Source organism: Methylobacterium sp. E-041 (genome assembly GCF_022829665.1).
In the GTDB taxonomy this organism is placed as follows: domain Bacteria; phylum Pseudomonadota; class Alphaproteobacteria; order Rhizobiales; family Beijerinckiaceae; genus Methylobacterium.
Map to the genome: position 1 here is coordinate 57,672 of NZ_JAKSYQ010000060.1, position 56,674 is coordinate 114,345.

The 56,674-nt window shown below is 67.4% G+C and carries 51 protein-coding genes and 3 pseudogenes (2 of these 54 only partly in view); 24 read left to right on the forward strand and 30 right to left on the reverse strand.

Going from position 1 to position 56,674, the window contains the following annotated elements; all coding sequences use genetic code 11:
* From ugpE to MKK70_RS04515, 4 genes are all read right to left on the reverse strand, one after another.
* Positions 1-775: the 5' portion of a sn-glycerol-3-phosphate ABC transporter permease UgpE gene (ugpE, locus tag MKK70_RS04500; RefSeq protein ID WP_243946032.1), read on the reverse strand. It extends 47 nt beyond the left edge of the window; only the first 775 of its 822 coding nucleotides appear in the window; its start codon is at positions 773-775; its stop codon lies beyond the left edge, outside the window.
* Between the two features lie 11 nt (positions 776-786).
* Positions 787-1,668, reverse strand: coding sequence for an ABC transporter permease subunit (locus MKK70_RS04505; protein ID WP_243946034.1), 882 nt, complete (start codon positions 1,666-1,668; stop codon positions 787-789).
* A gap of 30 nt (positions 1,669-1,698) precedes the next feature.
* A complete protein-coding gene (gene ugpB / locus MKK70_RS04510; protein ID WP_243946036.1) occupies positions 1,699-3,042 on the reverse strand; it encodes a sn-glycerol-3-phosphate ABC transporter substrate-binding protein UgpB in 1,344 nt (447 codons plus the stop codon).
* Positions 3,043-3,406: 364 nt separating this feature from the next.
* Complete coding sequence (locus MKK70_RS04515) at positions 3,407-4,843, reverse strand: carotenoid oxygenase family protein (protein WP_243946038.1); 1,437 nt, start codon at positions 4,841-4,843, stop codon at positions 3,407-3,409.
* Positions 4,844-5,006: 163 nt separating this feature from the next.
* Between MKK70_RS04515 and MKK70_RS04520 the strand changes: the two genes are divergently transcribed.
* Positions 5,007-6,233 carry a lytic murein transglycosylase gene (locus tag MKK70_RS04520; protein WP_243946040.1) on the forward strand — a complete coding sequence of 409 codons (1,227 nt, stop codon included), beginning with the start codon at positions 5,007-5,009 and terminating at the stop codon, positions 6,231-6,233.
* A gap of 89 nt (positions 6,234-6,322) precedes the next feature.
* Here the strand turns inward: MKK70_RS04520 and MKK70_RS04525 are convergent, their stop codons facing one another.
* The 5 genes from MKK70_RS04525 to MKK70_RS04545 all read right to left on the reverse strand — a co-directional run bounded on the left by MKK70_RS04525 (position 6,323) and on the right by MKK70_RS04545 (position 12,022).
* Complete coding sequence (locus MKK70_RS04525; RefSeq protein WP_243946042.1) at positions 6,323-7,258, reverse strand: BLUF domain-containing protein; 936 nt, start codon at positions 7,256-7,258, stop codon at positions 6,323-6,325.
* Between the two features lie 26 nt (positions 7,259-7,284).
* Positions 7,285-9,009: a putative bifunctional diguanylate cyclase/phosphodiesterase gene (locus MKK70_RS04530; RefSeq protein WP_243946044.1), complete on the reverse strand. Its 1,725-nt coding sequence runs from the start codon at positions 9,007-9,009 to the stop codon at positions 7,285-7,287.
* Between the two features lie 656 nt (positions 9,010-9,665).
* Positions 9,666-11,015, reverse strand: a complete 1,350-nt coding sequence (locus MKK70_RS04535; protein WP_243946046.1) for a sensor histidine kinase — start codon at positions 11,013-11,015, stop codon at positions 9,666-9,668.
* Positions 11,012-11,692 (reverse strand): response regulator transcription factor, encoded by a 681-nt coding sequence (locus MKK70_RS04540; protein WP_147843851.1) that lies wholly within the window; start codon positions 11,690-11,692, stop codon positions 11,012-11,014. The genes MKK70_RS04535 and MKK70_RS04540 overlap by 4 nt, the downstream gene beginning before the upstream one ends.
* 21 nt (positions 11,693-11,713) lie before the next feature.
* Positions 11,714-12,022, reverse strand: a complete 309-nt coding sequence (locus tag MKK70_RS04545; protein WP_187274690.1) for a PepSY domain-containing protein — start codon at positions 12,020-12,022, stop codon at positions 11,714-11,716.
* A 118-nt stretch (positions 12,023-12,140) separates the two neighbouring features.
* Here MKK70_RS04545 and MKK70_RS04550 point away from each other — a divergent pair, with 118 nt between their 5' ends.
* A complete protein-coding gene (locus MKK70_RS04550) occupies positions 12,141-12,710 on the forward strand; it encodes a thermonuclease family protein (RefSeq protein ID WP_243936727.1) in 570 nt (189 codons plus the stop codon).
* A gap of 194 nt (positions 12,711-12,904) precedes the next feature.
* Here the strand turns inward: MKK70_RS04550 and MKK70_RS04555 are convergent, their stop codons facing one another.
* The 4 genes from MKK70_RS04555 to MKK70_RS04570 form a co-directional block, all read right to left on the reverse strand.
* A complete protein-coding gene (locus MKK70_RS04555) occupies positions 12,905-14,176 on the reverse strand; it encodes an efflux RND transporter periplasmic adaptor subunit (RefSeq protein ID WP_243946048.1) in 1,272 nt (423 codons plus the stop codon).
* Between the two features lie 13 nt (positions 14,177-14,189).
* On the reverse strand, positions 14,190-17,387 hold the full coding sequence (locus MKK70_RS04560) for an efflux RND transporter permease subunit (RefSeq protein WP_243946050.1): 3,198 nt from the start codon (positions 17,385-17,387) through the stop codon (positions 14,190-14,192).
* Positions 17,388-18,653: 1,266 nt separating this feature from the next.
* Complete coding sequence (locus MKK70_RS30995; protein ID WP_405042095.1) at positions 18,654-19,010, reverse strand: DUF6538 domain-containing protein; 357 nt, start codon at positions 19,008-19,010, stop codon at positions 18,654-18,656.
* A 555-nt stretch (positions 19,011-19,565) separates the two neighbouring features.
* Positions 19,566-20,972, reverse strand: coding sequence for a PLP-dependent aminotransferase family protein (locus MKK70_RS04570; protein WP_279603512.1), 1,407 nt, complete (start codon positions 20,970-20,972; stop codon positions 19,566-19,568).
* Between the two features lie 224 nt (positions 20,973-21,196).
* Here MKK70_RS04570 and MKK70_RS04575 point away from each other — a divergent pair, with 224 nt between their 5' ends.
* The 5 genes from MKK70_RS04575 to MKK70_RS04595 all read left to right on the forward strand — a co-directional run bounded on the left by MKK70_RS04575 (position 21,197) and on the right by MKK70_RS04595 (position 24,606).
* Positions 21,197-21,589 carry a RidA family protein gene (locus MKK70_RS04575; protein ID WP_243946104.1) on the forward strand — a complete coding sequence of 131 codons (393 nt, stop codon included), beginning with the start codon at positions 21,197-21,199 and terminating at the stop codon, positions 21,587-21,589.
* A gap of 80 nt (positions 21,590-21,669) precedes the next feature.
* On the forward strand, positions 21,670-22,494 hold the full coding sequence (locus MKK70_RS04580) for a transporter substrate-binding domain-containing protein (protein ID WP_243946056.1): 825 nt from the start codon (positions 21,670-21,672) through the stop codon (positions 22,492-22,494).
* Between the two features lie 45 nt (positions 22,495-22,539).
* A complete protein-coding gene (locus tag MKK70_RS04585; protein ID WP_243946058.1) occupies positions 22,540-23,190 on the forward strand; it encodes an amino acid ABC transporter permease in 651 nt (216 codons plus the stop codon).
* Positions 23,190-23,846, forward strand: a complete 657-nt coding sequence (locus MKK70_RS04590) for an amino acid ABC transporter permease (RefSeq protein ID WP_243946060.1) — start codon at positions 23,190-23,192, stop codon at positions 23,844-23,846. Before MKK70_RS04585 ends, MKK70_RS04590 begins: the two co-directional genes overlap by 1 nt.
* Entirely contained in the window at positions 23,839-24,606 is a 768-nt protein-coding gene (locus MKK70_RS04595; protein ID WP_279595936.1) for an amino acid ABC transporter ATP-binding protein, read from the forward strand. Before MKK70_RS04590 ends, MKK70_RS04595 begins: the two co-directional genes overlap by 8 nt.
* A 320-nt stretch (positions 24,607-24,926) precedes the next feature.
* Here MKK70_RS04595 and MKK70_RS04600 read toward each other — a convergent pair whose 3' ends face one another.
* The 3 genes from MKK70_RS04600 to MKK70_RS04610 all read right to left on the reverse strand — a co-directional run bounded on the left by MKK70_RS04600 (position 24,927) and on the right by MKK70_RS04610 (position 28,011).
* Positions 24,927-25,835: a LysR family transcriptional regulator gene (locus MKK70_RS04600; protein ID WP_243946062.1), complete on the reverse strand. Its 909-nt coding sequence runs from the start codon at positions 25,833-25,835 to the stop codon at positions 24,927-24,929.
* Between the two features lie 82 nt (positions 25,836-25,917).
* Positions 25,918-26,841, reverse strand: a complete 924-nt coding sequence (locus MKK70_RS04605) for a hypothetical protein (protein WP_243946064.1) — start codon at positions 26,839-26,841, stop codon at positions 25,918-25,920.
* A gap of 45 nt (positions 26,842-26,886) precedes the next feature.
* Positions 26,887-28,011: an alkene reductase gene (locus MKK70_RS04610; protein WP_313899073.1), complete on the reverse strand. Its 1,125-nt coding sequence runs from the start codon at positions 28,009-28,011 to the stop codon at positions 26,887-26,889.
* Between the two features lie 534 nt (positions 28,012-28,545).
* On the opposite strand from MKK70_RS04610, the gene MKK70_RS04615 reads away from it, so the two are divergent.
* Positions 28,546-30,297, forward strand: a complete 1,752-nt coding sequence (locus tag MKK70_RS04615) for an FAD-dependent oxidoreductase (protein ID WP_243946068.1) — start codon at positions 28,546-28,548, stop codon at positions 30,295-30,297.
* Positions 30,298-30,750: 453 nt separating this feature from the next.
* On the opposite strand, the gene MKK70_RS04620 is transcribed toward MKK70_RS04615, so the two are convergent.
* Positions 30,751-31,494, reverse strand: a complete 744-nt coding sequence (locus MKK70_RS04620) for an SDR family oxidoreductase (RefSeq protein WP_147727619.1) — start codon at positions 31,492-31,494, stop codon at positions 30,751-30,753.
* Between the two features lie 100 nt (positions 31,495-31,594).
* Here MKK70_RS04620 and MKK70_RS04625 point away from each other — a divergent pair, with 100 nt between their 5' ends.
* From MKK70_RS04625 to MKK70_RS04655, 8 genes and pseudogenes are all read left to right on the forward strand, one after another.
* Positions 31,595-32,575, forward strand: coding sequence for a LysR family transcriptional regulator (locus MKK70_RS04625; RefSeq protein ID WP_243946106.1), 981 nt, complete (start codon positions 31,595-31,597; stop codon positions 32,573-32,575).
* Positions 32,576-32,680: 105 nt separating this feature from the next.
* Positions 32,681-32,983, forward strand: coding sequence for a class II aldolase/adducin family protein (locus MKK70_RS04630; protein WP_409568241.1), 303 nt, complete (start codon positions 32,681-32,683; stop codon positions 32,981-32,983).
* Between the two features lie 132 nt (positions 32,984-33,115).
* Complete coding sequence (locus MKK70_RS04635; RefSeq protein ID WP_243946070.1) at positions 33,116-33,268, forward strand: hypothetical protein; 153 nt, start codon at positions 33,116-33,118, stop codon at positions 33,266-33,268.
* A 47-nt stretch (positions 33,269-33,315) separates the two neighbouring features.
* Complete coding sequence (locus MKK70_RS31000) at positions 33,316-34,143, forward strand: M20/M25/M40 family metallo-hydrolase (protein ID WP_409568242.1); 828 nt, start codon at positions 33,316-33,318, stop codon at positions 34,141-34,143.
* A pseudogene (locus MKK70_RS31005) lies at positions 34,121-34,516 on the forward strand (ABC transporter ATP-binding protein); the annotation flags it as partial. The gene MKK70_RS31000 and the pseudogene MKK70_RS31005, both read left to right, overlap by 23 nt.
* Before the next feature lie 13 nt (positions 34,517-34,529).
* The gene (locus MKK70_RS04645) at positions 34,530-34,841 is read left to right on the forward strand and encodes a Rieske (2Fe-2S) protein (protein WP_313899074.1); all 312 of its coding nucleotides are present in this window, start codon (positions 34,530-34,532) and stop codon (positions 34,839-34,841) included.
* 419 nt (positions 34,842-35,260) lie between these two features.
* Positions 35,261-36,283, forward strand: a complete 1,023-nt coding sequence (locus tag MKK70_RS04650; protein ID WP_243946073.1) for a zinc-binding alcohol dehydrogenase family protein — start codon at positions 35,261-35,263, stop codon at positions 36,281-36,283.
* A gap of 52 nt (positions 36,284-36,335) precedes the next feature.
* A pseudogene (locus MKK70_RS04655) lies at positions 36,336-36,488 on the forward strand (IS3 family transposase); the annotation flags it as partial.
* 461 nt (positions 36,489-36,949) lie between these two features.
* Here the strand turns inward: MKK70_RS04655 and MKK70_RS04660 are convergent.
* The 3 genes from MKK70_RS04660 to ligD all read right to left on the reverse strand — a co-directional run bounded on the left by MKK70_RS04660 (position 36,950) and on the right by ligD (position 42,912).
* The gene (locus MKK70_RS04660) at positions 36,950-39,586 is read right to left on the reverse strand and encodes an EAL domain-containing protein (protein ID WP_243946075.1); all 2,637 of its coding nucleotides are present in this window, start codon (positions 39,584-39,586) and stop codon (positions 36,950-36,952) included.
* Positions 39,587-39,963: 377 nt separating this feature from the next.
* Positions 39,964-40,224 (reverse strand): hypothetical protein, encoded by a 261-nt coding sequence (locus MKK70_RS04665; RefSeq protein ID WP_243946077.1) that lies wholly within the window; start codon positions 40,222-40,224, stop codon positions 39,964-39,966.
* A gap of 180 nt (positions 40,225-40,404) precedes the next feature.
* The gene (gene ligD / locus MKK70_RS04670; RefSeq protein ID WP_243946079.1) at positions 40,405-42,912 is read right to left on the reverse strand and encodes a DNA ligase D; all 2,508 of its coding nucleotides are present in this window, start codon (positions 42,910-42,912) and stop codon (positions 40,405-40,407) included.
* A 205-nt stretch (positions 42,913-43,117) separates the two neighbouring features.
* On the opposite strand from ligD, the gene MKK70_RS04675 reads away from it, so the two are divergent.
* The 3 genes from MKK70_RS04675 to uvsE all read left to right on the forward strand — a co-directional run bounded on the left by MKK70_RS04675 (position 43,118) and on the right by uvsE (position 46,850).
* Positions 43,118-44,032, forward strand: coding sequence for a Ku protein (locus tag MKK70_RS04675; protein ID WP_243946081.1), 915 nt, complete (start codon positions 43,118-43,120; stop codon positions 44,030-44,032).
* A gap of 650 nt (positions 44,033-44,682) precedes the next feature.
* Entirely contained in the window at positions 44,683-45,699 is a 1,017-nt protein-coding gene (locus tag MKK70_RS04680) for a phosphoesterase (protein WP_243946083.1), read from the forward strand.
* Positions 45,696-46,850, forward strand: coding sequence for a UV DNA damage repair endonuclease UvsE (gene uvsE, locus MKK70_RS04685; protein ID WP_243946084.1), 1,155 nt, complete (start codon positions 45,696-45,698; stop codon positions 46,848-46,850). The genes MKK70_RS04680 and uvsE overlap by 4 nt, the downstream gene beginning before the upstream one ends.
* Positions 46,851-46,936: 86 nt before the next feature.
* Here uvsE and MKK70_RS04690 read toward each other — a convergent pair.
* Positions 46,937-47,137: pseudogene (locus tag MKK70_RS04690) on the reverse strand (DUF4113 domain-containing protein); the annotation flags it as partial.
* A 236-nt stretch (positions 47,138-47,373) separates the two neighbouring features.
* On the opposite strand from MKK70_RS04690, the gene MKK70_RS04695 reads away from it, so the two are divergent.
* Positions 47,374-47,862 carry a hypothetical protein gene (locus tag MKK70_RS04695; RefSeq protein WP_243946086.1) on the forward strand — a complete coding sequence of 163 codons (489 nt, stop codon included), beginning with the start codon at positions 47,374-47,376 and terminating at the stop codon, positions 47,860-47,862.
* 79 nt (positions 47,863-47,941) lie between these two features.
* Here MKK70_RS04695 and MKK70_RS04700 read toward each other — a convergent pair whose 3' ends face one another.
* The 3 genes from MKK70_RS04700 to MKK70_RS04710 all read right to left on the reverse strand — a co-directional run bounded on the left by MKK70_RS04700 (position 47,942) and on the right by MKK70_RS04710 (position 50,533).
* Positions 47,942-48,388: a hypothetical protein gene (locus MKK70_RS04700; protein WP_147725144.1), complete on the reverse strand. Its 447-nt coding sequence runs from the start codon at positions 48,386-48,388 to the stop codon at positions 47,942-47,944.
* Between the two features lie 72 nt (positions 48,389-48,460).
* Positions 48,461-48,955: a tropomyosin gene (locus MKK70_RS04705; protein ID WP_243933503.1), complete on the reverse strand. Its 495-nt coding sequence runs from the start codon at positions 48,953-48,955 to the stop codon at positions 48,461-48,463.
* A 33-nt stretch (positions 48,956-48,988) separates the two neighbouring features.
* On the reverse strand, positions 48,989-50,533 hold the full coding sequence (locus MKK70_RS04710; protein ID WP_243946089.1) for a chromosome partitioning protein ParA: 1,545 nt from the start codon (positions 50,531-50,533) through the stop codon (positions 48,989-48,991).
* 811 nt (positions 50,534-51,344) lie between these two features.
* Here MKK70_RS04710 and MKK70_RS04715 point away from each other — a divergent pair.
* Positions 51,345-51,833, forward strand: a complete 489-nt coding sequence (locus MKK70_RS04715) for a hypothetical protein (protein ID WP_147840948.1) — start codon at positions 51,345-51,347, stop codon at positions 51,831-51,833.
* Positions 51,833-52,372, forward strand: a complete 540-nt coding sequence (locus MKK70_RS04720) for a hypothetical protein (RefSeq protein WP_147725139.1) — start codon at positions 51,833-51,835, stop codon at positions 52,370-52,372. The genes MKK70_RS04715 and MKK70_RS04720 overlap by 1 nt, the downstream gene beginning before the upstream one ends.
* Positions 52,373-52,592: 220 nt before the next feature.
* On the opposite strand, the gene MKK70_RS04725 is transcribed toward MKK70_RS04720, so the two are convergent.
* Genes MKK70_RS04725 through MKK70_RS04745 form a run of 5 tightly spaced genes read right to left on the reverse strand, consistent with a single transcriptional unit; the run spans position 52,593 to position 55,076 of the window.
* Positions 52,593-52,802, reverse strand: coding sequence for a hypothetical protein (locus tag MKK70_RS04725; RefSeq protein ID WP_243946091.1), 210 nt, complete (start codon positions 52,800-52,802; stop codon positions 52,593-52,595).
* An 18-nt stretch (positions 52,803-52,820) separates the two neighbouring features.
* Positions 52,821-53,087, reverse strand: a complete 267-nt coding sequence (locus tag MKK70_RS04730; protein ID WP_147840946.1) for a hypothetical protein — start codon at positions 53,085-53,087, stop codon at positions 52,821-52,823.
* Entirely contained in the window at positions 53,087-54,418 is a 1,332-nt protein-coding gene (locus tag MKK70_RS04735; RefSeq protein WP_243946093.1) for a Y-family DNA polymerase, read from the reverse strand. The genes MKK70_RS04730 and MKK70_RS04735 overlap by 1 nt, the downstream gene beginning before the upstream one ends.
* Positions 54,415-54,867, reverse strand: coding sequence for a LexA family protein (locus MKK70_RS04740; RefSeq protein WP_147725132.1), 453 nt, complete (start codon positions 54,865-54,867; stop codon positions 54,415-54,417). The genes MKK70_RS04735 and MKK70_RS04740 overlap by 4 nt, the downstream gene beginning before the upstream one ends.
* The gene (locus tag MKK70_RS04745) at positions 54,864-55,076 is read right to left on the reverse strand and encodes a hypothetical protein (RefSeq protein ID WP_409567976.1); all 213 of its coding nucleotides are present in this window, start codon (positions 55,074-55,076) and stop codon (positions 54,864-54,866) included. Before MKK70_RS04745 ends, MKK70_RS04740 begins: the two co-directional genes overlap by 4 nt.
* Before the next feature lie 150 nt (positions 55,077-55,226).
* Here MKK70_RS04745 and MKK70_RS04750 point away from each other — a divergent pair, with 150 nt between their 5' ends.
* Both MKK70_RS04750 and MKK70_RS04755 read left to right on the forward strand, forming a co-directional pair.
* A complete protein-coding gene (locus MKK70_RS04750; protein WP_243946096.1) occupies positions 55,227-55,478 on the forward strand; it encodes a DUF6894 family protein in 252 nt (83 codons plus the stop codon).
* A gap of 11 nt (positions 55,479-55,489) precedes the next feature.
* Positions 55,490-55,732, forward strand: a complete 243-nt coding sequence (locus tag MKK70_RS04755; protein ID WP_243946109.1) for a hypothetical protein — start codon at positions 55,490-55,492, stop codon at positions 55,730-55,732.
* A 424-nt stretch (positions 55,733-56,156) separates the two neighbouring features.
* On the opposite strand, the gene MKK70_RS04760 is transcribed toward MKK70_RS04755, so the two are convergent.
* Positions 56,157-56,674 carry the 3' portion of a MucR family transcriptional regulator gene (locus MKK70_RS04760; RefSeq protein ID WP_243946098.1) on the reverse strand. 49 nt of this gene lie beyond the right edge of the window, so only the last 518 of its 567 coding nucleotides appear in the window; its start codon lies beyond the right edge, outside the window; the stop codon is at positions 56,157-56,159.

Consider the following 56,674-nt stretch of genomic DNA (forward strand, 5'->3'; position numbering starts at 1 on the left):
GGAGCACCACCGCGACCGGCGGGACCAGCGCCAGCACCGCCGTCGCCATGACCTTGTTCCATTCGGTGGCGGTGTCGACGCCGACCATCTTGACGATGCTGATGACCACCGTGTCGAGCTTCGGATCGGTCGCGACCAGGAGCGGCCACAGGTACTGGTTCCACCCGTAGACGAACAGGATGACGAACAACGCCGCGATGTTGGCGCCCGAGACCGGGATCAGGATGTCCCGCAGGAAGCGCAGGGGCCCGGCCCCGTCCATGCGCGCCGCCTCCACGAGCTCGTCCGGAACCGCGAGGAACGTCTGCCGGAACAGCAGCGTCGCCGTGGCGGAGGCGACGAGGGGGATCGTCAGCCCCGTGAAGCTGTTGATGAGATCGAGGGAGGCCATGACCTGGAAGGTCGGGATCAGCCGCACCTCGACCGGCAGCATCAGCGTCAGGAAGATCAGCCAGAAGGCGGTCATGCGGAAGGGAAAGCGGAAGAAGGTGACCGCATAGGCCGAGGGCAGCGACAGGGCGATCTTTCCGAACGCGATCGCCAGCGCCATCGCGGCCGAGACGAGCAGCGAGCGCCAGACCGGCCCGGCCCCCGCCGACCCGTTCACCAGCACGTCGCGGTAGATGCCGAGGCCGGAGAGGCGCGGGACGAGCGAGACCTCGCCGCGGGCGATCGCGGCCGAATCCTGGGTCGAGCCCGCGACGGCGATCCAGATCGGCAGGGCGAAGAGCAGGATCGCCAGGATCAGCACGGCATACGGGATCAGAGGGGGCATCCTCCGGCGCATCAGGTGGCGGCCTTTCGCCCGAGGAACCGGAACTGCAGGGCGCAGAGGACGATGACGCCGGCCATCAGCACCACGGATTGCGCGGAGGACGAGCCGGCGTTCGCATTGACGACGCCGTCGAGGTACACCTTGAGGACGAGCGTCTGGGTCGACTGGCCGGGCCCTCCGCCGTTCACCGCGTAGACGGTCGCGAAGGTGTCGAAGGCCGCGTAGACGAGGTCGACCACGAGCAGGAAGTAGACGGTCGGCATCAGCAGCGGCAGGACGATGGTGCGGAACCGGCGGACGCCGCGGGCGCCGTCGATGCGGGCCGCCTCGATGATCGTCTTCGGGATGGCCTGGAGGCCCGCCAGGAAGAAGATGAAGTTGTAGCTGACCTGTTTCCACGCGGCGGCCAGAATTACGAGCCCCATGGCCTGCGTGCCGTCGAGCTTGTAGTCCCAGGCGATCCCGATCCGGTTCAGCCACGCCCCGACGAGACCGATCTGCGGGTGGAACATCAGCACCCACAGCACGGCCGCCATGGCCGGCGCCACCGCGTAGGGCCAGATCAGCATCGTGCGGTAGAAGGCGCGCCCCCGAATCTCGGTATCGGCCAGGACCGCGAGCCCGAGCGCCACGCCCATCGCGATCCCGGTCACGCAGGCGCAGAACACCAGCGTCCGCCCGATCGCGGCGAGGTAGAGCGGATCGCCGAACAGGTCGACGAAGTTGTCGAGACCGACGAATTCCGTGCTGGTGCCGAAGGCGTCCTCGCGCTCCAGGCTCGATTTGATCGCCTGGATGGCCGGCCACAGGAAGAAGACGCCGGTCAGCACCAGTTGCGGCAGGATCAGCAGCGCCGGGAGCACCCGGCCCGGGAACAGCGTCCGTCGTTCCATCTCACGCGTGCCTTCCGCCGGTCCGCCGCGTCAGCCGCGCGCGGATTTCTGGAAGTCGCGCAGGACGCGGTTCCCGCGCGCGGCGGCGGCGTCCATCGCCGATTGCGCCGTCTGCTGGCCCTGGAGCGCCTTCTCGATCTCCTCGTAAAGGATCGCGCGGATCTCCGGCAGGCGGCCGAGGCGCAGGCCGCGCGAGTTCGGGGTCAGCTCCCCGCGGGAGAGCTGCCGCGCCGGCACGTCGGTGCCGGGATTTTTGTCGAAGTAGCCCGCCTGCTTCGTGGCCGCGTAGCCCGCGACCGTCACCGGAACGTAGCCGGTGTTCTGGGCGTAGAGGGCAACCTGCTCGGGCTTCGCGATGAAAGCGTAGAAGGCCGCGACGCCCTTGTATTCGGCCTCGCTGCGCTTCGGCGCCGTCATCGCCCACAGGCTGGCGCCGCCGATGATGGAGTTGTTCGGGCGCGGATTCAGCGCCGGCTCGGTCGGCAGGAAGGCCTCGGCGTAACGGAACTTGGCGTTCTTGACGATGTCGGCACGGCCCGAGGACGAGCCGAAGCCGATCGCGGCCTGCCCGGAATAGAAGACCGCATCGGGCGCGCCGTCGCGGCCGGCGTACTTGAAGGCGCCGTCCTTCGACAGGTCCAGGAAGCGCTGGAGCTGGTCGACGAACGGCTTGGTGTTGATGAGCAGTTCCGCGCCGAGGCCGTCGTAGCCGTCGTTCTCGGTGGCGTAGGCGAGGTTCTGGATCGCGGCGTATTCCTCGAACTGGATCCAGGTCATCCAGGCGGAGGTGCTGGCGATGGGCGTGGCCGCCTTGGAGGCGAGGGTGCGGGCCGCCTTGGCGAAGTCGTCGTAGGTGGCCGGCGGCGCGTCCGGGTCGAGCCCCGCCTTCTCGAAGGCGTCGCGGTTGTACCACATGACCGCCGTCGAGGAGTTGAAGGGCATCGAGGCGAGCTTGCCGTCGGCCAAGCTGTAGTATCCCCGCACGCCTGGGATGTAGGCCTTGGGATCGAGTGCGAGCCCGGTCTCCTCCGCCAGCTTCCAGGCCGGCTTGATGGCGGCGCCAGCCTGCAGCATCGTGCCCGTGCCGACCTCGAAGATCTGGACGACGTGCGGCGCCCTGCCGGCGCGGTAGGCCGCGATCGCCGCCGTCAGCGTCTCGGGATAGGTGCCCTTGAACACCGCCTCGAGGGTGACATCGGACTGGCTCGCGTTGAAGTCGCGCGTCAGCCGCTCGACCTCCTCGCCGTTCGCGCCCGACATCGCATGCCAGAGCACGATGCGCGTCCTGTCGCCGGCGGAGACGGAGGCCGACGGGCGAAGCGCAGCCCACGCGGCAAGACCGCCGACGCCGGCCAACAGGACGCGACGATCCATCCGAAACCCTCCCCGTCGGCGGAACCGCCCTGCCCGTTGTCCTCGGGCTTGAGATGCGATCCCACGGCACCCGCACCGGACGGCGCGACGCTCATGCCTTCATCATGCACGGACCGACCAGCGGAATAAAGCGCCACGCCGTGCGGTCCCGCGATTTGGCTTCAGGCGTCGGAGGAGCCATCCCCGCTTCGCGCGCCTCGTGGTCGTTTTGCCGGCTTCGCCGCCCCGCCGGAGGCGCCGTCGGCTCGCCTTGCATCGCAGCACTCGCTTACGGCGTTCGATGGCTTTCGCCGCTGTATGCGGCTGGAGCGCGATCACGCCCTCGGGCATCGACGCGGTGATCGGGGTCAACCTCAGCGACCGTTCACGCCGGATCGCGCGCGGGAAACCAGTTGCCGTGGAAGCCCGGCGGGATCCGGTGCCCGAGGTGGATCGTGGCGACGGGCGGCGCCTCGAACGCGCGCGCATCGAGGACGACGAAGTCGGTCGTGTCGCGCGCCGTGTCGACGACGAGCCCGATCAGCCATCCCTCGTCCTCGCCGGCCTCCGGCCGCGCCGGCACGAAGACGAACTCCCCCGGGACGCGGCCGGTACCGAATTCGTGCACGCGCCGCGCCCCGCGCGCCAGATCGTGCTTGTAGATCTGCGTCGCGCCTTCGAGCTGCGTGTTGCCGTCGGCGGGGACCGAGACCGCGTAGACGTAGCGGTGGGGTCGCCCGAAGCGGCGCTCGTCGATCCGCGGAAACTCCTGCGCCGCCGGATCAACCACCCGCCGGTCGACCCGCCCCGTCGCGGGGTCGACGGTCCAGCGCTCCAGCCGGCCCGGCCTGTCGAGGCCGCCGCCTGCCGAGGCGAACACGCTCTCGTAGGCGACGACGTCGAGGACCACCCGCCCGTCCGCGTCGTCGTAGGCGTTGGCGACGTGGAACACGAAGCATGGATCGAGGGCGCACCATGTGATGTCGGCGGCCGTCCCGTGCCGGGGGAGCAGGCCGAGGCGCGCGCGGTGGGCAGGGTTCCAGCGGAACGGGAAGCGGTGGCCGGCCAGCACCGCCCGCATCGAGAAGGTAAGGGGCAGGTCCAGCACCACCGCGAAGCGCGCCGTGATCGCGCAATCGTGGATGCAGGGGCCGTGCTCGACCGGGATCGAGACGTCGCGCACGACGCGGCCGGCGGGCGAGACGACGACGTGGCGCACGCTGTCCCAGATCCGTCCGTCGTAGGCGATGGCATGCGTCTCGCCGGTCTCGGGGTCGCCGTGCGGATGCCCGGTGAAGGAGCCGGCGAGCGTCCCCTCGAACGGATCGTAAAGCTGCGTCTCCAGATCCTCGGACAGCGCGACCGGATAGCTGCCGGCCTCGACCAGGGCGAAGGCGCGGCCGCCGATCTCGACGACGTTGGTGTTGACGGTGTCGTCGCCCCGGCGCGGTCCGGGGGCGGCGGGCCGGCCGAGCGCCGCCGAGGCCGCCCGCGAGCCGATCCAGCGGTTGCGGTACCACAGGGCCTTGCCGCCCGCGACGCGGAGGCCGTGCACCATGCCGTCGCCCAGGAACCAATCGTGGCCGCGCGTCGTCGGGCGGGCCGGGTTGGCGCCCATCTTGAGGTAGCGCCCGTCGAGCCCCGATGGGATCGTCCCGGTCACGGGCAGGTCCCGCAGCGTCAGCTCCGCGCGCATCGGCGCGTGGACGCCGACCACGAAGGGGTGCGCCGTCCCCGGCAGGCGCAGCCGGTTGCCGGCCGCCACCAGCGCGACGAGCCCCTCGGCGGCGGCGCGGACGGTCGACGTGAGACGGTTCGGCATCGGTCGAGGGGTTCCAAGGGCGGTGCGGGGACGAGAGCCGTGATGAACCGTGACGGATGCGCCGGGTCGCGACCGCACGCGCGCCTTGAGCGGGATCGAGAACCGACATAGGGCCGAGGGGCTTCCTCCGGCAATGCGATCGCCGCCCCGACGCGGAGAACCGATGATGCGCCTCGCCCGCCTGCTCCGCGCCGCAGCCCTCCCGATGGCCCTGGCGACGGCCGGCCCGGCACCCTCTGGAACCGTGTCGGAGACATCGCCCTGGGCCGACTGCCTGGGCAGGATCGCCGCCGACGCCCAGGCCCGCGGGGTGCCGCCGGCCTGGGCGGACGGGCAGCTCGTCGGCTTGACGCCCAACCCGGACGTGCTGGCGGCGACCCGCGGCCAAGCCGAGTTCGTCAAGCCGATCTGGGCCTACCTCGACGCCACGATCACCGAGGCGACCATCGCCGAAGGGCAGCGCAAGCTCGAGGAATGGGCCGCGGTCCTCGAGGCGATCGAGCGGCGCACCGGCGTCGACCGCTTCACCCTCGTGGCCTTCTGGGGCGTCGAGTCGGGCTACGGCAAAGTCCTCGACGACGCCGCGATCGTCCGTCCGGTGGTGCAATCGCTCGCGACGCTGGCCTGCGGCGATCCAGGCCGACCGGGCTACTGGCGCGACGAGCTCGTCGAGGCGCTTCGGATCCTCGCGCAAGGGGATGTGCCGCCCGCGCGCCTGACCGGCTCCTGGGCCGGCGCCATGGGGCATACCCAGTTCATGCCGAGCGTCTACCGCGCCCACGCCGTGGATTTCGACGGCGACGGCCGGCGCGACCTCTGGTCGGTGCCCGATGCCCTCGCTTCGACGGCGAACTACCTCGTCGCCATGGGCTGGCGCGGCAACGAGCCCTGGGGCGGCGAAGCCGTGCTGGGAGAAAGCTTCGACTACGCGCTGGCGGACGAGACCACCCCGCGCAGCCTCGACGCTTGGCGCGCGCTCGGCGCGACGCCCGTCCCCGATCGCAAAGCGGACGGCGTCGCGCAGGCCACCCTCGTCGTCCCCGCGGGCGCGGGCGGCCCGGCCTTCCTGCTGCGGCCGAACTTCTCGGTGATCCTGCGCTACAACACGTCGCTGTCCTACGCGCTCACCGTCGCGCACCTGTCGGACCGCCTTCGCGGGCAGGCCGCTTTCGCCCGCGACTGGCCCCGTGGCGACCGCGTCCTGACCGAAGCCGAGCGCCGCGACCTTCAGATCGGCCTGGACGCGCACGGCCACACGGCCGGCGCCGTGGACGGCCGGATCGGTCCGAAGACGCGGGCCGCGATCCGCGCCTACCAGGCCTCGACCGGCCTCCGTCCGGACGGCTATGCCGACGTCGCCCTGCTGGAGCGGCTGCGGACGTCGCCCTGACGTCCGGCGCCGGCGGGCGTGGACGACGGTCCGTATTCGCGCCGGCCCGCGATCGGATCACCGGGGCATCCCCCTCGCTGGAGCAGGCTCTAGGCGCGCAGGCGACGGGCCGCGCCCGGCGCCGCGGCGGATGTCGGCTCCCTGGACCCGGCGCTCGCATGATCGGGCGACGTCCGGACGTCGCCCGCCTCCTGGACCATCGCCGCGGCAAGAAGGCGTGCGCGCTCGGCCCAGCGGTCCCGTTCCGCCCGCAGGGCGTCCATCTGGTCCTGGTGCAAGGCCAGCGCGACCTCAAGCGCGTCGATCTCCGTCCGAAGCTCGCTCGTCCGTTGCCGCTCGCGCGCCAGGGCGGTCTTGAGCACGGACAAGGCAGCGTCCGCCGCGCCGCCCGCCGAGCCCGTCGCGTCGCCTCCCGGGCGGGCGCGCGGGCCGACGACCGCGATCGGGCCGGCCAGGACCGCGTCGGGCGCCGGCGGGATCCGGGGGGCCGCATCCTCTCGCCGAAGCTGCGCGATCTCCGTTCGCAGCTGCTCGACATCGAGGCCCGTTGCGGGCAGATCCTCGGACGGCGAAGCGATCGGCGCGGGTGCCGGCACCCGCTCCTCCTCCAGCACGAGCCCGTGCAGCATCGCGAACACGGCGTCGCCGTCCAGGCGCGAGAGGTCGAAGCCGCTCTCGGCCGCCAGCTGGCTGAATTGCGCCTGTCCCCCGGCGGACTGGCCGACGAAGGCCATCGACCAGTTCGCGAAGCCGCGCTTCTCGGCCGGCCCGCATTGGAGGACCGTCACGTCGCCGTGCCGATCGTCGCACTGGATCCGCTCGAACGTCTCCTCGACCTCGCGGCGCGGTCCCTCCAGAACCTGGGCGAACGCCCCCGCATTGAACATCAGCGCGCCGGTCACGTCCGACTCGACGTTGTTCCGTTGCGACGCCGCGAGGATCTGCGTGATCGATGCCGTCATCTCGGCCTCCGATCCCTTCAGCAGGTTCTTGCTCGCGTAGACCAGGCGATAGAGTTCGCTCATCAGAGACTATCCGGGACTGGGGTGGATCACGCGTGCGGCGGGTAGCTCGCGAGGAAGGTCATGAGGTCGTCGGCCGGTATCGGCCTGCTGATGAGATAGCCCTGCACGTCGGTGCAGCCCTCTTCGCGGATGCGCTGCATCTGCTCCGGCGTCTCGACGCCTTCGGCGACCGTCGTCATGCCCAGGCTCTTGCCGAGGCCCGCGATGGCCCTGATGATTGCGTCGCCGTCCGGCTTGCTCGACAGGTCCTTCACGAAGGAGCGGTCGATCTTGATCTTGTCGAAGGGGAACGAGCGCAGGTAGCTCAGGGAGGAGTAGCCCGTGCCGAAATCATCCATCGACACGCGGACGCCGAGCTCGCGCAGCCGATGCAGCGTCCGCAGCGTCTTCTCGTTCTCCTGAAGCAGCACGCCCTCGGTGATCTCGACCTCCAGGCGCCGGGCGGGCAAGCCCGAGCCGGCAAGCGCCGACATGATCGTCTCGACCAGGCGGTCGCTCTTGAACTGGGCCGGGGACACGTTCACGGCCACCGCCATGTGCGCCGGCCAGTGCATCGCGTCGCGGCAGGCCTGCCGGATGACCCAGTCGCCGATCGGCACGATCAGGCCGATCTCCTCGGCCAGCGGGATGAAGTCCAGTGGTGAGACCGCCCCGCGCTCGGGATGCTTCCAGCGGATCAGGGCCTCGCAGCCGATCAGCCGATCGCCGTCGAGCTGCATCTGCGGCTGGTAGTGCAGCTGGAACTCGCGGCGGGCGAGCGCCTGACGCATGTCGAGCTCCAGCCGGCGGCGCGCCTGCATGCGCGCGTCCATCTCGGGCTCGAAGAAGCGGTACGTGCCGCGTCCGTCGACCTTGGCCCGGTAGAGGGCCAGGTCGGCGTTCTTCAGGAGCGTCTCGGAGGCGTCCCCGTCGTTGGGCGCCAACGCGACGCCGACGCTGGCCCCGATCGTCAGGAGATGCCCGTCGATCATGTAGGTTCGGCCGATCAGGTCGACGAGGCGCCGAGCCAGGGCCTGCGTGTCGCTGGCCTCGCGGATGCCTGCCTGCACGATGATGAACTCGTCGCCGCCGATCCGGGCGACGGTGTCGGTGGGCCGCACGGCCGAGCGCAGTCGATCGGCGACCTTCTTCAGGAGCGCGTCGCCGATCGGGTGGCCGAGCGTGTCGTTGACGGGCTTGAAGCGATCGAGGTCGACGAGGAGAAGCGCGCACTTCTCGCCGTTGCGATGGAGGCGCACGAGGGCCTCGGAGAGTCGTTCCTGCAGGAGCAGGCGGTTCGGCAAGCCGGTGAGCGGATCCTGGCGTGCCGCCTCGTCGGCGCGCGCCTCGCTGGCTTTGCGCGCGCTGACGTCCTCGATCGTCGCGATCCAACCCTGTTCCTCTGCAGGATTCAGCTCGACCTGCAGCGTGAGCCCCTGATCCCTGACCTCGAACGAAACGGCCGTGCGACGATCGCGTCCCTGGCGCAAGGATCGGAAGACCTCGCGCCTCGGTTTCGCAGTCCCGGCGCACAGGGCGCGAAGCAACGGCCTGGCACCCGGTTCGCGCGAAGGCGGCAGGAAGTTGGTCAGCAGGCGCTCGGCCGGCGCATTCGAGACGATCACGCGCCCCGCATCGTCGATCATCAGCAGCCCGTGCCGGATCACGTCGAGATAGCGCGCCCAGGTGTGGGAGGGGGCGCCCGCGTTCGGCCGCAGGCTCCGCGGCGTCTCGCACCGGGCAGCGCCAAGGTAGTGCCGTTCAGCGCTCATGGCACATCGGACCCGATCTCAGGCCGCCCAGCGAGCGTGCCGAATGGAAGCACTTATTTATAGAGGTAGAATTCTTAATTAGAGGCTACACTGGGCGTTGAATTCGCGCTCTCAAGTTGCAATCAGCCGCCATTCGAACCTGTCGCCACCGCGCAGGTCGACGGCCTTGGCTGCCATGGTATCGGCAGCAACGGACTGGCGGCAAAGCCGACGCCCTCCGGCAGCGGTTCATCGGGAGCCGGTAGGTCGAACTTGGATCGACTGTCGAACGCAGGCATCCGGCACCTGAGGCGACGCCGGATACCGGGGTCGACACGCACGGACTTGATGTTCCCGGCGGCGTGCAAGGTGGTCGCACGCCGGCATCCGCAGCTGCCAAACTCGCAAATTCTGCGCGATCCACCGCGGTGACGGGGGAAACGGACCGCTGCCGGAACGGCAGAAAACGGATGTCCGCTTCCGGGGTAAAGCGTCGATCCCGTCCGACGTTTGGCCTTGAACCAGACGTTCGATTCGAGCTCGAAGCGTCAACGGCCGCCTCTGCGTCCCGGCAGCGCCGGCAAGGGCCGTCTCGGGCCAGGTGGCTCGCGGAGCCGCCTGGATAACCACCCTGGCGGTCTCGACTGTCCCCTGCCGGCGGAAGACTGCCGAAGACCTCAGCCGGAGGACCAAACCATCTCGACCATCAGTCCCCCCTCGGCGGCCTCGCCGAATGCCATCCGGGCACCGGCTGCCTCGGCTACGTCGCGGGCGATCGCCAACCCGAAACCGGTGCCCGGTCGGCTTTCGTCCCAGCGCACCCCACGGCCCAGCCCGGCCAGGGCCGTGGGGTCCATCCCCGGCCCATCGTCGCTGACCGACAAGCGGCCTCCCGCCCCGTCCGGCGTCCCGGTGACGCGCACACGCCGGTGTGCCCACTTGCGCGCGTTGTCGAGCAGGTTGCCCAGAACCTCCATCAGCTCGCCCTCGTCGCCCGGGTAAGACAGATCGGCAGGGACAGATACGTCCCAGACCAGTGAGTCGCCCTCGGGAAGCCGCCGCATCGTGGCGACGAGCCTGTCCACGACCGCCGCCACGCCACAGGATCTGCGACGCAGGTCCCGAGCACCCGCGAGGCGCGCTCGAGACAGCGTGCGCTCGACCTGACCGCCCATCGCCTGTGTCTGTTCCGCGATCTGCTGCGCCACAACCGGTTCCGTTGCGGAGAGCCTGCGCATCAGGGCGTCGATGACGGCCAACGGCGTCTTCAGTCCGTGTGCCATGTCCGCCGCGCCGGCCTCCGCTCGCTTGAGCGCCCGTTCCTGTGCGTCGAGCAACGAATTGAGGTCGGCCACGAGCGGACGAACCTCGTCCGGGAAGACGTCCGGGAGGCGTTCGCGCGTTCCGGCATGCACCGCGGCAAGGCTCGCGCGCAACGTTCGAAATGGCGTCAGCGCGCGATGGACGAAGACCGCCATCGCCAGGGTCAGCACAACGAACAGCGCGGCGAGCGACGGCATAAGAAGGCGCAGGAACGTCGACCGGCTCGCGGCCAGTCCACGCCGATCCTCGGCGACGGTGACCCGCAACCGTGTCGCCGTTCCACCGGCCCCATCGATCTCGACCGGTCGCGATAGGGACAGGAGCCGCCCCCCATCCGGTCCCGTCGCATCGGCGACCATCGGCGCATCACCCGTGTCCAGGCCCGACGATTCGAGCCTCTTGTCCCAAAGCGAGCGCGATCGCAGGGACCGCCGGTCCGGCGTCTCGACCTGCCAGTACAGGCCGCCATAGGGTGTGGCGAACCGCGGATCCGGCGGCTCGCGCGACAGGGTCGGGGCACCGTCCGAAGCCAGTCCGACGCGCCCGGCGATGAGCTTGGCCGAGCGGTCGAGCTCGTCGGCCGTTCGGGCGTCCAGCACGCGGTCGAAGATGATCGTCAGGCCGAAGCCGGCCAGCAGCAGAGCGAGGCTGATCAAGGCGGCGCCGGTGATCCCGAGGCGCAGGCGCAGGGAGTCCGCCCTCAACGGCCAGGCGCCTTCGGTTGGTCGGCGGGGACGAGGTACCCCTGGCCGCGCCGGGTCTCGATCATTCCCGGCCCGAGCTTGCGTCGCAACCGCGTCAACAGCGCCTCGAGTGCGTTGGCCTCGCGGTCGCTTCCGACGCCGTGGAGGTGGTCGAGAAGTTCGCCGGCCGGAACCACCTGTCCCTGCTGGTGCATAAGGAAAGCGAGCAGGCGGTACTCCAACGCGGTCAGGTCGATCTCGCGACCGGCGACGCTGACGGCCCGGGTGCGCGTATCGAGCTCAACGGCGCCGGCGCGCAGCACCGGCGAAGCGTGGCCGGCGGTGCGCCGCAGGATTGCGCGCAGCCGCGCTGCGAGCTCTTCCATTCGAAATGGCTTGGCGAGGTAGTCGTCGGCGCCTGCGTCGATGCCCTCCACGCGCTCCCGCCAGCCATCGCGCGCGGTGAGGATCAGCACGGGGACCATCGTGCCGGCCGCGCGCAGGCGGCGGAGCACGCCGAGGCCATCGAGGCGCGGCAGGCCCAAGTCCAGCACCATCGCGTCGTAGGTCTCGGTCTCGGCGCGGAACCACGCGGCCTCGCCATCCGCGACGACGTCCACAACGTAGCCGGCACGCTCCAGGCCAGCGCTCACGTCCGCGGCGATGCGGGGCTCGTCCTCGACGACTAGCACCCGCATCGGACGCGTTTCCATGTCAGGTCAGTCATCGTCGTCCCTGTCGATGATCTGCAGCGACTGCGCATCGACCTTCACGTCGCGTCGTTTGCTGTCCGCGCCGAGGATACGCAGCTTGTACAACCAGTGCCCGTCGTGGTGCTTCAGGTCGAGGGCCACGACGTCGCCGGGCACGGCAGCACGGGCGGCGCGCAGGACCTCGTCGAGCGGACGGATCTCGCCGCGTTCGAGGGCGCGACGGGCCCGGTCGGCGTCGTCGTCCGCGCGCGCAGGGACCATCCGGACGAGACCTGAGCAAAGGGCGGCAACGAGAAGGATGCGGAGGATCGGCATGGACACTGGCACCATGGCTGGGTCAACCTGACGGGAGGCTGACGGGCTCCGTCAGGCCGGCGGGTTCAGGATCCGCCAGAACGCTCCGCAGATCCCTCGTTCGCGGAGCCGCACGGCCATGTCCATCATCATCGGCATCCTTCTGACCGTCGTGGCGGCGATTGCCGGCACGATCCTGTGCCCGCCGCCGGCCACAAGACATCAACCCCCGGCCCGGGTCCCGGACAACCGCGTCTTGACGCTGGCCCTGGCCACTTGTCTCGCCATCGCGGGGAAACCGGCGTTGGCTGGGGAGCCGGCGACGGGGCATGCCTCGCTGATCAACGGGACCACCCTCACGATCGACGGCGGATCCGTCACGCTGTTCGGCATCGTGATGCCCGCACCGGATGCGACGTGTTGGGACGCCCACGAGGTTCCCTACGCGTGCGGCCGCCAAGTCCGCGAGAAGATGATCGCACGCATCGGGACGGCGGAGCCGATTTGCGAGCGGCACGATCGCCCAGACAGCGGTTCCGCCGAGGCGACGTGCCGAATCGGTGACGAGGACCTCGGCGATTGGATGATCGCCAACGGTTACGCGATGCCCGCCCGCGACGCGCCGGCATCCTACAGGCGGGCGAGCGACCGGGCCTGGGGGCGTCGTGCCGGCTTGTGGGCCGGAGTGTTCGACGATCCGACGGACTGACGGCAGGGCGGGCGATAGGGCGTATCCGATAGACGAACGGCGCCGCTCTAGGTGCGTGCAGTTGCCATGACGTGCCCGCCGGCGACCGGCGAAATCGCCGTGCGGTCAGGCTGCACGGCGGCCTGACCCATTCGCGATGGCGGGTCGCGGTGCACCACGCGGGGGCCGGGAAACGTCCGCCGCGGGGGCGATCGTCAGTTCGCCGAGGCGGTCCGCGGAGCGGCCTCCTCTCCGGCGACGCGGACGACGTCCCCGCTCGCCAGGAACTCCTGAGGATTGTCGATCAGCCGTTCGGCGGTGGTCACGCCCGCGCGCACCTCGACCTCGTTGCCGAGGTTCCGCCCGAGCGTCACGGGCTTCAGCGCGATCCGGTGGTCGTCGCCCACCTGCGCCACTTGCGTGCCGTTGCGGTCGAACACCAGCGCGGTGGCGGGCACGCGCAACGTCCCCGGGTCCGAGGGCACGTGGAATCGCACCTCCACGAACGCCCCCGGCCAGAGCTTGCCTTCCGGGTTGTCGGCCTGGAGCTCCACGAGACCCTTTCGGGAATCCTCCGCGATGGCGTTCGCGGTCGAGGTCACCTCCGCGTCGAACGCCGCCTCCTGCCCCGGCACGCGCAGGGAGGCCTTCAACCCCGGCTTCATCACGGCGAGGAAGGCCTGCGGCACGTTCACGTAGGCGCGCACCCGGTGGAGATCCGAGACCCGGTAGAGCGGCCGTCCCGAGGTTCCCCCCGCCGTGAGCAGGTCGCCGATGTCGACGTTGCGCGCGGTCACGACCCCGTCGAAGGGTGCCCGGACCTCCTTGAACCGCGTCAGTTCCTCCAGGCGCCCGACATTGGCCTGCTGGGCGACGATGTTCGCCTTGGCCACCGACAGGGCCGCCGTGCGCGAGGCCGCGGTGAAGCGGTCGGTGTCGCCGCGCTCCTCGCTCGACCAGCCCTGCGTGACCAAGCGGGCGGTGCGCTTGTTGGTGGCCGCGCTGAGATCGGCGTTCGCCTGAGCCTGGTCGACCGCCGCCTGAAGCTGAACAAGGGTGGCGCGCGCCTCGGCGAGTTGCTGGTCGAGGTCGGGCGCCGAGATCTCGGCCAGGACCTCGTCCTTGCGCACGCGGGCGCCGATATCCCGATGCCAGGCCGTGACGTAGCCGCTGGCGCGGGCATACAGCGTCCCGGTGTAGAAGGCGCTCAGCGACCCGGGCAAGGTCAGGTCCTCGTCCATGGGCCCGCGCCGGGCGTGCACCACCCGAACGGTGGGCACGGCCTGCCGTTCGGTCCAGCTCTCGACCTCTTGCATCCCCTTCGCACGGTCACTGATGCCGACCCAGGCCAGCGCCGCGGCGCCGATGGCCACGCCCGCCAGCAGCGCGCCGACCCGGCGCCCCGACCGCGTGCGGGGCGACGCGACTGCGGGCTCGGCGCTCGCGTGCGCGGCGTCGTCGGATTTGGCGTGTTGGGTTGGGTGCATGCGGGATCTGCGCTCAGGCCGATGGGGACGAGAGGGGCTGGGGGGAAGCGTCTTCGCGCCGGGCCGCGGCGCGGCGCGGCCGCCCATGCACGATGCCGAAGACCACCGGCACGAAGAACAAGGTCGCGAGCGTGGCGAACAGCAATCCGCCGATCACGGCGCGGCCGAGCGGGGCGTTCTGGCCCGGCTCGATCGCCATCGGCGCCATGCCGATCATCATCGCCAGCGCGGTCATCATCACAGGCCGCAGCCGCGTCGCCCCGGCCGCCAGCGCCGCCTCGATCGCCGTGCGTCCCGCGTCGAGCTGCTCGCGGGCGAAGCTGATGACCAGGATCGAGTTGGCGGTCGCCACGCCCATGCACATGATCGCCCCCGTCAGCGCCGGCACCGAAACGTGGGTGTGCGTGGCGAACAGCATCCACACGATGCCGGCCAACGCTGCCGGCAGCGCCGTCACGATGACGAACGGGTCGACCCAGGACTGGAAGTTGACGACGATGAGCAGGTAGATGAGCACGATCGCGAAGGCGAGGCCCACGAGCAGCTGCTGGTAGGCCTGCGCCATGGTCACCGCCTGCCCGCGCACCGTGACGGTCGCCCCCTTCGGCAGGTCGGCCCGCGTCGCGTCGATCGCCCCCTGGATGTCCGCGGTGACGCCGCCGAGATCGCGGTCCTGCGTCGTGGCCAGGATGTTGACGGTGGGGGCGATGTTGTAGTCGGTCGCCACCGCGCTGAGCGGCTCGGGGCGGATCGTCGCCAAGCCCCCCAGGAGCTGCTCCGAGCGGGCGGCGGTGATCGGCAGGTTGTTGAGCGCGCCCAGCGTGTCGATCGAATACTGCGGCGTCTGGACGGAGACCGGGTAGGACACGCCATTGCGCGGGTCGAGCCAGTAGGTCGGAGCTGTCTGCGTGCTGCCCGACAGCGTCGCCTGGAGGCTCGCGGCCGCGTCGCCCTCGGTCAGGCCGACGACCCCGGCGAGCGCGCGATCGAAATCGACCCGCAGCGCCGGGTTGCGCGCCTGCTCCTGGATGCGGGCGTCCGCGACCCCGGCTACGCGGCGGACCCGGGCCAGGAGCATGTTGGCGTAGGCGCGGCCCCCCGCGATGTCGCGGCTGGCCACCTGGACATCCAGCGCGGCGGGGGAGCCGAAGTTCAGGATCTGGCTGACGATGTCGGCGGGCAGGAAGGCGAAGGTCACGCCGGGAAAATCCTGCGGCAGGCGCTCACGCAGCTGCCGGGTCAGCGCCGCGGTCGATGGGCCGCCTTCGCTTCCGCCACTGGTCTCGTCGAGGGTCACCAGCATGTCGGCGTCAAAGGTGCCGATGGTGCCGCTGTTGCCATAGGAAATGTTGATGCCGCTGATCGGAAGGCCGATGTTGTTGACGACGCTGGCCACCCGTCCCGGCGGAATCAGCGCGCGCAGCCGTCCCTCGACCCGCCCGGTCAGGGCCGTCATCTCCTCGATGCGCGTGCCCGTCGGGGCCCGCAGGTGGATGCGGAGCGCCCCTGCATCCACGTCCGGGAAGAAGTCCCGCCCGAGATAGGGGACGAGGCCGAACGACAGGCCGACCACCGCGAGGAAGCCGACGGCGAACGACTTCCGGCGCGACAGCGCCAAGCCGAGCAGCCCGAGATAGGCCTGCCGCAGGGCCTCGAAGCGGCGCTCGAAGCCTCGCTGAAACCGGGCGAAGGGGCCGGGCTTGTTCGCCGGATCCTGCCCGTGGGCGTGCTCGGTCAGCAGGTAGCGCGCCAGCGTCGGCACCAGGGTATAGGTGAGCGCGTAGGACGCGATCATCGCGAACACCACCGCCATCGCCAGCGGCCGGAACAGGAAGCCCGCCACGCCGCCCAACGCCAGGAGCGGCACGAAGGCGATGCAGATGCAGAACAGGGCGACGGTGGCCGGCGGCATGATCTCCTGCGCCCCGCGGGTGATCGCGGTGACGATGTCCTCGCCGAACTCTTCCATGTGCCGGTTGATGTTCTCGATGGTCACGGTCGCATCGTCGACGAGGATGCCGACGGCCAGCGCGAGGCCGCCGAGCGTCATCACGTTGATGGTCTGCCCGAGCGCCGAGAGCGCGATCAGCGAGCACATCACGGCGAGCGGGATCGACACGGTGATGATCAGCGTCGAGCGCCAGCTGCCCAGGAAGACCAGGATCATCAGGCCGGTCAGCGCGGCGGCGATGACCCCCTCGCGCACCACCGCCACCACAGACTCGCGCACGAAGCTCGACTGGTCGGCCACGTACTTGAGGTCGACGCCCGTCGGCAGGCCCGCCTGGATGGCGGGCAGGCGCGCCTTGACGTCGGCGATGATGTCCAAGGTCGAGGCGTTGCCGATCTTGAGGATCGACATCAGCACGCCCTTCTTGCCGTCGAGCTGGACGACGTTGGTCTGGGGCGGCGAGCCGTTGCGCACGTGGGCGACGTCGCGCATGAAAACCACGGCGCCGTCCACGACCTTGACCGGCAGGTCGTTGAACGCCTCGATGCTCTTGGGTGAATCGTTGAGGTCGACGATCCACTCGAAGCTCCCGATCTTCTGGGTGCCCACCGGATTGATCAGGTTCTGCCGGGCCAAGGCCGCGCCGACGTCGGCCGCCGACAGGCCGTGGGCGTGCAGCGCCGACTGGTCGAGATCGATCTGCACCTGGCGCGCGGCGCCGCCGTAGGCGTAGGGCAGCTGCGCCCCGGGGATCGTGGTGAGCTGAGGCCGGATGAAGTTCTGCGCGAGGTCGTTGAGCGCCGTCTGCGAGAGGCTGTCGCTGGACAGGGCGAGCTGGATGATGGGCACGCTCGACGCGTTGTAGGCGAGCATCAGGGGCGGCGTGACGCCCGGCGGCAGCTGCTTGAGCTGCGTCTGCGAGATGGAGGTGACCTGCGCCTGGGCTGCGGTGATGTCGACGCCGGGCTGGAAGTAGATCTTCACGATCCCGTAGCCCGGGACCGATTGCGACTCGATGTGCTCGATGTCGTTGACCGTGGTGGTCAGCGAGCGCTCGAACACCGATACGATGCGTCCCGCCATGTCGTCGGGCTGCAACCCGGTGTACTGCCAGACGACGCTGATCACCGGGATGCCGATCCGGGGGAAGATGTCGGTCGGGGTGCGCACGATCGCCATGACCCCGAAGATCAGGATCAGGATCGACATCACGACGAAGGTGTAGGGCCGCAGCAGGGCCAGTCGGACGATCGCCGCCATACCTTGAATTCGCCTCGATCAATCCGTTGGGCGGGGCTCGACGGCCGCGTACAGAAGCATATCGCATCATGCATTCATCGGGCCAGTGCGGCAATTTGATGACGTCACGCGCGCGAGGCGACCAGAAACAAGGAGATACAATCCTCTATCGATGGTCAGTGCAGTCATCTCTGCTGTCGTTGACGGCACTGAATACGATTCTTAGCGTACTTTTATGGCACGCCGAGCGATGACTGCGCCCTGACGATTTGGGCTGCCGCTGCGGCAACCTGAGCTTTCTCTTGGATCAGGGCGCGGCGGAACTGACCCACACCCGCCTTGAATTCACAGCGGATCTCGGACGACACGGGTGCCGGACCGGCGGCTCATCGTTCGATGCGGTAGACGCCGCCGTCTGGAGCGAGACCGCGCGGACGTTTATCGGTCGATGAGACCGCACCATGGTTTTCGGACCGTGAACGCCATTTCCGCCATCGGAGTTTCTGCCTAACCGGCAGCCGGCCCGGATTGTCGCCCGACATCCCACCCTGTGATGTCCAAAACCAGGCCATCCTCCTGGCGTTGCCCCCCGTCCCGGCTGCCGGACCCGGATGGTCCGGCAGCCGATCGCTTCCAACCCGGCAGCGCTCGCGTCAACGGGGGCTTGGCCCGGGCTGACGTTCCGCCATCGGTCTCCCCCGGCCTGGGGCACGGCAACGGTACGCGCCGAACAGCGGCCATCGGCGAAGACTTCTGCGAAAACGCCTTCCTGAACCTCGTCATGGATCACGAGCGCCGCACGCACATCGTCCAGCCTCAGGTAGCCGCCACGCCACCATCTCCAGCCCGACGGACCATGCTCGAAAAGGTGTCGAAGGTCTTCTCGGTCGGTGTCTAATCGAGATTCCAACCCTCCAGGATCTGCTCCGGGGTCGACGCTTCGACGTTCCCCGGTTTCGACGGAGGCGCGCCCTCGGTTCGGGGGCGTCGCTTGTCGGTCGCTCAGGGGTCGGCGTCGTAGTCCCACGATGCCGGTCGCCGATGACGCTCATCACCTCGAGTTCGGCTTCGACGAACGCGAGATGGAGACGACGATCCCCCGGCGATCCGAACGCGATGTTCAGTCCGGCATCGAGGACGGTCATCATGGCGTCGTGGTCGAAGTGCGTGGCGGTGCAGTCGCCGCGCGCGTTGGCGTCCCGCAACTCGGCCTCCCGCGACGCGATCTCCCGCCCGAGTGCGTCGAACCCTTCGCGAGAGAGAGCGTCGGCACCGCGCCGCCGCGCTTCATCCGCGGCGAGCTTGCGATGGCGGAACGTCGCGACCAGACCCTGAAGAACCGTGTCGTCGAGGTCCGTGAGTTTCGGCTGAGCGCTGAGGCAGACGGCGCTTCGCCAAGCGGACGAGTGCGTCCGCCTCGCCATCCAGCCGGCGGGCCCGATCGCGTACCACGTCCGCGTCGCGGGTGCCGAGGCTGACCCAGAACTCCCGGCCGGCCCGCCTTCCCTTCAGCGAGACGGGCGCGCTTTCGTCGAAGATGCCAGGCCCTGCCGTTCCGAGCACGGCCGGCATGTCGGCGCGCAGCGCATCCGGGATGGTGCGACGGACATAGAAGATGCCCCGACGCTGGACGAGACCCACCATCTGCCTCTGGCTTCGTCGCACGCCCTCGTAGCAGGTGCGCGCTGAAAGCCCACGGCATCAGGAAGATACCGTCATCGCAATGGCGCAAGGACGATTTGGCGGAGAGGGGATTCGCCGCCAACAAGCCTAAACGCCTGACAACAAAGGTTCTATCAACCCGCCGATACCGAAGTTCGTAGCAACTTTTTGGGGCAACCGGCAAACACGAAACCGATCGCGACAGCACCTCGGCCCCGCACTCAAACGGTCATTCCACTTTGCGCCCATCCCGGTCATTCGGCGCCCTCCGTCGGAACGTGCAGAACGGACGCTACAGCACCCAATTTGTTGAGTCCTGGTTGCGCCATGAGCGGACATCACCCCACCGCCCGGAGGCGGACATTCACTTGCTGGTAGACAATGTTCCGGTGTCGACCCTTCTCGGACCGTCGGAGGGTCCGCTTCGCTGCAGGTTGGCGGAGGATGACCTGCGTCTGGGTCGCGTGGTTTCCAGCCGGTCCGCTTATGGCATGGGATGACGACATCGGACTTTTGCCCGAATGCCGACCGTCCGATTCAGATAGCCGCTCTGAACCGAACGGTCGGCGGTGCGCCTGATACGAGCAGCCCTGCGAGCTTCTCCAACCCTTCGTGAAGCGAGGCTTGGTCCGGCGCCGCGTTGACGCAGACACGCACACTGCCATTCTGGTGCAAGGAGGACACCTCGAATAGGCCGAGTGGCGTGACCCCCACCCCGATGTCTTCGGCGGCTTGCCTGTAAGCCTCGGCAGACCAGCCGTTCCGCAGGTTGAGGCAGAAGTAGAACGCGTTTCGGTGGCTCATGATGGCGCGCTCCGGCATGAGGGAGGCTACGAGGGCCTGCCGGGCTTCGGTTTCCGTCCGCAAGTCGGCCACGACCCGATCGATCTGCTGCGAGGCCAGCAGGCGCGTCGCCCATTCGGCGGTGAAGGGGGAGGCCATCAGGGTGCTGGCTCGAAGGGCGATGCCGAACGCATAGACCAGATGCCGCGGCACTCTCATGAACCCGACGCGCAGCCCCGGGCCGATGAGTTTCGACACGCTGGAGATGTGCACCACCCGGTCCGGGGCAGAGGCGGCCAGCGGCCGCAACAGCGGATCGGGCAAAAAGCCGTAGACGTCGTCCTCGACGATCATGACGTCGTGGCGTTCACAGACCTCGGCCACCTCCCGACGCCGCTCCGCCGACATCGTCGCCGTGGTCGGGTTGTGCAGCGTCGGCGTGCAGAAGAGGACCTTCGCGTTCGTCCGCCGGCAGACCACGTCGAGATGGTCGGGCACGAGGCCCTCGCGGTCCATACGCACGCCGACCAGCGAACGTCCCAGCATGCCGGCTGCGGATTTCAGGCCGTAGAAGGTGACCTCCTCCGTCAGGACGGCCTCGCCGGGGCGGGTCAGCGCCATGAGCGCCAGCAGCAGGCCGTGCTGGCCGCCGCAGGTGATCAGCACGTCGTCGGCCTGCGCCTCGATCCCGAACCGGCCGAGCCAGTGCGCGGCGATGTCCCGATGCCGGCCGAGGCCGATATCGACTTGGGCGGAGAGCATGGCGTCGACATCGACCCCGCCCTCGAAGCACGGCCGGATCGCAGCTAGCGCGGGATGATGCATCGCATGCGCTGGAAAGTTGTGAGACAGGTCGAGGAAGGCCGGACGCGGGGCGGGGGTCCGCAGGGACGACGGACCGTCGGTTGCCTGCACAGGGTTGAGGAACGTGCCTCGGCCGACCTCGCCCCGCGCCAGGCCCGTGCGTTGCATCTCGGCATAGGCTCGGCTGATCGTGCCGATGTTGAGCGACAGCCAGTCGGCGAGGTCCCGCTGCGGCGGCAACCGGTCGCCAGGGCGCAGGATGCCGGCTCGCAGGGCGATCTCCACCGCCCCCACGATAGCGCGAAAGCGCGGACCCGCAGTTCGCTCGACCGCCTCCGTCCATCCCGGTCGCGTCATGCCTGTTCCGATTGTCCGAGTGATTGTCCTAGTTTCATCCGAGTGCCGGCGGAAATTCAAGCAGCTTGCCGCAAGTCTCCCCGCGCAGAACCAGACAATCCGCCCTAATCTGATCGTGACAATGCGGTTCACGGTGGTGACCGCGGTAGGGCCTTGCGGGCATGGCCTGCAACGAGGAGTCCACGGTGCCGAATTCCGAGACCACGTCAGCCGCCCTCTTTCACATGATCGCCGGGGGGCCGAAGCCGGTGGCGCCCTTCAGCCATGCGGTCGAGATCGACGGCATGGTGTTCGTGACGGGGCAGATGCCCGATACCCCGCAGGCTCCCGGCCTCCTGCCGGAGGGCATCGAGGCGCAGACCCTCAACGTGATGGCCAATCTCGAAGCCGTGCTGGCCGGGATCGGGCTGGGCTTCGAGCACGTCGTCGTCGCCCGCGCCTTCCTCACGGAGTTCCAGCGCGACTACGCGACCTTCAACACGACCTACAAGTCGTTCTTCCCGCAGGATCGGCTGCCGGCACGCACCTGCATCGGCACGACGGGCCTCGCCTACGACGCGCTGGTCGAGATCGACCTGGTGGCCCATCGCGGAGCGGCACCATCCCGGATGGCCTGAACCGTCCCCGCCGAGACGAGAAACCGGCCCGGCGCAGGATGCGGCGGCACGATCATCATCGAGAGCAGAAGGATCGAGTCATGCTGTTCGTCCGGACCAAGACCATTGGCATCATCGCCGCCGTGATGCTGACCGTCGGCGCTTCGCAGGCCTTCGCGGCCAGCCTCGAAGAGATCAAGGCCAGGGGGACGATGACCGTCGCGACCGAGGACAGCTACAAGCCGTTCGAATACGTCGAGAACGGCAAGCCGATGGGCCTCGACCACGAACTCCTGGCGCTGCTACGCAAGGAAGCGCCGTTCAAGATCGACCAACAGATCATCCCCTGGACGGGGCTGCTGGCCGGCGTCGCCACGGGCAAGTACGACGTGGCCCTGACCGCCGCCGTGATCACGCCCGAGCGCGTGCAAAGCCTCGCCTTCACCATGCCGATCGCGGACGCCACGCAGTACTACGTCGTCCGTGCTGACGAGTCCCGGATCAAGGGCGTCGCCGATCTGGCCGGCAAGTCGGTGGGCGTTCAATCCGGCGGCGCCTCTTATGCCGCCCTGGCCGATCTCGAACCCACCCTCGCCAAGACCGGGGGCAAGCTCGGCAAGGTGGTGCAGTACACCTCCCTGCCGGAAGCCTACCAAGATCTCGCCAACGGCCGGCTCGACTACGTGATCAACGGCGTCGTGAATCTCGTCAGCCTGACGAAGGATCAGCCCAAGCGCTTCAGGATGGGCGAGGCGGTCGGTGCGCCGACCTATGCGGCCTGGGCCGTGGCCAAGGGCAACGACGGCCTTCTCGCCTATCTCGACACGTTCATGGCGAAAGTGCGGGCGAGCGGCGAACTCTACGCCCTTCAAGAGAAGTGGCTGGGCCGCGCCTTCAAGGACATGCCGGCGACGGCGACCAAGTAGCGGGCTCCCGGGCGGCGAGCACCTCAAGCGCGGGGAGAGGCCGCCATGACATGGCCAGCGATCCGGACGATCCTCGACGGCGCGGTGGTCACCGCCGCGCTGGCGGCCGTCAGCATCCTGCTCAGCCTGCCCCTGGGCCTGCTCCTCGCCCTCCTGCGCTGGCGCCGAGTGCCGGTGCTCGCGGGGGCGCTCGCGGCCTTCGTCAGCCTCGTCCGCGCGACGCCCTTCGTAACGCTCGTCCTTTTCGTCTTCTTCATCCTGCCGTCGGCCGGCATCCAGTTGGACCCGGTGCCGGCCGCCATCCTGGCCCTGACGATGAACACGGCCGCCTTCAGTAGTGAGATCTGGCGCGCGGCCCTCCAGACCTTTCCGCGTGACCAGCGCGAGGCCGCCACAGTGTTCGGACTGTCGGAGCGGCAGATCTTCACGCGAATCATCTTCCCGCAGATCTGGCGGACCAATCTCGGGCCTCTCGTCAGCGAGGTCACCATCCTGCTCAAGTGCACCCCGGCGGTGGCGGTCATCGGCGTCGTGGAGATCACCCGCGCCGCCGGCCGGGTCGGTGCCGAGACCTACGAACCGCTGCCCCCGTTCCTGGTGGCGACCCTGATCTACACGGCGCTGATCGCCACGCTCGTACGGGGCCAGCGCGTCGTGGAGCGCAGGATCGCCCGGCGTTACGGGGGGGAGCGCTGATGAGCGGGCTGCTGGCCGTCTGGCAGAGCCGGGACGTCTTCCTGTGGGGGGCCGCCAACACCCTGTCGCTGGTGCTGGGGTGCCTGTTGCTTAGCATCCCCCTCGGCATCCTCGTCGCCATCTTCCTCACCGAGGCCCCCGGACCGCTGCGCCGGTCGCTCGCGGAACTCGTCGATCTCCTGCGCTGCGTGCCGTTCCTGCTGCTGGCCTATCTGGTCTATTACGGCCTGCCCGAGCTCGGCCTCAGGCTCGATCCGTGGTGGGCAGGACTAGCCTCGCTGACGCTCTACACCACGGCCTATCTCGCCGAGATCTTCCGGGCCGCGTTCCTCGCCGTCGCCAGGGATTCCATCGAGGCCGCCCACGCCTTCGGTCTGTCCCGCAACCTGCTCTACCGGCGCATCATCCTGCCCCAGGTCGCCATCACAGCCGCACCGTTGATCGGAAACCAGGTCATCACGACCATCCGGGACAGTGCCCTCCTCATGATCATCACGGTGCAGGAACTGACCTTCGCAGCGAATTTCGTCAGCGCGAACACCTTCACCCCGTTCGCGCCGTTCGCCGCGGCGGTCGGCCTCTACCTCCTTATGTCCTTCGTGGTCGAGGACGGCGTGCGACGGATGGAAAGAGTGAGGAAGGTGCGCTTTGGCTGAGATCGACGCTGCCATCTCCGTGCAGGGCGTGTGCAAGGATTTCGACGGGTTCGAGGTTCTTCGCGATATCGACCTTAAGATCGCTCCCGGCACGACGACCTGCATCCTCGGGCCGAGCGGCTCGGGCAAATCGACCCTCCTGCGCTGCCTCAACTGGCTGGAGGAGCCGAGCAAAGGCTCGGTGCTCATCCACGGCAAGCCGATCGGCCGGACCGGAACGGCGGCTACCGCGCGCCCCATGGCCCGGCGCGAACTCGCTACCGCGCGAACCAGCATCGCCATGGTCTTCCAGCACTTCGCGCTCTGGCCCCATCTGACGGTGCTCGGCAACGTCGTCGAGGCCCCGGTCCATGTCCTGCGCCGCCCGAGGCGGGAGGCCGAGGCGGAAGGCCGCGCGATCTTGGCGCGCGTCGGCCTCGCGGAGAAGGCCGACGCTTACCCGCATACGCTGTCCGGCGGTCAGAAGCAGCGCGTCGCGATCAGCCGAGCCCTTGCCATGAGGCCGAAGGTCATCCTGTTCGACGAGCCGACCAGTGCCCTCGATCCCGAGATGGTCGGGGAGGTGCTCAGCGTCATCCACGAACTCGCGAAGGAGGGGCTGACCATGGTGATCGTGACCCACGAAATGCGCTTCGCGCGCGATGTGGCGGACACGATCGTCTTCATGGAAAGCGGCTGCATCCGGGAAATCGCGCCACCGGGCATATTCTTCACCGAACCTCGGACGGATCGAGCCAAACGCTTCCTGACCCGACCCTAACCGGCGATCCTGCAACTCGTCCTGCCGTTCCCGCAAATTGAGGCTGACGTCCGCTTTCGAATACTCGACGGAACAGACGGGACGACCCCCTCGGGTCGCAGATCATCCCGGTGCGCCTTGGTTCCGTAGCGTGCTCCAAACAGAACCGCGGCTGCAACGGTCCATGCGCCTCTCCGGTGCGAATTGATGCCTGCCTCAGCTGCTGATTGAGGGCCGCCCGACTGGGATGGGACATCCTGGCTCCCCTCCATCGAGTCGAGCCTTTCTTGACTATCCCCGCCGTTCCTCCCGCAGCCGTCAGCTTGCTGCGTCAGACCCGATCAGAGGTCCCAGGGCGGCCGCGGCTGCCATGTCGCGACAAGCAGGTCCACGAACGCCGTGACCTTGGGCGGCAGGAGCCGACGGACCGGGTACACGACCGACAGCGGCTCGCCTTCAGACGCGTGGCCCGCGAGGATCGGCACGAGCCTGCCATCCCTCAGTTCGTCGGAGATGAGGAACGTGGCCAACTGCCCGATCCCGAGGCCGGCGACGACCAGGTCGCGCAGCCCCTCCGCGTTGTTGGAAGTCAGCGGGCCCCCAACCGCGACCGTCCGCCGGGCGCCGTGGTCGCGGAACCGCCATTCGACCGGGCGGCCGCCATGAGAGAACGTCAGGCAATCGTGATCCAGCAGGTCCTCGATGGTCACCGGCGTGCCCCGGCGGGCGAGGTAGTCCGGCGCGGCACAGGTCACGAGCGTGTGGGCCGCCACCTTCCTGGTCACGAGATTGCTGTCGACCCTGCCGCCGACGCGGACCGCGACGTCGATTCCCTCGTCGACGAGGTCGACGTAACGGTCGCTGAAGCTGACGTTCAACCTTACTACCGGCCAGAGGCGCATGTACCGCTGGAGGACGGGCAGCACCTGCAGGCGCCCAAGCGAGACCGGCAGTTCAATCCTCAAGCGTCCACTCGGCGCGATACCCCGTGCCGTCACCACCGCCTCGGCGGCTTCCAACGCTTCCAGGATCTCCGCGCATTGCCCGTGGAAGTTTGCGCCCTCGTCGGTAAGCGTCACGCTGCGGGTCGTGCGGTGCAGCAGGCGGGCGCCGAGGCGTGCCTCCAGGCGCGTGATCCGCTTGCCAACCGTGGACCGAGAAAGACCGAGCCGCTCGGCCGCCACCGTGAAGCTCCGCGCGTCCGCCGCGTGCACGAATGCGACGATGTCCTCGATGCGCTCAGGCGACATGGGGGGCTGCCATGCAACGCGGTCCCGATTTCGGCGTGGGGCTCGCCGGTACGATACCGCACCGGTGCCCCGGTTTCGGTCATCAGCGGTCGAGAAGTGTGCCGGTTTGGAGCAGGTGGCGGACATCGGCGGCGACTTGGTTGCGCGCGCCGAGCCTCTCGATGAGCTGCGCCGGACGGCTGCCCCGCAGGCCGGCGAGCGTCAGTTCCTTGTCGCGGACATACGTGTAGACCCCGCTGACCGCAAACGGAGACGCATAGGCGACATCGGCCGCCAGATTCTTGGTCGCCTGTCGGAAGGCGTCGGACGCGTAGAAAAGACTCCTGTCCAGGGGCGAGGCAAAGGCGAGGTCGAGGATCGCGATCAGGCGACGTTCGGCCGGGACCTCGTGCCCGACATTGGGCGCCGGGGGAGCCGGGTGGGCGTTGTCGTAAGGCTCCGGCAGATGGAGGCGAACCCGCAGCACCGCCTCCTCGGCGGCGAACGCGCGGGCGAGACGACCGATGCGGTCGCCGAACACCGCCGCATCGTCATGGGCGGCACCGAGATGCAGGTGAATGCGGTCGAGCCCGTCATCGGCATTCGGGGAGGGTTCCGCGACCCGGTCGACCAATGTCGTCGACCCCTTCGGGAGCGCGTAGGCGACGGTCGCCGCGAACATGTTCTGCTCGTCCGCAAACAGGATCGGGCAAGCCTCATTGAATGCCGCCTGGTCCTCCGCGGAGTGGAAGCCGATCTCGACGCCGCCATCCAACTCGTAAGCCGGGAACGGCTTGATGCCCTCCATCTGCGGCCAGAGGCGCGCGTCCTGCTCGCGGGAGAGGTGGTTCTGCACGTACCAGCCGAGTCCGGGGATGCGCGAGCACAGCGGGCCGTGCACGTCCCGCCAGTAGATGGCGAACAGCTCGTGCGGCACCTTCGGATGGCGGAGCACCGTGGTGTAGGAGTTGATCGAGATGGGCTTGTCGCGGCCGGAATAATCGACGGATGTTGCGAGCTTGGGCATGATCGTATCCTTGGATGGGGCGGAGCGCGGGACTACCGAAGCGGATCAGGCGGCGCGGTAGGACGGGTAGTCGACGTATCCCTCGGCACCGCCGCCGTAGAACTTCGCCTTGTCCGGGACCGCGAGCGGGAAGCCTTCCCGCAGACGTGCGACCAGGTCCGGATTGGCGATGAATGCCTGCCCGAAGGCGGCGAGGTCGATGGTCCCCTCGCTGATGAGCGCGTTCGCCCGGTCGAGGGTCATGCCCCCGGCAAGGATGATCGCGCCGGTCGGGAAGGCCTTGCGGAGTTTATCCCAGAAGGGGGGCTGAGCCGGAATCTCATCCACCGCCATCTCGCCGGTGTCGAAGCCCGACTGGTCCATGACGTGGATGTAGGCGATGCCGCGCCGGTCGAGCTCCGCCGCCAGCGTGAGGTAGGTCACCTCGGTTCCGTCGTAGGCGGGCATGTCGAACAGCCGGCCATAGGGCGAGATCCGGATGCCGACCTTGGAGGCTCCGATGCGTGCGGCAATGGCGTCGACCACGTCGAGCGTGAAGGCGATGCGGCCCGCGACCGTTGCCCCAGTGTAGCGGTCGGTGCGGTCGTTCACGTACGGGTTGAGAAATTGCTCGTGCAGGTAGCCGTTGGCGCCGTGGATCTCGACGCCGTCGAACCCGGCCGCGACGGCGTTCGAGGCGGCCGTCGCGAAGTTTTCTACCACCCGGCGGACCTCGTCCGTCGACAGGGCGCGCGGCGTGGACGTCTTTACGAAGGCCGGCTTGCCGGCATCGTCGTAGGCGTAGGCCTTGGCGCCCGCCGCCGTCCTGGCCGAGGCGCTGACCGGCAGACCCTGGTCCTTCTGAAGTGACGTGTGCGATACGCGTCCCACGTGCCAGAGCTGAGCGAACATGTGGCCGCCGGCGCCGCGGACCGAGTCGGTAACAGTCTTCCACCCGGCGACCTGCGGGGCTGAGAAGATGCCGGGGTTAAACAGGTAGCCCCGTCCCTCCTCGCTGATGGTCGTGCCCTCGGACACGATCAGCCCTGCGGTCGCCCGCTGCATGTAGTAGAGCGCGGTCATCGTGTCGGCGGCGTCGTTCGCTGCCCTGGACCGGGTCAGCGGCGCCATCACGATCCGATTCGCCAGCTCGAGCCCTGCAAGGGAAAACGAAGTGAACAATGGGGACACGAGGTTCCTTTCGGACTGGGCTGCCGGTTCGTGCCTTCCGGCGGCACGTTACTTCTGAAGGATAAGGGCAGCCGGCGTCCGAGGAAGCCGGATCGGATCGGATCTAAGGGGACACCACGTCCCCAATCGCTGCGTCCGCGGGGGAGAGGGGTCGGTAGGCCGTACAGGCCCAGCAAGGTCTTGTGATGCCGCCCCCTACCTCCGCCATGCATCCCGGTGGTCGCAGGACGGGTCGTGATCTCATCCTCAACCGAATCGAGCGCCCCCCCTCGAAGGGCATCCAGGCGGAAGGCATACGGTCCCTAGCTACCGGCTCGGGAGACTGCGCCAGCCATTCGGGAATGGCGCGCGGCCGACGACACCACCAGGACGGCGAGCTCGACGGCGGCATCCTCGGCCAGACCCCAACCCTAGAGCGGACGGACAGGTCTCGACCCGATTGCGCCGTCGCAGGGGGGTTCCATAAGACCCACAAGCGGACGTCCGATCGGTTCATGTGTTCGATCCAGCGGTTCGAGCATCATCCTGTGAGGAATGGCGCAGTATCTGTGTGCTCCTAAGAGGCGCCCCGACGCCAGTGAGGTTGCGGCGCAACCGGACGACGACGGATGCTTGAAGCGATCTCACGGGTCCGCGTTCCACCGCGTTCCCGGCCGGGCAAGAGGCAACTGGAACAGGTTGGGCGACTTGATAGGCCGGGCGCGATGGCGCTCACTAGGAGTGACGCCAGCCATGCCCGGAACCGAAATCCGCCTTGCCCTCGAAGCGATCCCGATGGGGGGCATGAAGGAGGGATCGGCCGGGGATGAGAAGGTGCTGTTCGTGCGCGACGCCTCCGGTGTGCGGGCGTTTCAGGCCAAGTGCCCGCATCTCGGGGCGCCGCTCGCCAAGGGCGAGATCTGCGGCGGACGCCTCTACTGCCCCTGGCACAAGGCCGCTTTCACGCTGGCCGACGGAAGCCTTGAGGAGCCGCCGGCCCTCGATTCCCTGACGCGCTACCTTGTCCGCATCGAGGGGTCAGAAGTCGTCGCGACCCTCACGCCGGCGCCGGCGCCGGCAAAGACGGCGAGCGCGGCCGTGGCGAGCGTGCTCATCGTCGGCTCGGGCGCGGCGGCCGTCGCGTGCGTGAAGACCCTGCGCCGCGAAGGCTATGACGGGCCGATCACCATGGTCGGCCGCGAGGCGCACCCGCCCTACGACCGGACGAAGCTCTCCAAGCAGTTCCTCGCCAAGCCGACCCCGCCGGAAAAGGTGCTGATCGAGCCCGATTTCGACCAGATCAACAAGGTCGAGCGTATCACCGGGGAGGTCGTCAAGGTCGATCCCTCCCGACGCGACATCACCTTGGGAGACGGCCGGACCTTCGAGGCCGACGCGATCCTCGTTGCCACCGGAAGTCGGGCGGTGCTGCCCGACTTCCCCGGCAAGGACCTCGGCGGGGTCTTCATTTTGCGCAGTCTCGACGACGCGATCCGCATCAGCGAGGCGGCGCGCGCGGGTGGGTCGGTCGTCCTGGTGGGCGCCGGCTTCATCGGCATGGAGGCCGCTGCGTTCCTCAACAAGCGCGGGCTGTCCGTAACGGTGCTGGCGCGCGAGGAGGTGCCCTTCGCCAAGCGCTTCGGCGAGGCGGTGGGCGCAGCGCTGAAGCAGTACCATGCCGACAACGGCGTCACGTTCGAGACCGGCTCCGTCGTTAGGATCACTGGCATCAGTCGTGTCGAAGCTGTCGAGACGAAGGACGGACGGCGCCTCCCGGCCGACATCGTTCTCGTCGGCGCAGGTGCAGATCCGGAAAGCAGCCTGATCGCGGGCGTCGAGCCCGGCGAGGGCGGCGGTCTCGAGGTCGGTGGGGACCTCAAGCTCGCGGACGGCGTCTGGATCGCAGGCGATATCGCCGCTTTCCCGGAGAGGGCGAGCGGCGAGACCGCACGGATCGAGCATTGGCGTCTCGCGCAGCAGCACGGCACCCATGTGGCCCATGCCATCCTCGGCCGAAGCGGCGTGTTCGCAGGTGCTCCATTCTTCTGGAGCAACCAGGGCGACAAGCGGCTCGATTACGGTGGATACGCCAAAGGTTTCGACCGGATCATCGTTCAGGGCGACCCCGCCGCCCTCGACTTCATCGCCTATTACGTCACCGGCGACAGAGTGACCGCCGCCTGCAGCATCGGCCGCAACAGTGCCTTCACCGCCTTCCTGCACTTGCTCGGCCTCGGAAGTCTTCCCTCGGCGGCCGAGATCGAGGCCGGGGCGGACCTGCCCACCCTTGCGCGCGAGGCTGCCTAGCGGCTGTCCGGCAACCGATCGAGAACCGCGGCAAGGTCAGGCGCTAGGTTCAGGGATCAAGCCGCCAAGTCGGCGTGGCGCCGGCCCTCCGTCCTTTCGTGCCGCGCGGACCGCCGCGCCCCCAGGGCATCGGCGGTCGGATGCCGTCCGGCGTTCACGACCGATCGGAATGGGCGAATAGCCGACATGCGTCGCATTCCGCGCTCACGTCCGGTTACTCGGGTTTGCGTTCCAAGAGTAGATTTGCGGAAACCTACCCGACTCGGACGTTCCGCTCTCGGCCCTTCCGGACCCTGGGGAGGTGCGCTTCTCGGTAGCTTGGTGGAGGATGACCTACGTCCAGGTCGAATGGATTGGGGGTTGATCCGCTTCGGGGAACTCAAGCTATGAAGCGGACCTTCGTTCGGGCAACGACTTTCGGCAGGCAGACTTCGGCGAGGTTTGGCCGGGCGGTCAGACCAGCCGTGCGCCGCCGTCGATGTGGAGGGTCTCGCCGTTCATGAAGCCGTTGCTCATGAGGAAGACGACCGCTGCACCAGCCTCCTCCGCCGTGCCGAGACGACGCTGGGGGAGCTTCTCGGTGAGGGCGGCGACGTAGGCGTCGCGATGCGTGCCCAGCGTACGGGAGAGAAGCGGCGTGTCCGTGGTGCCGGGTGAGAGCGTATTCACGCGTATCGGCGCGAGTTCCAGCGCCAGACCCCGGGCAAAAGCCTCCATCGCGGCCGAAGCGGCGGCGAGCACTGCCGTTCCCTGGGCGCTCGGGCGATCCGCCAGCGCTCCCGAGATGAAGGTCACGGAGCCATCGGAAGCGAGGCGTTCACCGAGCGTCCGTAGGGTATGGACGGCCGCCCAGATCCGCTCGTCGAAGGCGCGCTTCAGGTACTCGACCTCGGCATCCAGGACCTTGCCGGCGACGAAGGTGCCGGCGAGGAGGACGAGGTGGTCCACGTGCGGGATGTCCGCGAGGGCCTGTGCGATGGTCTCGGGCTTGGTCACGTCGGCCGCACGCCAGCCATTGAAGCCGTTCTCCGTCGCGACTCTCTCCGCGCCCTCAGGGTTGAACCCGACGACGATGACCTTGGCGCCCGCGGCCTTGGCCTGGATCGCGGAGGCCAAACCGATGCCGGAGGTGCCACCGAAGATGACGACGGTGCGATCTTGAAGGGTGGAAGCCGCAAGCGAGCTGATGTCGTTCATGGTCCTGATCCTCGTGCTCGGGGCGTCGGTCGCCGGGGACCAAACCCTAGATCTTCGCTTTGGGCTTGATAATTCTGCCGCATGGCGGTTCAGTTACGCCATGACGGCACAAATTGGGCTCGACCGGCTCACCGGCCTCATCGCATTCGCTCGTGCCGGCTCGCTGGGGAGCTATACCGCGGCAGCGCGCGCGCTCTCGATCTCGCCTTCTGCGGTGAGCAAAAGCGTCCAGCGCCTAGAGCAGCATCTTGGTCTGCGCCTCTTCCACCGAACCACCCGGTCGCTCACGCTCACTTCGGAAGGACGCGACCTGCACGAGCGAGCGCTTCGCCTGCTACGCGATGCCGAGGAGATCGAGCAGATGGCGGTGGCGGCCCGCTCGGAACCGGCGGGGACCCTGAAGGTCACGGCGCCGTTGCCGGTAGGGCTGCACCTGATTGCTCCGGCACTGCCCCGTTTCCGTCAGCGCTACCCGAAGCTGATGGTGGACCTGCGCCTCGGCGATGGCTTTGCCGACCTGATCGCGGACGGCATCGACGTTGCCATCCGCGTCGGGGATCTCGGAGACAGCCGACTGATCGCTCGAACGCTGGCGCCACACCGTGTCTGCGCATTCGCATCCCCGGCCTATCTGGTCCGGCGCGGAACCCCACGGCATCCGGACGAACTCGTGGACCACGACTGCGTGAACTTTCGCTTCCAGAGCACTGGCCAAGCGCTACGCTGGCCTTTTCGAGCCGGGGATCGCATCCTGGAGATCGTACCCAACGCCGGCATCGTCACCGACAACAGCGACGCCGTTGCATCCGCTCTCGTCGCGGGTGGCGGCATCGGCATCTCGCCGACCTATCTGGCGGCTCCCTTCGTCGAACGCGGCGAACTCATCCCGATCCTGCATGAGTATTCCGTGGACCGCCACGCAATGATCGCCCTGTGGCCGGAGAGCCGCCGGGGCAATCCAAACGTGAAGGCGTTCCTGACCTTGCTCGGCGAAATCTTTCGAACCCCGGCGCCCTGGGACGTGACAGTGGCAGCTCATGTGGGCCGCATGTCCCAGGATCGTGTTGGTAAGCCCGTCTAAGCTCGATGGCGACCGAGCTTGAAGGCTGACGGCAAGGCCATCGCGCTCGATAGCGATCCACTTGCGGGGAGCCTTCGCCGGACACGAAGCGACCGGCTCGAGTCGCTGACGGAACGTCTTCTTCCGGAAGCAAGATCAAGGTTCGGTTGCCTCTTCATGAAGCATTACGGGGTGATGGTCCTGGGGCCGACCATCGCGGAAGCCTGGGACGACCTCTACGATCTCGAGCGGGCTGCCGAGGTGCAGACCCTGGCGCTCTCGACCGGGCGCCAGGTCATTCCCGTGGATCCCGCGATCGCCGAAGCCACGGCCCGCCAGATGCGCGCCGGCGATCCCGAATCCGCCCGCCTGCCCCTGTCCGCGATCCGGAGAATCCTGGATCGCGAGGAGCCGGCATACCGGGACTGACGCGGCGGAAGGAACGAAGGCACGGCCGGCGGCGGATCCATCCGTCCCAAGTGCCGGGGCAGCCCGATGAGAGTTGCGCTGTCCGACAGAGGCGCCGACACGGTCCGCTGGCTCGAAGCACGGGAGGCCGCGATGCTGGCCCTGCTCGCGGTTCTCGTGAACATCGATTCCAATTCCTACGAGGAGGCCGGCGTCGATGCCGTCGCTGCCCGGATCGGTGGGTTATCGCCGAGCATGGTGTGTCCGTCGCCACGATCCCGATCGCAGGATACGGCGATGCGCTGAAGGCCCACGTGGCCGGGCGCGGAGCCGCCAATCGGCCGGCGGTGCTGATGGGGCACCGCGACACGGTGTTCTCGACCGGCGAGGCCACGCGGCGGCCGTTCCGGGTCTCGGATGGTCGCGCCTACGGCCCGGGCGTCGCCGACATGAAGGCCTGGCTCGTGATGAACGCCTTCCGCCTCGCCGCCTTCCAACGGGTGGGCGGGGCACCGTCTCCGCTCGTCGGCCTGTTCACCAGCGACGAGGAGACCGCGTCGCCGGCCTGCCGCCCGATCATCGAGGAGACGACGCGCGGCGCGCGCGGTGCTGAATTCGGAGCCGGGGCGCCCGTCGGGCGATGTGGTGACGGGCCGCAAGGGCGGCGTGTTCATGGCGTCGACGGTGCATGGCAAGGCTGTCCATTCCGGCGCCGACCCCGCGGGCGGGACCAGCGCCATCGGCGAACTCGCCCACAAGACGATCGCGCTGCATGCGATCACCGACCTCGAACGCGGCACCACCGTGAACGTCGGACTCGTCTCGGGCGGCCAGTCGGTCAACACGGTCGCGCCGCTCGCCACCTGCGAGATCGACCTGCGCTACGTCCGCCCGGAGGATCGCGAAGCAGCCATGGCACGCATCGCGGCGATCGTAACCGAGGCCACGCTTCCCGGCATTTCGGCCGCTTTGACGATCCGGGGGGGGCCTGCCGCTGCTGCAGGATGCGGCCTCGCGCGCCCTGTTCGAGGCTTATGCCGGAGCGAGCGCGCTACGGTGCGACGGTCTCGCGCGCGTTCACGGGCGGCTGCGCGGATTCCGGATTCACCGCCAGCGTCGGCTGCCCGACTCTCTGTGCGGTCGGCCCCGTCGGCGGCCGGGCCCATTCTCCGGCGCGCTAAGGCCGACCTCGCCCGGATCTACGGCGAGTTCCCGCGTCTCGCCGCGCGCCGGGCGCAGGCGGCCGGAACCCTTTCGGGGGGCGAGCAGCAGATGCTGGCGATCGGCCGGGCGCTGATGGCGCGGCCCAAGCTCGTCCTGTTCGACGAGCCGTCCCTGGGGCTCGCCCCCAACATCGTCGAGCGGATGTTTTCGGTGATCCGCGCGATCTGCGATGCCGGTACGACTGTCCTGCTCGTCGAGCAGAACGCCTTCGCGGCCTTGGAACTCTGCGACTACGCCTACTTGTTGGAGACCGGCCGCATCGTGCTCGCGGGCAAGGGCGCCGACCTGATCGCCGATCCGCACGTTCGCGACGCCTACCTCGGTGGCTGACCCGGAGCGGCCCGTGCGGTTGCACCTCGGTCCTCTCGACATCCTCAACGGGCCGGCGCCGACGCCGATTCTCGTGCGGGGGCAACACCTGATCCTCATGCGGGACGGCGAAAGGCTCGTCGCGGCGGAGCGGGCTTGCCCTCACGAAGGCGCCGACCTGTCGCTCGGGCGCTGCGCGGCGGGCCGGATCCATTGTCCGAGGCACTTGGCCTCCTTCGACCTCAGGTCGGGAAAGGTCTCTCCGGGCTGGTCTTTCCGTGCGCTTCGCCTCTATCGCGTAGATCAGTCACTTGATGGATTCTGGATAACTATCGATCCGACCTGAAGCATGGAATGAACGACGCGAATCCATCGAAATGGAAACGCGCCGGACGGTCAGGGCATCCTCGGCCTTCAATCGCGCAGGCGTTCCGCGAGATGCCGTCGTTGCGCCCGATGCTTTCGACACGCCCGCCGACGCCCAGGCTTGGAATGAAGCATCCTTCACGGCGGCGGGCCCGCGAGCGATCCGGCGTCATGATGGAGACGTGGGTCGCGACTGCCTCGTGGGGGCCGATCAATGTCGATATGCCGAGCCGTCGTCCGATGCCGGCGTGAACGACGCTTAAGCCGTTCGGTCCCACGGCGCCGTCAATGGCGGCAGCCCCCTCCCAGCACTCATCCGATCCGTTTCCGGGCCTATATGAACTGGCATGAAGGCCCTTCATCCCTGGGCGACATCGAACCAAGCGTTAGGAGAGAGCCATGCGTGCCGTCACCTACACCGAAGGTTCACCAATCGAGGCGCCGGGCGCGCTTGTGGACACGACCTTCGCCGATCCCGTCCCCACCGGCCGCGACCTGCTCGTGCGCGTCCACGCCGTCTCCGTGAACCCGATCGACACCAAGGTGCGGCAGGGGGTCTATCAGCAGGCCTGCACGCCGAAGATTCTCGGCTGGGATGCGGCCGGAATCGTCACGGCCGTCGGTCCCGAGGCGCGCCTGTTCAAGCCCGGCGACGCGGTGTTCTATGCCGGTGCCCTCGATAGACCTGGCAGCAACGCTACCCTGCAATGCGTGGACGAGCGCCTGGTCGGGCGGAAGCCCGACACCCTGGGCTTCTCGGCCGCCGCCGCATTGCCGCTCACAGCGCTGACCGCCTGGGAGATGCTGTTCGACCGTCTCGACGTCTCCAAGCCAGTGCCCGGCGCCGCGACTGCGCTCCTGATCATAGGCGGCGCGGGTGGCGTTGGGTCGATCGCGATTCAGCTCGCCCGGCAGCTTACCGAACTGACGGTGATCGCTACCGCGTCGCGCCCCGAGACCGCACAATGGTGCCGGGATCTCGGCGCCCACCACATCGTCGACCATTCCAAGCCGCTCGCCGCCGAGGTAGCGGCCCTGGGTCTGGTCAGCGTACCGGGCTTCGTGTTTGCGACGACAGGGACCGATGCGCATCTGCCTCAGATCATTCAACTGCTTGCGCCGCAGGGGCGGCTCGGCCTGATCGACGATCCTGCAACCCTCGACGTGATGCCGCTCAAGCCAAAGAGCCTGTCGCTTCACTGGGAGCTGATGTTCACCCGCTCGCTGTTCGGAACCGCAGACATGGAGCGGCAGCACGAGATCCTCACCGAGGTCTCCCGCCTGATCGACGCGGGAAAACTCCACAGCACGCTCAATGAGTCGTTCGGACCTCTCAATGCCACCAACCTCGCGCGGGCTCATGCACTGATCGAGAGCGGTCGCGCGAAGGGCAAAGTCGTTCTGGAAGGCTTCGACGATTAAGCTGGCCTGCCCCTGAAAAGTGGTCCTTCCTGAACGATGTAGGGATGTCATCATGGGTCGGAAGCAGCATACGGCTGGAGAAATCGTCGCGAAGTTGCGTCAGGTGGATGTCCTGGGGTTGCAAGGCCGCAAGGTTGCCGAAGCAATCCGGTCGATCGAGATAACGGAGGTCACGTACTGTCGACGCGCCGGTCGCTGGCGATCTCGGCGCTGTCGCTGGCCAACAGCGCCAACCAGGGCATCCTCCAGCTCCTGCGCTGAGCCGAGTCGGGCCAGCGCGGCCGTACCGCCGCGCTGGCTGCCACGTGGGAAGGCGCCCGAAGCGGTCGGGGGGCGCAACACACGCCGGTGCGCCGATAGTGTTGAATTCGTCGGTCAGGAGGTCGCCATCACCGTCAAGGCGCCACGCGAAGTCCCGGACGCCTAACCACCGCCTAGCCACGGGCTCCCGCGAACCCGGCCGGAGGTCCGCGTGATGTCCCGGTTGGCGCAGCAGAGCACCAGCATGTCCGAGTGTTTTCATCGGAAGCCGAGGCAAGCCGGGTATGTCAGCCGGGCCGAGTCGGAACTAGAAGACCGTTCGGGGTGGGAAACGGCCTGGCTGCTTACAGCCGCGTCCGGTCCTCAAGCAGGCATTGATCTTGCGGTTGTAGCATGGCGGCTGCTTCACGCCGCCTTCCGCGGGGTTTGCTCTCTCATAAAAGCCAAGGCCTGCTCGGGCGTCATCGGCTTGCCGAACAGGAAACCCTGAACCTCCGTGCATCCCGTTTGGGTCACCAGGGCAAGTTGATCCTCAGTCTCGACACCCTCGGCGGTGATCGCGGTCCCAAGACGTTCGCCGATGCTGACCACGGCGCGGACGATGGCCTGCGCGTCGGGGTCGTCGATCTCGCGTACGAACGACCGGTCGATCTTGATCTTGTCGAACGGGAAGCGCCGAAGGTAGCTCAGGCTGGAGTACCCCGTCCCGAAATCGTCCAGGGCGATGCGGACGCCGATGGACCGAAGCCTATGCAGGCAGGCGATGACCGCGTCGCCATCCTGGATCATCAGGCTTTCTGTGATCTCCAGTTCGAGCCTGTTGGCCGCGAGACCGGAGACCGCAAGGGCGTTCGCAACGGCCGCTTCAAGGCCGGGCTGCTGGAACTGGACCGCCGAGACGTTGACGGCGATGCGCGCCTGGATCGGCCACGACGCGGCGAAGCGACAGGCCTCCTCCAGAGCCCAGGTCCCGAGGGGAACCACCAGGCCGGTCTCCTCTGCGATCGGGATGAATTCGGCCGGCGAGACCATCCCGCGGATCGGATGCGGCCAGCGCATCAAGGCCTCGAAGCCACGGACCTGCCCGTCCGTCAGTGCGACGACGGGTTGGTAATACAGCCGAAACTCCGCCTTGCGATGGGCGAGATGCATGTCGAACTCAAGCTTGTTCCTGTCCTCCAGGGCTTCGTCCATTCCCTTGGTGTAGACCTGGGAGCTGTTCCGTCCGGCCCCCTTGGCCCGGTAGAGGGCGAGGTCGGCATGGCGATGCAGGAGATCTACCTCCAGTCCATGTTCCGGTGCGAGCGCGATCCCGATGCTCGCGCCGATGGTCACCACCTGGCCGCCGAGATGGATCGGTTGGCCGATGGCGTCGATGACGGTCCGTGCGAGCGCCTGCGCGGTCTCAAGCCCGGCCCCCGGCAGGATGATCGCGAACTCGTCCCCGCCGAGGCGCGCGATGACGCCCTCATTCCCGACGGAGTCCCTCAAACGGTCGGCGACGACGCGTAGGAGCCTGTCCCCGGCATGGTGTCCGAGCGTGTCGTTGACGGTCTTAAAGCGGTCGAGGTCGAGGCAGAGCAGCGCGGCTTGACCGTTTCCGAGATCCGCGAGGGATCTTTCGAGCGTCGCGTGGAAGACCACCCGATTGGGTAGGTCGGTGAGGTTGTCGTGACTCGCGACGTGGGCGATGCGCGCCTCGGAGACCTTTCGATCCGTGATGTCGATCTGGAGGCCGACGCAGCGGACGGGCTCGCCGGCCGCGTCGTCGAGCATGCGACCGAAAGACTGCATCCATCGCGGTTCGGCCGGGACCGCAGGATTGGCAATGCGGAACTCGCAGCTGTACGTGGTCCGATCGGATATGGCGCGCTTTACCTCGTCCCAGACCTTAGGAAGGTCGTCGGGATGGACCTGCACCTTCCAATCGGCCAGCGGGATCTCCATCGCGTCCTGGCCGACCGGTACCGGAAGGTTGTGCATGCGGGCGCTCATCGATGAGAGCCGGACGACGTCGTCGCGCATGTCCCACTCCCAGATGCCCGCCTCGGCCGCCTCCTGGGCGAGACGCAGGAGGTCTCCGGTCGCCTTCAGCGCGGTCTGTGCCGCGATGATGTGGTCGATATCGAGCGCCGTACCGAGCCACTCGATCACCTCTCCGCTGCGCTTCAGCGGGATCATGACGATCCGGTGCCAGCGGTAGTCGCCGTCATGCCGCCTGAGGCGACCTTCGAGTTCGAAAGCCTGCTTGCCCGAGACCGCGGCCTCCCAGGCGCTCGACATGCGGTCGACGTCACCCGGATGGTTGCGGCTGTGGGCCCGGCCGCGCGAACCGTCGGCCTCGCCGTAGTAGGCACGGAAGCTCGCGTTCCGGTAGGCGGTGACGCGGTCCTCGGGCGAGACGGTCCACACCATCTGCGGCAGGGCATCGGCGAGTGAGGCGTAGCGGGATCGGGCGTCGCGCAACGCATCATCGGTATCCGCCAGCGTCGCCGCCACGCGACGATGCTCGGTACGATCCTGGTAGACGCGCAGGTTCGCGGTCACGACCTCGGCCAGGTCGCGGAGCTGGCGGCCCTGCTCACTCGAGAAGCGTCGCGGCTCGGTGTCGATGATGCAGAGTGATCCGACGCGGATGCCGGACCTCAGGATCAGCGGTGCGCCGGCATAGAAGCGGATGCCCGGCTCCCCCGTGACAAGGGGGTTCGACTTGAACCGGGCATCGTCACGGGCATCCTCGACGATGAGGACCTCGTCGGCCTGGATGGTATGGTTGCAGAATGCGACGTCCCGGGACGTTGCGTCGTGGCTCAGCCCGCAGCGCGCCTTGAACCACTGGCGGTCTTCGTCGAGGAGCGAGACCAGGGCAATCGGCATTCCGAACAAGACCTGGGCCGTACGGCAGATCGCATCGAACTGGGTCTCCGGTGCGGTATCAAGGATGTTCAGGTCACGCAGGGCGACAAGGCGCTCGGCCTCATTGGAAGATCGCAACAAGGGGGTGTTCATCAGCGTGAACTCCAGGATCGGGCGATCCACCATTTTTGAAACCAACATTTACGCGATGTCTCGCTCACGGCGGCTTAATCGATCCTTAATCCTGCCTGGATCGCTGCCGACAATTGTATGCTGAGAACAGACCTATCCCCGAGCAACAGCCCTCTTGAGCCCGCCTGCGAACGAAAGGTGCCAGCGGCGGCTTAACCCCTTCACGCTCAGGGACATTCGCGGGATCTTCGTCGAGCGAACAGGGCGTCGTTTCGATCGGGGCTGGCTTCGTCGGAGAGCCACATGTTTTCTTACCCGGCGTGAAGGGGATGATACTGGTCTCAGTATCCGCTAGGGGAAGAAGGAAGATAAGTCTCTTCTAAGACACCTTGCTCGTTCCTCCGCCGCATTCTCGTCGACGTCGCCATCGCTCACGAAATATCGCTTGCGGTACACCAGCTCCTTGATCGCTTCCTGACTGTGTCCAAGCTCTGGATCTGCCCATGCTGGTAGGGCTCCTGGACCAAATCGGCACTGATCCAGAGCGTGATGTCGCTCACACGCATCGTTACGCGATCCGGCAGGATGTCCCAGGCCTCCTGAGCGAAACGCCGATAGTGATCGAATGACCGCACCCGGCCGAGGCACTTCTTTTCCGGTTCGAACGCGGCCGCGGACGGGCGAACGGTCATTGCTGGGTTCGCTGCTGCAAGGACGGCAGTTGGCCGAATGACCGCTTTCGGTCCCGGCGCGAGCAGCCTTGAGCGGCGAGTTTGGGTCGACGGTGGAACATCCGCTTCGGGACGAAGGACCAAAGTCTGGTCGCCAGCCCAAACGCCCCTCGTGAATGGGTACCAAGCGTCAGGTTTCGCCTACGAGGTCCGTCGACGGGGTCGGCGCCCAGCAACCTCGAGCGGACGAGCCGCCCGTTCGAACCCAGTCCAGGGATCGCGCTGTAATGCGGACAGGCGCCCCAGCAGGCTTGTAACGTCGAAGCGCGCCCCGGAGCCGAGCGACGGAAGTTCGTTCCAATCGATGGGAACGGATACGGGCGCCCCGGGGCGCGCCCGGGTGGAGAAGGCCGCGACGGCGGTCGCTCCTTGCTGGTTGCGCAGGTAGTCCACGTAAATCCGTCCCTCCCTGGCCTTCCTCGACACGGTCGCGACGAAGCTGTCGGGGACGTCCTTCGCCATCTCGGATGCGATGCGCTTCGCGAAGGCCTTGGCCTCGTCCCAGCCGACCTTCGGCTCGATCGGCACGATGACGTGCAGCCCCTTGCCGCCGGTGGTCTTCACGAAGCTGGCGAGGCCCGAAGCCGACATCCGCTCGCGCACCTCCAGCGCGCCGGCAACGAGATCGTCCCACGCGACGCCGTCGCCCGGATCCAGGTCGAACACCAGCCGGTCCGGCCGATTCGGGTCCGAGACCGTCGCCCCCCATGGATGGATCTCCAGCACGCTCGACTGGACGAGGGCGCGAAGGCCATCCCGATCCCGGATCACCACGGTGTTCTCCCCGTCCACGGACCGGATATGGCGGTCGTCGAGGCCGGCCCAGGCGTGTTTCTGGTAGAAGCAGGATCCGAGGCCATCCGGGCACCGGAGAAGCGACAGCGGCCGGTCGACGACGTGCGGCAGGATTCGGTCGGCAACCTCTTCGTAATACTCGGCGAGACCCTCCTTGGTCAGGCCGACGTCGGGCCAGAGCACGCGATCCGGATGCGTCAGCGGCGTGGCCTTCACCGGCGGCTTCCGCATACGAGGCTTCGCGGCCGCGGCCCCCTTCTCCCGTACGACCTCCTCAGGCCGCACGTCGCTCCGGAGGGTCTTGAAGGACGCGTGCCGAAGCTGGCCGTCGCCCGTCCACCCGCGGAACGTGACCTCGCAGACGAGCCGGGGCTCGACCCAGCGGGCGTTGCGGCGCGCCGGCGGCGGCAGCTCGGCCGCGAAGGGCGCCGCCGGGATGCGCAGCGGTTCCAGCTGCGTCCAGAGATCCCGCGCAACCGCGTCGCGGAAGCCGGTGCCGACCCGCCCGACGTGGACGAGGGTGCCGTCCTCGTGCGTCCCGAGAATCAACGACCCGACGGACCTGGACGCGGTGGTCGACGGCATGTAGCCGGCGACGACGAACTCCTTCGACAAGCTGCATTTGATCTTGCGCCAGGCGTCGGTCCGGCCCGAGCGGTGGGGCGCGTCAGCGCGCTTGGCGACGATGCCTTCCAGTCCGAGCCTGCAGGCGTGGCGCGCCATGGCCTCGCCATCGGCGGTGAGATGCTCGCTGAACCGGATGGGGCCGCCCGGCGGGGCGTCGTCGAGGACCTGCAGCAGCAGGTCTTTGCGTTCGGCCAGGGGCAGGGCACGCAGATCCCTGCCGTCGAGGTAGAGCAGATCGAAGGCGTAGACGACCGCCGATCCCGTATCGCCGGCGGCGAGCGCCTGTTGCAGGGCGGAGAAGCTGGAGACCCCGCTCTCCGTCTCGACGACGATTTCGGCGTCGATCAGGGCCGAGGGCAGCTTCATACCCTTCAGGGCCTGGGCCGCGGCTTCGAACTTCGCGGTCCAGTCGAGGCCCGAGCGCGTCAGAAGCTTCACCGAGCCGCCGTCGATGCGGGCCTGCATGCGGTAGCCATCGTGCTTGATCTCGTACAGCCAGCCGTCGCCGGTGGGTACGTCGTCGACGAGGGTCGCGAGCGCGGGTTCGACGAAGGGCGGCAGGATCGCCTGGCGGGCCCCCTTGGAGCGGCTCGCGGGCGGCTTCGTCCTCCGCTCGGCGGCGACCTCGGCGCGGGCCGCATGATCGGCTCTGACGACCCCGCCCTCGGCGAGATCCCGGTTGGTCCGGCCCGACAGGACCGAGGCCTCGTGCTCGACGAGGATGTCGCCGTCGCGGCGGGCGTGCTCGTCGTCAGCCTTCATCAGCAGCCACGGCTGCTTCTTCTCGCCGCCGCGGCCCTTCATGCGCACGAGATGCCATCGGCCCACGAGCCTTTCGCCGTGCAGGGCGAATTCGAGGTGCCCCTTCGCCAATCCAACGGCCGGATCGCCCATGGGCTCCCAGGAACCGGTGTCCCAGACGATCATGGTCCCACCGCCATACTGACCCTTCGGGATCGCGCCCTCCCAGGCCAGATAGTCGACCGGGTGATCCTCCGTCTGGACCGCGAGCCGCTTCTCTGCGGGCGACAGGCTCGGTCCGCGCGTCACCGCCCAGCTCTTGAGCACCCCGTCCATCTCGAGCCGCAGGTCGTAGTGCAGGCGCCGCGCGTCGTGCTTCTGGACGACGAACCGCGCCTTCGCCGCCTTGCGGCCGCGCTTGCCCTTGGGCTCGGGCGAGGCCTCGAAATCCCGCTTGTCCCGATAGGATCTGAGCAGCTCGGTCATCGTCCTGTGAGAACCGGAACGGCCCGTTCGGGTTCCTGGGCCGACTCCTTCGACAGGGCCATCTACAATAATGGGCAGGTTATTTACAGCTGCGCCTGTGGAGGAACGAGTCGAGTTGGACTCTCGTTGAACCGTCAAGCTCCCGACCTTCGCGGCGCGAAGGCATCGGCGGCCGGAAATACTTCGACAGACACAGGAGACGGACGTGGCAGCCCGCGCCAACTGGAAAGGTCATCTTCGACTTTCACTCGTCTCCTGTGCGGTCGGACTGTATCCGGCAGTCAGCTCGTCGAGGGAGCTGAAGTGCCATACGATCAACCGCGAGACCGGCAACCGTCTCAAGCAGCTGATGGTCGATTCCGTGACCGGCGACACCGTGGATCGCGACGATCAGGTCAAGGGATGCGAGATCGCCAAGGACGACCTCGTGCCGATCGAGGACGACGAGCTCAGCGAGATCGCCCTGGAGAGCACGCACACGATCAACATCGAGGCGTTCTGCAGGCGCGCGGAGGTCGACGAGCGCTACCTGGACAAGCCGTACTACCTGGCGGCCGAGGACAAGGTCTCGCGCGAGGCCTTCGCCGTGATCCGGGATGCGATGAGGAAGAAAGGCATGGCCGGGCTCGGCCGCATCGTCATCTACAAGCGCGAGCGGGTGGTCCTGCTCGAACCGTACGGCAAGGGCCTGCTCGCGACGCTGCTGCGATACGAGGACGAGGTTCGCTCGCCGACGGCCTACTTCGAGGACATGCCCGACGGCGATCCCACGGCCGAGATGCGGGCGCTCGCCGAGGAGCTGATCGCGCGCTCCACCCGAAAGTTCGATCCGTCGAAGTTCGAGGACCGCTACGAGGAGGCGCTGATCGCCCTGGTGAAGGGCAAGGCACCGAAGCTGGCGAAGGGCAAGAGCAAGGGCAAGGGCAAGGCGAAGGCCGGTGCGCCGAACTCCTGTAACGTCGTGAACCTGATGGAGGCCCTTAAGCGCAGCATCAGGTCCGAGAATGGGGAGGGATCAGCGAAGGTGCAGCCGCGGAAGACCAAGGCGAAGGCCTCGACGCCTTCGAGGAAGCGCATTTCGGGCAAGGCTATGGCCGTCAAAACCCGGAAGGCCGCTTGACCCGGCGTGTGACCGACCTCGCCGGTCGACGCTCTTGGCCGACAATCCGACTCTCCGGCGGCCGCTTTCGCTGCGGTTGCTAACCCGATGCGCGAACCATGAAGCGATCGATCTGGATTCGACAGTTGTTCCGGTCGGTTGGCGTATGGCGGCCGTCCGTCCATTCGGTTCGCGGCGATGCGTTCACGGAGACTGACGGCACGTTGCGCAATCGCGGCCGCGATACAGTGGCGACAGGGCTTTCCCGGTCCAAGGGCATCGCAGCTACCGGGAAACCGGCAGGGCGAACCAGGCATGGCTCCCAGAGCCCTTCGACGTGATTCCGACCAGATCCTAACATCGTCCGACCCCGGACATCAGGAGGCCGATGCCGTTTGGGAGGCCGTATGGTGCCGACGGCCGATCGCCTGTGCGCTTGCACCCCGGGCAATGGAATCTTTGAACAGAATTCTCTGATTGGCCTGCCATCGGTTCCGAAACTCGGACGTTGCCTCGCCGGGCGATGCGCATCTCTGGCTTGCATCAAAGGATTTCGGGGCCGGCCTTCGAACGGGGCCACGGGGTATGAAATGACGGGTGGGTCAGTGAGGTCTCGAATGGTCGGAAGCCTGTCATCGCATGGCGATACACGAGGGTCGGCACGGGACGCGATGAAGGCCGCCCTCACCAAGTTCAACAAAGAGAAGCCCATCCTGATCGTCAGCCATTTCGATGCGGACGGTCTGACCGCGGCCGCCATACTGGTGCGAGCGTTCCGGCAAGCGGGATGGGAGGCGGTATCGGTCGTTGTCGGTAAGGGGGAATCACCGTGGGACCCCCAGGTCGCCGACCGGCTGGGCGAGCACGAGCCCGGCGGATTGATCCTGGCCGACCTCGGCACCCGAGCCGACCCCGTGCTGTCGGGCTGCCCGACACTCGTCATCGACCACCACGTCCCGACCGGCGAACCGAGGGACGCGATCACGATCAGCGGGAACGGCCTTGTCCCTGAGCCGACCACCGCCCTGCTTGCCTGGTGGGCCGTTGGCGCCATGGGGAACCAGGCCGACCTGCTTTGGCTGGCGGCGGTGGGCCTGATCGGCGACATGGCCGAGGGTCTCGACTTCCCGGAGATCGCCGAGGCCCAGGCTCGCTGGGGCAAGACGGCCCTTCGCGATGCCACGTCGCTCGTCAACGCCCCCCGCCGAACCGCGGCGGCCGACGCAGGGCCGGCGTTACGACTTCTGCTGGCATCGGATGGCCCAAAACGCATCACCAAGGGCGACGATGCCGATGCGTTAGCTTTGCACGCGGCCAAGACCGAGGTCCGGGCGGCCATGGACACGGCCAAGCGCGTGCCGCCCGCCATCGGCGGCGACGTCGCGCTGATATCGCTCGACTCCCCGTGCCAGATCCATCCCCTGATCGCCCAGCAATGGCGGGGGCGCCTGAAGAACAAGATCGTGATCGCCGCGAACGCGGGCTATCGCCCCGGCTGGGTGCATTTCGCCGCTCGGTCGGCCAGCGGGCGCGATCTCATCGCCTTCCTCGCCGAGCATCGTCCGGCCAACGCCGACGGGCGCTACGGCAACGGCCACGCCCAGGCGACAGGCGGGGCGCTGCGCAACGCCGACTGGAACGACTTCATCCAGGGACTCGGGTTTCCCCAGGCACAGGTGCAGGCATGACCGGCAATGATCGTCCCTTGCGGCTGGGCTTTCCCGTCAAGGTGATGGGGCGGCCAGACCTGAAGTCGCAGGACACCCGGCGCTGGCAGAAGGATCCGCACCTCAAGTGCTCCCTCGAACTGCTGGACCACGTCCTGAACTACCTCAAGTCCAAGAACCTCGACATGTATCGGATGTCGTCGGACATCGCGCCTTATGCGACCCACCCGGACATGCCCCGGTTTCACAACATGGTGGCGGAGAGCGATGCCGAGCTGCGGGCGTTCGGCGCAAAGGCCCGGGCCTACGACATCCGGCTGTCGTTCCATCCCTCGCAGTACGTGCTGCTGAACGCTCCGAACCCCGAGCTCACGAAGAAGAGCATCTGGGATCTCTCCAGCCAAGCCGAGATGCTGGACCGGATGGAGCTGGACGACGAGGCGGTGATGATCACCCATGTCGGTGGCGTCTACGACGACCACGAGGCGAGCCGGGCGCGTTGGGTCGACGGCTGGAACCTCTGCCCGGAGCACGTGAAGCGCCGTCTGGTGCTGGAGAATGATGACCTGCGCTTCTCGGCGGCGGACGTGCTCTGGATCCACGAGCGTACCGGGGTGCGGTTGATTTTCGACTACCAGCATTTCTGGTGCCTCAATCCCGAGCGGCTGGACATGCGCGAGACCTTCGAGCGCTTCCTTGCGACGTGGCCCGCTGGCGTCCGCCCGAAAATGCATTTCTCCTCGCCGCGCACCGAGTTGCGCGAGATCAAGCAAAAGATCACCCCCAAGCAACGAGAGGCGGCCAAGGCCGGAAAAGCCAGGGGTAAGTCGAAGGAGGTGTTGAAGGCGCCGATCAAGGCGACGGCACGGGTGAAGACGGTGTTGCGGCCCCCGGTCTGGACGGGTCACGCCGACTTCACCAACCCCTTCGAGTTCGCGACGTTCATGCGGATGGCCGAAGGATTGGTTTTCGACGTGATGCTGGAAGGGAAATCCAAGGACCTCAGCCTCCTGCGTCTTCGCCCCGATTTGCTGCGCTTCGCACCCGATGTCGCCGCCCGGTTTGGGATCACCCCGCAGGCGGCGACGGACGACGAGGAGCAGCTGGAGGAAGGCATCGACGCCGACGATGAGGCGGATGTCGACGAGGGGCGCGCTGAAGCCGCGGAATGACCCTGGAAATCCCGGGACGCCACCTCAAAGGTGCGCACTTCACGACAAGACGACCCTGCGGCGACGGCCCGCCATACCGCCGGTCGCGCGTGCGCCATCGCCAACTTGCCGACCCAGCTCGTGTAGCGCGGCGTCCGCATCCCAAACTTCGTGCTCCATGTCCGTTTCCTCACGAGTCTAGCCCGAGCGGGGACGACGCTGCCGCGGTCGAAGCGGGCGTTGCAGGCGTCGATCGCCGCCATCAGCGGCCGGGAGCGCTCGCGGTCGAGTTGGCCGATCGATGCGCGAACAGGAGAGGGTCTTGCACGGTATCGAGAACGCGTGGCGCTGGGGTCCCATGCTAAAGGTCAAGCTCCATCGGCAGCGGAAGGCCTTGGCACGGCACAAGGCTGGGAGAGCTGTGTGGAGATCGGCCGGAGCTAGGACGCCGTGACTTGCAAACCGGACACTAGATAGCTTAAATTTACTATCATCAATAATCGCGGCCTACCTAAATGGCGCCCGCGTCGCGCCAAGGAGCTCCATGAAACCGGTAAAGAGATTCCCTTTTGGATACCTCTCAGCTCTCGATGCGTCTAATCAAGGGGATGCTGTCGGCACTCATATCACGAAGGTGCTACCGCTTGTCAGTCACTTCGACAGCGTTGGAACGGAGATTACCTCTGACCCTCGTTCGCCACCTGAGGATTGGTCAAAACTAATCGATCGGGTTCGTCAGGCGGCCCAGCATGCTCGTGATATTGAGGCGCAGGCTCAGGAACAGGAATTGCGCGTTCAGGCATTGCTCGACCGTGTCCGGCAGGATGTCCGGGATGCCGCTGAGCGTGTCCGGGCTGCCGAGGCACGCTCTGCCGATATCCAGAGCCGCGCCGACGCCTTGCTAAAGGCTGCCGACGAAAAACTGCTGGCGGCCGAGGAGCGTGCGCGTATCTCCGAGCAGTGGCTGGCGCGGGTCCAGGAAACTATCGTGGCAGAATTTTCAGAGAAGCCAGCCTTAAGACACGTTATCTGATGTCGGCCTTCAAAATGACCACAGGCAAGATAGAGACGAATGATAGTTTTTGTATAAATCTCTTAATTTGATGAAGCGTTCATTCGCCGCCATGGCGCTCGCGCGGCTGATCTATTAATTCGAACGTAATGGCGGCCTGTACCTTCTCGAGCCAACCTTCAGCGCTTTCAGCGCGCCTCTCGGCAGCTTCTGCCCTTTCTTCAGCTTCTAGAATTCTTGCATTTGCCATCTCGCAGAGACGGAGTGCGCCGTCCAGCTCAACGAGCGCCATATAGGCGACACGCTCTGCCTCGGTGGATTTCTCCTGTAGAACCCTGACCTCATGGTCCAGGTTCCTGATTTGCGTAGCGTAATCCAGGCGTTCCTGCTTGATGCGAGCGAGTAGCAGGCACGCATCGGAATGGATCTTGTTGCGCCAAAGCTCGAAACTGGTAATTTCTGTCTCGGCCTGCGCAATCAGTTCAAGGACGACACCCGGATTGACCTTGGCAAAATGCAACGGTGTAGCAAGGCTCGACGAGCCCACCTTAGCATGATCGGCGGAAGTAGCCGTAAACGAGGACGTCGGGTCCGACCTGAACACTGCACCGAGTCCGATTCAGTCAGAGGGTTCGCCATCGAGGGACGCGGCTTTCTGTGCGGCCCTCGATCCGAAAGCCGTGATTGCCGCGTCGTGAAGCCGGACGAGCCACGCCTCAGCTTCGTGGGCCCGGCTTTCGGCCAGACGCGCGCGCTCCTCGGCACGAGAAAGCTTCTGCTCCGTGAGCGAAATCTGCTGATTCAGACGGCGCATCTCCTCCGATGCCTGGGTGGTGACATGCGTAAGCTGGGCTTCCAATTCCGCAGCTCGCTGCTCACCGATGCGGATCGCTTCGCTCGCCTCTTCGATGAGATCGACGGCGGCCGACCACTCCCTCAGGGGCGGCCCTCCTGCATTCTCCGGGTTTGCCGACATTGCTCCAGACCCACCTTCCGATGAGGGGAGGAAGCTGACGACCTTTTCTCCAGGCTTCGTCGCGTTCGATTGCCATGCACGAAGCATCATCGACTGACCCGTAGAGAACGGCATGTCTTTGGAGGCGGGATCGCTCATCCTAAACCTTGTTCCGCAATGAATATTTGATCGTTAATTTTGAACGGCTGCGTTGAACGGCCGGACGTTGCTGACGGGCTCCGACGTTGGCTCGGCACCAACCGGAGACGCATCCTCTTCCCCGGCCCGCCATCCTCGGCCCGAGCGTTTGAGGACTTCGTACTGCTTCTGAAGCGATACACGCGTTTCCCGGGCGATGTCCAAGGCGCCTTGGACCAGAGCGCGCTCCGAGCGCTCGTTCTGCAAGTCCTCCGTCAACCGCCGGTTTGCCAACTCGAACTCGGCGCGCGCCGCTTCCTGACGATGGGTCATCTGCTCGATGCGCTCGACGAGGGCAGCGTTGCGAATGCCGGCTTGCTCGACCGCCGCCTCTCGGGCCGCCAGCGCCTTGCCGAGCATGTCGCAGCGCGATTCGAGCTCACCGCGCAACCGCTGCATGTCGAGGAACCGTTCGGTCTGACGCGCCAGATCGGTCTGAAGGGAGTCCAGGCGCCTCTCCGCAGTGGTACGCGCGATGCTAGCCTCTTTGAAATTGCGATCCGCGATCCTGTGCGCCTCATCCTTCTCACGGAGTTGGTTGCGTGCCTGGCCGAGCAGCTGCTCGTTCGATTCCGCTCGATTGGTCGCGGCTTCGAGCTTCATGGCCAATCCTGAGCGCTCGGTGCGCAAGAAGCTGAGGTCCGTCTCGTGTTGAGCCTCGTTCCTTTCTCGCGCGGCGACCTCGCTCGCGAGCTGGCTCTCGGCCGCCCGTAAGCGATGGCGCTCCACGTCAGCCAGAGCCTCCAAGCTTCGATGGCGGCTCTCCAGTTCCGAGAGCTGGACGGCCTGCTCCTCGTTGAGCGTCGTCATGCGGCGGTTGTCCGCATCGAGGACACCAAGGCTCTCGCGGGCGCCGAGCAGCTCATGCTCCGATCGTGCGAGCGCGCTGTCGGCGGCCTGTGCTTCCAGCCGCAGGGCTTTGTTCTCGCCGCTCAAAGCCTTCACCTGTTCGGCTTCAGCGAAGAGTTGCCGCTCCATGTTTTCGATGGAGAGCGCTTTGTCGCGGATCTCGACACGCTGGTCGGCGATCGTAGCGTCCGCGGCGCGCAACTGGTTCTCAGATCGATCGGCTCGCGCGAGGGCATCGGAGAGCTCGGTCGCCAGACCTGCCGATCGGGTGAGAAGCTCCGCGACTTCGAGCCTGATCGTTCGGCTCGATTGGAATTCCTGCGCAAGCGACGTCTCGAGCTCGGCGATGCGCATGCTTGCGCGAGGCAGTTCATCGCTAATACTGATGATCGGCTCGAGAATGGAGGAGAAATCTTCCTCCAATGTCCTCAAGTCCTCCAGGCGATCCATCATCGCATTGATGCGCTGCTTTACGACCTCATCGCGCTGGCCGATCGAGTCGAGAGACAACGGCTTCTCTGCGCGCGCCGCGCTCGTCCGTTTCATTGCGCTATCGAACGCATCGAGGTTCGCTTTGGGCAGGGCGATGTCAGGCTTGGGCTGTCTCGATACCTCATCGACCGGCGCATCCTTCAGCGACGAGCCAGACGACGGCGAGGCCAGCACGTTCCGAAAAGATGACCATGCCATCGCGAAGACGATCCTATACGCATTAAATACCTATTATAGGCATAAGTAGATTTATATCACGCAAATCTATCAAAGGCGAATCCCAAATGCGGCGGGGACATTCGGATCGACATCGAGCGTTGTTTTTTGATTCAAGCTCGTTCAAGCGTCCAGTTTCGGCGTCTAGTCGAATGCGCGCAGAAATTTTCGGATGAGAATGCGTCCTCTCATGGATGGGTTGTTCGTTTTTTTCCTATAAGGAACGTTGAAGGCTTTCCGATGTACAGTGGGCGATCGCGCTGACATCTGCGGCGGCGGCGCCCACGTCGCGCGATGACGATCTCGGCCACAAGGGAGCTGCCGTTGATGGTGAGCAGGCGCCGGCTGTCAGCCGTCCCAAGCGACGCAGAGCCCCCGTCGAGGTCACCGGGGGGGGGCCGGCGGAACGGACGCCCGCAAGCGGATGCCACGGGCGCCGGCGGCGGCCCTCGAAACGGACCGATCCACTTAAGCCCGCCTTGTGGCGAACCCGACACAGCAAGGCGAAGGCTTCTGCCTCTATGTTTCGGTTCTGTGAATGCCTTCAAGGGGCGCTCAGTACCAAACCATCCTAAGCATAGCGACTTCACGCAGGCCGGCTGGAGCGGGCCGTCGAGAACGCTTTGCTACAGTGGATGGCGGTCGCCTTCGACTAAGTTGACAACGCCGACGACGCGAACGCCCGCGACATCAGCGATAGCCACTGCGTTAAGCTTCTGTTAACCATTGCGAACGATCTGTTAACTGAGCAGGCTGGCGTGGTCCGAGCCTAAGCAAATAGTGAGATAGTCCAATGGACCCGGCGAAGAAGTTCTCTTGGGAAAGCCTCTCGCCGCTGGACGTCCCGGTCGGCGAACCGGGGTCCGACGCTCAGCTCTCGAAGGTGTTGCGGCTGGTCGGCCCCCTCGATGACATCGGCGGCGGCCAGCCGCCGACGCGCCGGTCGTCGCCGCAGGACTGGTCGCTGCTGATCGACCGCGTTCGGCATGCGGCGACCCATGCGCGCGAAGTCGAGGCCCAGGCGCAGGAACAAGAGCAGCGAGTCCAGGAGCTGCTGGAACGCGCCCGCGAGGATCTCAAGCTGGCCGCTGAACGGGTTCGCGCTGCCGAAGCGCGAACCGCCGACATCCAGAGCCGCGCCGACGTGTTGCTCAATGCCGCCGACGAGCGTGTGAAGGCGGCGGAGGAGCGCGCGCGCATTGCGGAAGAGTGGCTGTCGCGGGTCTACGACACGATCGCGAACGAGTTCAGTGTCGAAGCGTCTGCGAAGCGGACCGCCTGATGTCGATCAACGCTCAGCGCCGGACCGTCGATGCGCGCCAGGACGGAGACGAGGCCGAACCCAGCGATGCTGCGCGCAGCAGCACGAAATGGGCTGCCGACGTGACGTCGGGCAAGAAGGTCGTGCCCCTTTTCGCCGAGCCCAGCATGCCGGGTTCGCAGGAGACGTTTGCCGAGCCGACAGTCGTCGATTGGCCCGCCGCGCTCGACCTAATCCGAGATGTCGGAGCGCGTGTACGCCGGGCACGCGATTTTGCTCAGGAAGTCTCGCTTCGCTCCCAGTCGATCATCCGGCGGAGCGTGAAGCAGACCGAGGATGCCGAGCGGCGTGCGCAAGCTGCGGAGGCGGCAGCCAAGGCTGCGACACTGCGAGCCGACAAGGCCGACGAACTCGCCCGTCTGTCGGAAGCCCGAGCCAAGCTCGCGGAGAAGCAAGCCGAGGAGGCCAGAGCCGGCGAAGCTGAAGCCCAGCTATGGCTGCGTCGCGTCCACGCCTGCCTCAAGGACGAACTGGGCGATATCGTCGTTGACCTTGCCTAGCAACGCTGTGGCTGCGACGTGATGATCCCGCCTCGGCCGGGCCCAGCGGGGCCTAGCCGGGGAAGAACGAGGCAAAGGGGTCTCATCCTTTGGAAGTTGGATCGCGCTACACCCCGGCGTTGCGCAAGACCGCCGAGAGGACGATGCCGAGGCTCAGCCCGATCCTCCCCTTCGTGCGCTACGCTGCCTCAAGAGAACCTGAGACCACCGCGCCGCCGAGCTATGCCGTCGCGGCATCAAGCGTAGGAGAGGTGTGCTCGATCTCACGAAATGGGCTCGGGCGGCGATCAGGCGGCGGGTCGTCGAGCAGCTCCACGTGCCAGGCACGATGACCGCCATCGGCCGAGACCTCCCGGACCACACTGCCGACGATCACGCCGTCGAGGACGAGATCGTAGCTGCCAACCGCGAGGCGGTCGAGGTTGCGCATCCCGGCATAGGGCGTTGCTCAGGTGCGCGACGGCAAGCCCGTGCGCCCGTCCCCGCCCTCGACGCCGATCGCGGCGCGACACGTCCGGCCATACTGGTTCGGCTGCCGGGTGCCTGCCGCCTGCTGATGACCGCACGTCTGGGTCAGGCGGAGATACACGTCGTAGAGGTCGGCGTGCTCGCCGAACCGCTGCCGGAGGCGCGCCAAGTCGTAAGTGCCGCGCCGCTTGCACGGCGGGCACTCGACGACGAGCCGGCGCCCGCGCAAGTCACACAGGCGCTCCATCAGCCGGCCACCGCGATTGGCAGCTCGCCGACCTGCGTCGTGTAGCGCGGCGTGCGCATCTCGAACTTCGTGCTCCACGTCCGCTTCTCCACGAGACCAGCCCGGGCGGGGACGACGCTGCCGCGGCCGAAGCGGGCGTTGCAGGCGTCGATCGCCGCCATCAGCGGGCCGGAGCGCGCGCGGTCGAGCTGCCCGATCAGCGCACGCGGGCTGGCGTCGAGCAGCATCAGGTCGGTGGTGATGACGCCGGCCTTGGAGTAGCGCCAGGACCGGTCGCCGGGCTCGCGCCACGTCTTCGCGATGCCGGCGCGCGCCGCCTTGATCAGCGCCAGCGTGTCGTTCGTCGCCTCCGGCAGCGTCACGGTGGTCGAGACCGAGCGCATCGGCGCGCCGTGGTCGTGCTCGCTCGTATGGTAGAACACCGAGACGTGGTTCGTGCCGAGGCCTTCGCGCCGGAGCTTCTCGCCGAGCCGCGTGGCGTGCGCCGAGACCGCCTGCTCCAGCGTGGCGCGGTCCTCGATCCGGGTCGAGAACGAGCGGGTCACCGCGCAGCCCTTGCGCTGGGCCGGCAGCGCGCCGAGCGGCAGGCAGGACAGGCCGCGCAGCTCGTGGATGATGCGCTCGCCCACCACCGTCAGCGCCTTGCGCACCGGGCGGGGGTCGAGGTCGGCGAGATCGGCCACGCTGTCGACGCCCATGGCCTCGAGCTTGGCGAGCGAGGCCCGGCCGATGCCCCAGACCTCGCCGGCGGGGATGCGGCAGAGCCAGTGGTCGTACTCGGCCGGGTCGGTGAGGTCGCAGACGCCGTCGAGCGGCGCGATGCGCTTGGCGATGTGGTTGGCGAGCTTGGCCAGCGTCTTGGTCGGGCCGATGCCGACGCAGGTCGGGATGCCGGTCCAGGCGCGCACCGTGGCGCGGAGGTCGCGGGCCAGCGCGACGCGGCGATCGGCCCGCACGTCCGAGAGGTCGAGGAAGCTCTCGTCGATCGAGTAGATCTCCACCATGGAGGAGAAGTCGCGGTAGACCGCGTTCGCCCGGGCGCTCATGTCGCCATAGAGGATGTAGTTCGACGAGAATACCCGCACGCCCTTCACCCGGCACATCTCCCGGATCTTGAACCAGGGCTCGCCCATGCGGATGCCGAGCGCCTTGGCCTCGGCGGTCCGTGCGATGGCGCATCCGTCGTTGTTCGACAGCACGATCACCGGAACGCCGGAAAGCTTCGGGTCGAACACGCGCTCGCACGAGCAGTAGAAGCTGTTGCCGTCGATGAGCGCGATGGCGCGCCCTCCGCCGATCCGGTCGCGCAGCCGCGGCGCCGGACCACTCACGACAGCCGCCCGCGGGCGAGGTGCCAGCGGATCGAGAAGCGCAGCACGCCCCAGATCTCGACCTCGCCGTACTCGTCGACGGCAAACGCCGGCATCTCCGGGTTGTCGAAGTCGAGGCGGGCCCGGTTGCCGGCCATCCGGTAGCGCTTGCACGAGAGCTGCCCGTCGACCACCGCGACGACGACGCTGCCGTCCTCCGCCCGGAGGCTGCGGTCGATGCAGGCGAGGTCGCGGTCGTGGATGCCGGCACCGCGCATGCTCTCGCCGCGGATCTGCATCAGGAAGGTGGCCGGCGGGTTCGGCACGAGCCAGCGCGGCAGCTCGAGCGCGCCTTCGAGGAAGTCGTCGGCGGGCGACGGGAAACCTGCACACAAGGCCTGCCCGATCACCGGCACGCGGACGGCATCCGTGCTGCCGAGGATCAGCTCGTCGACCGCGTAGGGGCTCACGCGGCGTCGCTCGCCGGCGCCGCGGCCACGCCAGCTCGGACGTAGCCGTACGAGATCAGCCGGTCGCGTTGCTCGGTCCGGCGCTCGGCCTCCGCAAGGTCGGACAGCGCGTCCTCGATCGCCCGGACCAGCGCGGCCCAGGCGTCGCCGCATGCGACCAGCCGGTAGGCCCATGCGATCGCCTCGGCCTCGGTTGAACGGATCTCCACAGGCGGTTCGTAGGGTTGGGGGCGCATCGGTGCTCCGAGTTGTCCAAGAACATACAAGGAACAGACAGTAAGCGGATCGACGGTTCAACCATGGCGATCACAGCCGGGCACGGAGCGGTGGGATGCTGTGGAGGGCGGGGTAGAAGGCCAATGCCGACACCGCTTTACCGCTTCCACTGCACGGACGGGCACGACCTCATCGCCGATCGGCTGGGCAAGCGGCTGCCGACCTGGGCGCTGATGCGCGCGCATGCGGCGCGGGTCGCGCTGGACTTGATGCTCGGCGGCGCGCCGCGGGATTGGTCGGCCTGGACGGTCGAGATCTACGATGCGGCGGGCCGGCACGTTCTCTCGAAGCCGTTCACGGACGTGCTCGACAATCGACCGCCGAGACAAGGCTGAGGGGACGCACCATCGGCGCGAAGACGACGTTCGTGGTGCAGGCCTTCATCATCGAGCGGAAGCGCCTGGTGCCCGGCGACCGCGAGGTGGCGTCGACAGAGAACGGCGCGGTAAAGAAGGCCGAGGCGATGTCCGGCATCGCGGCACTGAAGATCGGCGCCGACGATGAGACCGGGGAGTTGGAGAGCGCGACGATCCTTGGCCAGTTCGGCGAGGTGCCGGACGATTTTGCGGAAAGCTTGCAGGGCAGTTGAGGTGTGAGCCGACTCTGCCCGGCCGCCTGATCCCGAGCGGCGCAAGTGTGTCTTCAGTCCGTCAGGACGGCGATCAGGGAGAAGGAACTCGCGAGCACGAAGGTGCCGGCGACAAGGGACGCGATCAACAACATGGGATGCCTCAAGCGCCACACAGCGCCATTCCCAACGTGCAACGCTTCGCTCAGTTGCCTGCGCGCACGGGAGGGCTGCCTTGCAAGGCAATGCTGTTGAAGACTTCGAGCCTTCACACGGGAGCAGACGGTTCAGCCCCGCCCCGATCGGTTCACGGGACGGGGGAACCCCGGATCTCACCAGCGAGGCCGATACGCAACGTGGCCCGGGTGTAGGATGGCAGGACTCGGTTAGAAGCACATCACCGCGACGGATGCCGCGGTGTGCCGGAACGGGGCGCTGAGCGGCCTCAGGCCGTCCCGGCGACCTTCTTATGCCCGCGTGCCTTCGGAGCCGCCCCGGACGCCCCTGCGGCCTTGGGCTTCCGACCACGGGTCTTGGGCGCCTCGGAGACTGTCTCGTCGGCCGCGGCAGCCTTGGGAGCTGCTTTACGCCTCTGCTGGCCAAGGCCAAGCGAGCGCGCCAGCTCGGACCGCTGAGCGGAATAGCTTGCAGCGGTCGACGGGTAGTCCGACGGCAGACCGTAGCGTGCACGGTACTGCTCCAACGTCAGGCCGGCCACGGTCAGGTGACGCTTCAGCGTCTTGTAGGGCTTGCCGTCGAGGAAGGAGATCAGCGCGTCCGGGGTGATCGACTTACGGATCTGTGCCGCGGTCGGCTTCTCGGGGCCGGCAGGTTCAGCAGCCGCCCCATTGCTGAGACCGGACAAAGCCGCATGCACGCTGGCGATCACATTGTGCAACTCCGACACCGGCACGTTGTTGTTCGACACGTAAGCCGCAACGAGGTCGGCGGCGAGTTCGATGA

Excerpts from the sequence above, each read along its gene's own strand:
- MKK70_RS04505 (WP_243946034.1), bottom strand. The coding sequence starts at position 1,668 with ATGGAACGACGGACGCTGTTCCCGGGCCGGGTGCTCCCGGCGCTGCTG.
- ugpB (WP_243946036.1), bottom strand. The coding sequence starts at position 3,042 with ATGGATCGTCGCGTCCTGTTGGCCGGCGTCGGCGGTCTTGCCGCGTGG.
- MKK70_RS04515 (WP_243946038.1), bottom strand. The coding sequence starts at position 4,843 with ATGCCGAACCGTCTCACGTCGACCGTCCGCGCCGCCGCCGAGGGGCTC.
- MKK70_RS04520 (WP_243946040.1), top strand. The coding sequence starts at position 5,007 with ATGATGCGCCTCGCCCGCCTGCTCCGCGCCGCAGCCCTCCCGATGGCC.
- MKK70_RS04525 (WP_243946042.1), bottom strand. The coding sequence starts at position 7,258 with ATGAGCGAACTCTATCGCCTGGTCTACGCGAGCAAGAACCTGCTGAAG.
- MKK70_RS04530 (WP_243946044.1), bottom strand. The coding sequence starts at position 9,009 with ATGAGCGCTGAACGGCACTACCTTGGCGCTGCCCGGTGCGAGACGCCG.
- MKK70_RS04540 (WP_147843851.1), bottom strand. The coding sequence starts at position 11,692 with ATGCGGGTGCTAGTCGTCGAGGACGAGCCCCGCATCGCCGCGGACGTG.
- MKK70_RS04545 (WP_187274690.1), bottom strand. The coding sequence starts at position 12,022 with ATGCCGATCCTCCGCATCCTTCTCGTTGCCGCCCTTTGCTCAGGTCTC.
- MKK70_RS04550 (WP_243936727.1), top strand. The coding sequence starts at position 12,141 with ATGTCCATCATCATCGGCATCCTTCTGACCGTCGTGGCGGCGATTGCC.
- MKK70_RS04555 (WP_243946048.1), bottom strand. The coding sequence starts at position 14,176 with ATGCACCCAACCCAACACGCCAAATCCGACGACGCCGCGCACGCGAGC.
- MKK70_RS04560 (WP_243946050.1), bottom strand. The coding sequence starts at position 17,387 with ATGGCGGCGATCGTCCGACTGGCCCTGCTGCGGCCCTACACCTTCGTC.
- MKK70_RS30995 (WP_405042095.1), bottom strand. The coding sequence starts at position 19,010 with ATGGTGGGTCTCGTCCAGCGTCGGGGCATCTTCTATGTCCGTCGCACC.
- MKK70_RS04570 (WP_279603512.1), bottom strand. The coding sequence starts at position 20,972 with ATGACGCGACCGGGATGGACGGAGGCGGTCGAGCGAACTGCGGGTCCG.
- MKK70_RS04575 (WP_243946104.1), top strand. The coding sequence starts at position 21,197 with ATGATCGCCGGGGGGCCGAAGCCGGTGGCGCCCTTCAGCCATGCGGTC.
- MKK70_RS04580 (WP_243946056.1), top strand. The coding sequence starts at position 21,670 with ATGCTGTTCGTCCGGACCAAGACCATTGGCATCATCGCCGCCGTGATG.
- MKK70_RS04585 (WP_243946058.1), top strand. The coding sequence starts at position 22,540 with ATGACATGGCCAGCGATCCGGACGATCCTCGACGGCGCGGTGGTCACC.
- MKK70_RS04590 (WP_243946060.1), top strand. The coding sequence starts at position 23,190 with ATGAGCGGGCTGCTGGCCGTCTGGCAGAGCCGGGACGTCTTCCTGTGG.
- MKK70_RS04600 (WP_243946062.1), bottom strand. The coding sequence starts at position 25,835 with ATGTCGCCTGAGCGCATCGAGGACATCGTCGCATTCGTGCACGCGGCG.
- MKK70_RS04605 (WP_243946064.1), bottom strand. The coding sequence starts at position 26,841 with ATGCCCAAGCTCGCAACATCCGTCGATTATTCCGGCCGCGACAAGCCC.
- MKK70_RS04615 (WP_243946068.1), top strand. The coding sequence starts at position 28,546 with ATGGCGCAGTATCTGTGTGCTCCTAAGAGGCGCCCCGACGCCAGTGAG.
- MKK70_RS04620 (WP_147727619.1), bottom strand. The coding sequence starts at position 31,494 with ATGAACGACATCAGCTCGCTTGCGGCTTCCACCCTTCAAGATCGCACC.
- MKK70_RS04625 (WP_243946106.1), top strand. The coding sequence starts at position 31,595 with ATGACGGCACAAATTGGGCTCGACCGGCTCACCGGCCTCATCGCATTC.
- MKK70_RS04635 (WP_243946070.1), top strand. The coding sequence starts at position 33,116 with ATGCTGGCCCTGCTCGCGGTTCTCGTGAACATCGATTCCAATTCCTAC.
- MKK70_RS31000 (WP_409568242.1), top strand. The coding sequence starts at position 33,316 with ATGGGGCACCGCGACACGGTGTTCTCGACCGGCGAGGCCACGCGGCGG.
- MKK70_RS04650 (WP_243946073.1), top strand. The coding sequence starts at position 35,261 with ATGCGTGCCGTCACCTACACCGAAGGTTCACCAATCGAGGCGCCGGGC.
- MKK70_RS04660 (WP_243946075.1), bottom strand. The coding sequence starts at position 39,586 with ATGGTGGATCGCCCGATCCTGGAGTTCACGCTGATGAACACCCCCTTG.
- MKK70_RS04665 (WP_243946077.1), bottom strand. The coding sequence starts at position 40,224 with ATGACCGTTCGCCCGTCCGCGGCCGCGTTCGAACCGGAAAAGAAGTGC.
- ligD (WP_243946079.1), bottom strand. The coding sequence starts at position 42,912 with ATGACCGAGCTGCTCAGATCCTATCGGGACAAGCGGGATTTCGAGGCC.
- MKK70_RS04680 (WP_243946083.1), top strand. The coding sequence starts at position 44,683 with ATGAAGGCCGCCCTCACCAAGTTCAACAAAGAGAAGCCCATCCTGATC.
- uvsE (WP_243946084.1), top strand. The coding sequence starts at position 45,696 with ATGACCGGCAATGATCGTCCCTTGCGGCTGGGCTTTCCCGTCAAGGTG.
- MKK70_RS04695 (WP_243946086.1), top strand. The coding sequence starts at position 47,374 with ATGAAACCGGTAAAGAGATTCCCTTTTGGATACCTCTCAGCTCTCGAT.
- MKK70_RS04705 (WP_243933503.1), bottom strand. The coding sequence starts at position 48,955 with ATGAGCGATCCCGCCTCCAAAGACATGCCGTTCTCTACGGGTCAGTCG.
- MKK70_RS04710 (WP_243946089.1), bottom strand. The coding sequence starts at position 50,533 with ATGGCATGGTCATCTTTTCGGAACGTGCTGGCCTCGCCGTCGTCTGGC.
- MKK70_RS04715 (WP_147840948.1), top strand. The coding sequence starts at position 51,345 with ATGGACCCGGCGAAGAAGTTCTCTTGGGAAAGCCTCTCGCCGCTGGAC.
- MKK70_RS04720 (WP_147725139.1), top strand. The coding sequence starts at position 51,833 with ATGTCGATCAACGCTCAGCGCCGGACCGTCGATGCGCGCCAGGACGGA.
- MKK70_RS04725 (WP_243946091.1), bottom strand. The coding sequence starts at position 52,802 with ATGCGCAACCTCGACCGCCTCGCGGTTGGCAGCTACGATCTCGTCCTC.
- MKK70_RS04730 (WP_147840946.1), bottom strand. The coding sequence starts at position 53,087 with ATGGAGCGCCTGTGTGACTTGCGCGGGCGCCGGCTCGTCGTCGAGTGC.
- MKK70_RS04750 (WP_243946096.1), top strand. The coding sequence starts at position 55,227 with ATGCCGACACCGCTTTACCGCTTCCACTGCACGGACGGGCACGACCTC.